Below are 57,671 nucleotides of genomic sequence, written 5' to 3'. Positions count from 1 at the left end.
GTAAATACGATGATGGGGACATCTTCAAGTCCCGGATTTTGCCGCACCATCTCCAACAGGTCATAAGCGTTTTTATCAGGAACACCCATATCCAATATCACACAGTCTGCCTCATTGTTCAATAGGCTGTCCACGCTGTCATCGATGGAATATTTCACCGTGGAAGAAATCTTAAACGACTCCAGAAAATAGGCCAGTGCTTCGGCATGCTTGGTGTTTTCCTCTACGATAAGCACTTTTTTGGGATTTTTCGCCAGCGCCACTTCCAGTTTTCTGAACATTTCCTGCATGTGTTCTATGGCAATGGGTTTGCTGAAAAATTCTACTGCACCGTGCTTGCGGCTTTCTTTTCTCGCCTCCAATGATGACATGATGTGCACTGGGATATGGCGGGTCTCGGTATTGGCTTTTAATTCGTCCATCACTTGCCAGCCGTCTTTCACCGGCAATTTGATGTCTAATAGGATAGCAAGTGGCTTATACTGAAGTACCAGATTCATGACCTCGTCTCCCCGCACGGCTACGATTCCTTTATAGTGCTGGCTGCGCGTAAAGCGAAGGAGTTCCTTGGCAAAAGCGGTATCGTCTTCCACGATTAAGATGACTTTGTCTTCGCTGCGAATGCGGCTCCGATCATCCGGTATCGGTGCCGGGATGATCGTCTCAATGTACCGCAAAGGGGCCGTGTCTATCCGGGATGCGGCATCATTGTTATCCAAGGGAGCTGAGGAAGCCGTGTCCTGCGGCAGTGGCTTGGCCACGGGTACAGTCAAGGTAAATGTGCTGCCTTTCCCCGGTTCGCTGCTTACGTCAATGTCGCCACCGAGGAGCCTTGCCAGCTGGCGGCTGATGGAGAGCCCAAGCCCTGTGCCTCCGTATTTGCGTTTGGTGGAACCATCGGCTTGGGTAAAGGCTTCGAAAACCTGCCAAAGCTTCTCTGCGGGGATGCCAACCCCGGTGTCTTCTACGGTAAACTCCAGCCAAGCATCATCGTGGGGCTTCGCGCTCACCGTTAATTTGACATAACCTGCTGACGTGAATTTCAGCGCATTGGAAAGCAGGTTTTTCAGTATCTGCTCCAATTTCATTTTGTCAATATCGATTGTAAACCCTTCCGGCAACGTATTTGTCACGTGCAGTTCGAGTTTTTTATCATTGGCTACTGGGATAAATGTGCTCTCCATATTCCCCAGCACGTCGCCAATGCTTACAGGTGCATACTCGACGTCCATCTTGCCGGCTTCGATTTTGGAGAGGTCGAGCAGTTCGTCGATTAATTGCAATAGGCCATTCCCGGAATTATAGATGACGGAAGCTGATTCCTTTTGATCTTCCGTAAGGTTCTGTTCGCTGTTTTCGGCGAGGTAACGCGAAAGGAGCAGGATGGAATTGAGCGGCGTACGTAATTCGTGTGACATGTTGGCCATGAACTCGCTTTTGTATTGTGTGCTGAGTTCGAGCTCTTTTGCTTTTTTGGTGATTTCGGAATTACGTTCGCGGATCATCCGGTTTCGCTCTTCTAAATCGAGATTGTTTTGCTGCAATTCTTCCTGTTGCACGCGTAGCTCTTCCTCAGACGCTTGCAACTTTTGTGCGTGGGCTTCCAACTCTGTATTCAGGTTTTCCAACTCGTTGTGCTGCGCTTGCAATTCTTCGGTCTGTGTTTGGGTCTCCTCCAAGAGCTCCTGAAGTTTTTTTCGACTTTGAGCCCCATAAATAGCCGTGCCTATATTTTGGGCAGCGGCGTTAAAAAATGCCAGTTCGTTTTGCGTAAATGGATCTAAGGCAGCCAGTTCAATGGCACCGATAACCTTCTTTTCATGGAATATGGGGAAAGCAATCACACCGCCCGGTTTGATTGTGCCGATAGCATGCGAAATGATTACCGTATCCGCCTTGACGTCATCCAATACAATCTCTTTTTGGCTAAGTAAGCATTGGCCCACGATTCCCTCCCCGGGGGCGATGCTTGTAGCCTTGTCCGGCTGGAGGGCATACCCACTTTGCAGGATGAGTTTATCTCCACTGAAGAGGTAAATAGCCCCAGCCTTGCTGTCTGTATATTCTGCCAAGAAATTGATGATGTCTGTACAAATGGTGTCCACTTGCTTCTCGCCAACCATCTTTTCGTTCAGCTCGGCCACGCCACTTTGCAGCCATTCATTATTTTCGAGCCGTTCGAAGGACAGGTGAAGGGATTCGGCCATTCGATTCAGCGATCCGGCCAAACTACCGAGGGCATCTTTTTCCTCGTCATTTATCCGGATGGTGTAATCTCCGGCTGAGATCTGTGCTGCAATGCCTTGTATCAAGTCTATGCGTTGTTGCATTTCCCAGTCTTTTTGCTCCAATTGTAGGGTCAGCGTTCTACGCATGGCCATATCCCTGATGATCCGTATATAAAAAACAACAGCGACCAAAATGGCCAGCAGTGCAGCCAAGACAATCACACCGGGCGTATACATGGCAAATCTGTTTTGTATCGCTGTGCGGGTTTCGAGTAGCCGATTCTCCTCACTGATCATTTGATTGGCCAGCGTATGGATATTGACCATATAGGTGCGGCCGATTTCCATATCTTCGCTGTCGATATTGCCGGTTTTTTGCATCGTCTCGATCATGGCATTCATACGGGAAATGCGCATGCTGATGGCCTCTTTTAACTGTCGTCCGGTTTCTTGCTGAGCGGGATTGTCACGGGTGAGCTGCAACACCTGATCGATGTATTCGTGGGCCTGCCTGCAAGCCTCGGAATAGGGGTCCATATACAGCAAATTGCCGGTGAGCAGAAAACCTCGCTGGGCCGATTCGGCTTCTCTAACGCTCGATACGGCTTGGCTCAGCACCTGGGTTACTTCATGGGTATGCCGGACCAAGTTAGAGCTGTTCAGCAACCTATCGATGCATACGTAGGAAACGATGGAGCTGATTATTAGCAATAAGATCGATAGACCGAAACCTGTTTTTAGATTGGCATTTGCGCTACTGTTCATATCAGGAAGTTTGGGTATTTTGGATATCAATGGCAATCTCCGCCGACGTTGGCAACGTGAAATAGAACGTAGAGCCCTTTGTCAGTTGACTTTCCACGCCATATTTCCCACCATGGAATTTGATGATTTTGGCGCATAAGTACAGCCCCATCCCCAAGCCACGGTATTCGGCACTTGATTGCTTGGTTCGGTAAAATTTGGTAAAAAGATTGACTTGTTCGTTTTCCGCTATACCGATACCATGATCTTTTACGCAGATTTTGATTTCGTTGTTTGGAGATTGATAGATGTCAAGATGGATTTTTTCTGTTTCAGGTGAATATTTTGCAGCATTGGATAGGTAATTCAGGATGACCTGTTCTAGCCGTAACGCATCCCCACGAATCCTGACGGATGCATTGCCACTCCGTATTACCTCTCGTTCGGGATTGCTTTGTCTGAAAATATCAAGTACATCATCCAGTAATTGGCCGATATTAAATTCGGATAGATTGAAATCAAGCCTTCCGGATTCCATCTTTGCAATATCCAAAAGCTCGGTCATCATTTGGTTTAGTTTATCTACCTGGTTATTGGCCTTATTGATAAACTGGAGTGCCCTTGCTATTTTGTTGTCATGCACAGCCACTCCGGCGAGCTGGATATAGGCCTTTACGGATGTCAATGGGGTTTTTACCTCATGGCTTGCCATTCCGATAAATTCATCCTTCCGTTCTTCTGCCCGGATGCGGTGTTCGATTTCTTTCCGCAATTCCAACTGGGTACGTGCCAGCTCCTTGGCTTGTTCTTGAAGCTTGACAAACATTTTTATTTTAAGCACGAGGATGTCTGGATCGACTGGCTTCACGAGGTAATCATGTCCGCCTGAGGTGTATCCTTTGGTAATGAAGGCCTTGCTTACATTGACGGCAGAAAGAAAAATGATCGGCAGTTCGCTGGTTTTACTGATGCCGGAGATGGCTTCGGCAACTTCAAATCCATCCATGCCGGGCATCTGTACGTCTAATATGACCAATTGATAGTCATGTTTCAATACCTTCTTTAAGGCATCTTCACCGGACAATGCGGTATCTACCTCGAAATTTTGTGACTCCAGAATCTTCTTCAGCGCCTTGATATTTTCAATTTTGTCGTCTACGATTAGTATCATCGTGCAAAGGTTACTTGACTATTGAAAATCGATATATGGTCTCCGATTGGAAGACTTCCCCCGGCATGAGCAATGTCGTTGGAAAGTCCGGTTGGTTGGGCGAATCAGGGAAATGCTGAGTCTCCAAGCAAAACGCACCATGCTTACCATAGGGCTGTCCCCGTTTGCCAACATCCTTGCCGCTCAGGAAGTTGCCGGTGTAAAACTGCAGCCCGGGTTCGGTTGTCAGCACGTCAAGGCTGATCCCCGTGGTTGGAGACACCGCGGTAGCCACCGGTAATTTTTTGGCTAAAACTTCGGTATCCAAAATATAGTTGTGATCATATCCGCCATTACCTTTCGCCAATTGGTCGTCGGCATACCGGATATCTTGGCCGATAAGTTTTGGCGTTCTGAAATCAAAGGGGGTATCTTCCACTGGTGCTGGTACGCCGGCCGGAATTTGGAATTCATCTACCGGGAGGTAATTGGTAGCCTGTATTTGCAAGCGATGATTAAGTACATCGCCATTGCCTTCGCCATTGAGATTGAAATAAGCATGGTTGGTTAAGTTGATGACGGTAGGCTTATCAGTCTGTGCCCGGTAGGTAATGACTAGCTCATTGTTGTCTGTGAGGCGGTATTTGACCATCACGGACAGCTTACCTGGGAATCCTTCTTCACCATCGGCAGCTACATAATAAAAATCAGCCTTTTCTTTATAGACAACGCGTCTATCCCATACACGCTTGTGGAATCCGGCTGCGCCGCCATGGAGGGCATTTGGCCCATTATTGGGCTCGATATAGAACGTTTCGCCATCAATGGTGAAACGCCCATTGGCAATGCGGTTTGCAAATCGGCCCACGGTGACGCCGTGGTATTGTTCGTCTGCGGTAAGGTAATCCTGGATGTGGCTAAAACCCAGTACCACATCGGTAGGCGTACCGTATTTGTCCGGCACAAGCAAGCTTACGATGCGGGCACCAAAATCAGAAAGTGCCACGACTACTCCACGGCTGTTTTCCAGCGTGATGAGGTGTGTGTTTTTGCCCGCGATCCGGTGCTCGAAGTCGCGTTGTTCAGGCAGTTTATAATGATTCATTGGTTGCTTTGTTTTGCCCCGTTGGCTATCCCGTTATAACATTGGTACCCGCTGATATGTTTGCAACATAAACTTGCGCCGTCTTTCCTGTTTTCGCAGCATAGGCATGGGTGACGACCGCTATCACTTCCTGCACCTGATCGGCTTTTACTAAGTTGATGGTGCATCCGCCAAATCCACCACCCATCATCCGGGCGCCCAGTACAGCGTCGTTGTCCCGCACGAGGTCTACCAAGATATCCAATTCATCACAACTTACTTCGTAGTGATGTTGGAGTCCGTCATGAGTCTCAAACATCCGTTTCCCAAATGATGTAAAATCATTTCGTTTGAGATCTTCGCAACCGTCCTGCAAGCGCTGTATCTCCGATACTACATAAAGGCATCTGTTGTACACCACTTCATCCACGGGTTTTACGTACAAGTTGAGTTGTTCGAAGGTCGCATCGCGTAGACTTTTCACTTCGGGGTGATGCTTTTGGATGAGCGATACGCCATATTCGCATTGCTCCCGGCGTTCGTTGTAGGCCGACGACGCCAGGGAATGCTTGACCTGCGTATCAAACAATACAATTCGCAAATCCGGATTATTAAACGGAATGTATTCATAGGAAAAATCCGCGCAATCCAGCTTGATGAGCCGCTGCTCTTGCCCAAATACACTGGCAAACTGATCCATCAATCCGCACTTCACACCCACAAACTCATTTTCTGCGGCTTGCCCAATAAGGGCGATATCCAACCGTTGGATACCCAGGGCAAACAATTCGTTGAGCGCAAAAGCAGTGGCACATTCCAGGGCAGCCGAAGAGGAAAGCCCAGCGCCTTGGGGTATATCGCCGCCAAATACGAGGTCGAACCCCTGCAACGTATGCCCGCGTTGCTGGAGTTGTTGCACCACGCCCAGGATATAATCCGGCCAAAGCAGCGACGACTGCTTAATGGTAGCCAGTGTTGTCGTATATGACTGATCCTGATCCAGCGAATGCAACTGTATGGTATGGTCATCGCGTTTCCCGACGGCAATGATGATATTTTTGTCTATCGCGGCTGGGAGTACCAGCCCGTTGTTGTAATCGGTATGTTCGCCAATAAGGTTTACGCGGCCCGGAGAGCGCACGACGAGTGGCGTACCATTGAAAAGGGCTTGAAATTTTTCATATACTGAATCTTGCAGGGAAGTTGTTACTGTCGTGTCCATTAGCGTTTATAAATCAAGCGTCTAAAGTAAGAAAAAAAATGGATGGCATAGCCCTTTCGGATAATGAAAAGCGAGATTAGCTCTTGAAAACAGTTAAAATTGAATGCAAAATTAAAAATTGCAGATAGGGCTTGGCGTAGGTTGAAAATTATGGTACAGAATTGGATGCGCTACGTTTTCGTAGACTAACTAATGTTCTGAATGATATGAAAAAGATGGTACGTTTTAAGTACATAACAGTGGTAGTGCTTTATTTGGTTGTCATTTTTTCTTGTGGACATCAGGGTAAAAATGAATACCAAGGAGCGTCCCTCGTCAATAGTGACACGTCAATGCTGTTGCCCGGAGCGGATCAACTCGATCGCTACATGCCCTTGCTGGAAGGTAAAAAAGTAGGGTTGATGGGCAATCAAACTTCCGTCATCGGTGATAGGCATTTGGTTGACGTTTTGCTGGATGAAGGTGTTGACCTTAAATTTGTATTTGCCCCGGAACATGGGTTTCGAGGCGATATTGAGCGGGGTGAAAATGTTTCCAATGAATTGGACGAGCGGACGGGATTGCCGTTGTACTCGCTCTATGGGAAAAATGAAAAAGCTGACTCCATTGTAGCTTCGGTGGATGTGATGATATTCGATTTGCAAGATGTGGGGGCCAGGTTCTATACTTATATCACGTCCATGCATCAAATCATGCAGTTATGTGCCAATCAGGGTAAAAAGCTTATCATCCTAGACCGGCCAAACCCCAACGGCGATCAAGTGGATGGTCCTGTGCGGAAAGATGATAAATTCAAATCCAATGTCAGCTACCATAAGATTGCCATGATTCATGGGCTTACAATAGGCGAATTGGCAGGAATGATCAATGGTGAGGGATGGCTCGATGGCGGTGCTCAATGTGACTTGGACGTTATCACCGTACAAAATTACGACCACAGCATGCCCTATGAATTGCCAATAATTCCGTCGCCAAGCCTTCCCAACCAATTGGCTGTCCGCTTATACATGTCACTCTGCCTGTTTGAAGGCACAGCTATCAGCGTGGGCCGGGGAACCGATTGGCCTTTTCAGGTCTTGGGCTATCCCAATCCGATATTTGGTGACTTCTCATTTACACCCGGTACGCGCCCCGGAATGGCGGCCCATGTGGAACAGCAAGGGAAACGATGCTACGGACTTGATTTGCGCGGTTTGGCACCGCACGAGCAAACCTTTACGTTGGAATATCTCATTGATTTTTATCAAAAGGCCCCTTTCAAGGATCGTTTTTTTGCCCGTGCTGATTTTTTTGACAAATTGGCGGGAACAGATGAATTGCGGAAACAAATTATGGCAGGAATGGGGGCAGAAGAAATACGGTCATCTTGGGCCGCGGATTTGAACGTATACAAAGCAATGCGAAAAAACTACCTATTGTATCCGGATTTTGAATGAAAGCGGTTTTTTTCTTTACTTTAACGGCATATTCTGTAAGGGTTAGTAGGTATTGACAGGTATTGACAGGAGGGAAGTATAACGAACGCGAAATGACGAACACAACCGAGAAAGCATCGAATTATCAGGATTTGGACAAAATGTCCGTAAGTGAACTATTGATAACTATCAACAAGGAGGATCAGACAGTCGCCATTGCCGTGCAAGAAGCCATCCCACAGATAACACGGCTCGTTGAGGTGGCGGTGGCGTCCATGAAAGCGGGAGGGCGGTTGTTCTATGTTGGTGCCGGTACCAGTGGCCGACTGGGGATTTTGGATGCCTCGGAGTGCCCGCCTACTTTTGGTGTGCCTGACGATTGGGTTATCGGCATTATTGCCGGTGGCGATAGTGCTATTCGCAAGGCCGTGGAGTTTGCTGAGGATGATGAAGCGCAAGCATGGATTGATTTGCAGGAATATGGCATCAATAACAAAGATGTGGTCGTGGGGATTGCAGCATCCGGAGGGACACCCTATGTAAAAGGCGCACTAAAGGCAGCCAATGAAGCGGGGCTGGCGACCGGGTGTATCGTGTGTAATGACAATACAGTTATCGCCGCGGAAGCCAACTATCCGATAGAAGTGATTGTGGGGCCGGAATTTGTCACCGGCTCCACCCGTATGAAAGCGGGTACTGCACAGAAGCTGGTGCTCAACATGATAAGTACCACAATCATGATCCAATTGGGCCGGGTAAAAGGGAATAAAATGGTAGATATGCAACTGACCAACAGCAAGCTGGTTAACCGCGGTATCCGCATGATTATGGAGGAAACAGGGATTGATGCCCAGTCTGCCGCTGACCTGCTGGAAAGGCATGGTAGCGTACGTAAGGCTATCGCGTATTCGCATGTAGTAAATCCTAATCACTAAGCCGCATGACACCTGTCGTTCTCCTGTTTTTTTTGGTAGCTTACTTTGGCCTTTTGCTCGGTGTAGCCTACTTTACTTCCCGGAAATCAGCTGACAATGCTACGTTTTTTGTCGCTAATCGAAACGCAAAGTGGTATATGGTGGCGTTCGGCATGATCGGTACGGCACTTTCCGGAGTGACGTTCATATCTGTGCCCGGAGCTGTAGGGAGTAGTAATTTTGGTTATTTCCAGTTTATACTGGGCAATGCTGTCGGCTTTATCATCATTGCCTATGTCCTGTTGCCTTTGTATTACCGGATGAATCTTACGTCCATTTATACTTACCTTGAAGAACGACTAGGACATCGAAGTTATAAAACTGGAGCCATGATCTTTCTGGTGTCACGAACGTTAGGATCAGCATTCCGCCTTTACTTGGTGGCTATCGTCCTCCAATGGTTCATCTTCGATGCTTGGAATGTACCTTTTGTAGTGACCATCGCCTTATGCTTGCTGCTCATTTGGTTGTATACCAATAAAGGCGGGCTGAAAACCATCATTGTCACGGACATGATGCAAACGTTCTTCTTGGTGCTTGCGGTTATTTTATCGATCTACTTCATGGCTAATAGCCTCGACCTTGGCTTTATGGAGACTATCGAGACGGTTAGGGAAAGCCGCTATGCGCGCATGTTTGTCTTTGAGGATTTCTTGGGCAATCGGATTCATTTTTGGAAGCATTTCTTGGGCGGAATATTCGTGACCGTGGCCATGACGGGATTAGACCAGGATCTCATGCAGAAAAACTTGAGCATGAAAACAATCGGGGAGGCGCAGAAAAACATGCTTACTTTTACCTCCATATTTGTGGTCGTTAATCTGTTCTTTTTGGCTGTAGGTGCATTGTTGTATAGCTATGCCGCCAAAAACGGCATTGATGTGGCGAGCTTGCCAACACCAGACTACCTATATCCTGAAATTGCTTTGCATCACCTGGCCATCGTGCCCGGTGTTATTTTCATGATGGGGCTTACGGCTGCAACGTTTGCTACGACGGATTCTGCATTGACGGCTTTGACTACTTCATTTTGTGTGGATTTTCTGAATTTCAACAAGAAGGCCAACCCAAATGATGCCGGCTTGGTGAAAACGCGCAACCGGGTGCATCTTGTATTTTCCGTAATCATGTTGCTGGTTATTATGGTTTTCAGAACGATTAATGATGATTCCGTGGTGAACGCCATTTTTACAGCGGCTACTTACACCTATGGCCCATTATTGGGGTTGTTTGCATTCGGGATCCTCACCAAGCGGCAGGTGACCGATAGGCTGGTGCCGTATATTTGCCTGTTGTCACCGATCCTTTGTTATTTGATCAATACGTATATCATTATACCCTATACCACATATGCCGTTGGCTTTGAATTGATCATTTATAATGGCGCGCTTACCGGGTTGATGCTTTGGAGCACGTCGTCAAGGCAAGATTCACTTTCGTCCGCGGCTGCAACCTTGCCAGCTTGATAAGCTTGGACAAATTGATTTTTTATAGCAATAACTGCCCACTAAGCATAAAATGTGCATAAAATACGCATGATTTGTACCTATTAAAGTCTACTGATTTGGTATAGATTTGCTTGTTTAGAACACAAGTATGGATAGATTTATCGTACAAAGCCTAATCATTCTTCTTTGGGTAAATATCGCTTCTGGCCAGCAAACCTTGGTAGGTACCGTGAAAAACGCTTCAGGAGCACCTGTGCCACATGCGACGTTGGTAGTCAAGGGTACCAATGCTTACACGGTGGCAGCTGATGACGGCCAATTTAATCTTGCTATACAGGAAGCCCCTCCATTTTCATTGCAAATCAATTCGGTCGGATATAAATCAAGAGAAATACGCATCAACGAATGGCCAACAGAACCCTTGCGAATCACCCTTATGGCAGACAACCTGCTGTCGGAGATTGTGGTGACCTCTCGACGCCGTAGGGAATTGCTGCAGGAGGTCCCCATACCAGTATCGGTCATTAGTGGAACCCTCGCAGACGACGCTGGGGCATTCAATGTCAATCGGTTGAAAGAATTGGTGCCCTCGGTTCAATTATATTCATCCAATCCGCGTAATACAGGCTTGAGCATCCGGGGGTTAGGCACCACGTTTGGTCTTACCAATGATGGAATTGATCCCGGCGTGGGGTTTTATGTAGATGGGGTGTATTATGCGCGTACCGCGGCCACCACGCTCGACTTTATTGATGTGGAGCAAATAGAAGTATTGCGTGGTCCGCAGGGTACGTTATTTGGCAAGAATACCGTGGCAGGAGCATTTAATGTGACTACACGCAGACCCACATTCACCCCCGAAGCGCATGTGGAGTTGAGTTATGGGAATTATGGCTTTATCCAGGCAAAAGCATCGGTAAGCGGACCATTGGGTAAAACCCTTGCTGCACGGGTTTCGTTTAGCGGTACCCAGCGGGACGGAATACTCGATAATGTGGCCACGCAGAAGCCGGTAAATGATCTGAATAACCTTGGATTCCGGGGTCAGTTGCTCTATGCCCCGTCTGAAAATTTACATATTTTGTTCGCTGGCGATATAAGCCGCCAACGACCTGACGGCTATGCACAGGTATTTGCCGGTGTTGCACCTACATTGCGGGCTCCTTATCAGCAATTTGAGCAGATTATAGCCGATTTAGGCTACGAACTGCCCAGCCGGAATCCCTTTGATCGGGTGATTGATCACGATACGCCGTGGCGATCCGGGCAGGATTTGGGCGGGGTTTCTGCCAATGTGGATGTGAAGGTTGGGCCGGGTACACTCACTTCCACTACAGCATGGCGATTTTGGAATTGGGATCCATCCAATGACCGGGATTTTACAGGCTTGCAAGGCCTCGCCTTATCGCAGGCTCCTTCGCGTCACGATCAGTGGTCGCAGGAAGTCCGGTGGGCAGGTGAATTTTCTGATCGGCTGAGTGCCGTCGTCGGCTTATATGCTTTTGGGCAAACATTGGATGCTGATCCAGCACATACCGAAGAGGCGGGAAGGGATCAGTGGCGGTTTTCACAAAATACGGAAAGTCCGCTTTGGCAGACTCCCGGTTTGTTGGATGGCTATGGTATCAAAAGCTACCCCAGTTTAAAAACCTTCAGTGGCGCTATCTTTGCCCAAGTGGACTATGCTATCACCCCACGCTTACGTATTCTTCCGGGTATTCGGGTGAATTATGACGATAAGTCTGTGAATTTTAGGCGGGAAACCTACGGTGGTTTGCAGACCGATGATCCTGATCTGCTGGCCATCAAGCGTGCTGTATATAGCGATCAGGCGTTTGAGGCTGACATTGATGATACCAACGTTTCAGGGCAGCTTACGGTGGCTTTTAAAGCTGCTGACCATATCAATGCGTTCGCGACATTTGCCAATGGTTTTAAGCCCGTTGGCCTTAATTTGGGAGGTTTGCCGAACGCGAATGGCCAGCCGATGCTGGAGCTGGCAGTAATTAAACCGGAAAGCGTCAACCACTATGAAATTGGCGTGAAAGCCCAGCCGACGGCAAATACTTCGCTGAACATCGTTGTATACAATACCGATGTCCGTGACTACCAAGCACAGGTGCAGACGGCAGACCTGGCTGTAAACCGGGGCTACCTGGCTAACGCTGAAAAGGTACGGGTAAGGGGTGTCGAATTTGATGGAAGTGTCCGGTTCAATAACTACATTTCGATATATGGGGCGCTTGCTTATACAGATGGGAAATATGTATCGTTTACTAATGCTCCGCCGCCACTGGAAGAAACGGGTGGGCCGACATTCAAGGATATTTCGGGCGGTGAACTTCCCGGCATTTCTAAATGGGCGGCATCACTGGGCGGCGAAGCCGCTACGGCAACGAGCGCTTTTCTGGGGCAAGACGGCCAATTCTTTTTAGGAGTCGACGGGTTTTACCGATCGTCATTTTCGTCAAATCCGTCGCCGTCAAGGTATTTGGTGGTAGATGCCTATACCTTGTTGAATGCACGCATTGGCTTTAGAGCGACTGAGGGGGTGACGCTGTTCCTTTGGGCACGCAACCTATTTGATACCAATTATTTTGAGCAGTTATTGCCCGGAGCCGGTAATGCCGGTCATTATGCCGGGGTATTGGGCGACCCGAGAACATATGGCGTCACCTTACGGTACGCGTTTTGAGTTTCTCATCAGCAGCGATTGCATCTGACAGATCCCATAAGTTCATAAGCGTTTTGCATAAAGGAAACTTTTATGGACTTTTGTTTGTTAATTGTCGAAAATGATCATTCTTGTCGTCCCGTATTTGCTGGTGCTGTCGGTTGCGCTTTTGATTGGTTTGGGCGTGGTATGGTGGTTTTACCGTCAATTGTCTAAATCTAAAGCTGAAATACAAGCATTGGGTGCCAAGCTTGAGGGCCAGAAAACGATGGTAGCTGAGGTGTTGGCAGATCCGTTTAAGTATAAGCTTGACCCACACCTGCTTAAAAATGCGTTAAATGCGATACAATCCCATGCCTATCAGAGTTATTATGCGCTGGATAAACTTTCTAATATATTGGATTATATCCTTTATGAATCAGATACCCGATTTGTCCCGTTGAAAGACGAAATTGCCTTTGCCCAAAATCTTATTGAGATAAATCGGTTAAAAATAAGCCCCCTGTTTGACCTCCATGTGCGGAAAAAAATAGGTGAGGAGTTCGCGGATTTGCCTATAGCTCCATTTGTCACCATCAACCCCATTGAGAATGCTTTTAAACATGCCGACGTACAAAGTGAACACTCATTTATCTCTGTGGTTTTCGAGGTCCGGGACAACCGATTCTTATTGTCTGTTTCCAATAAGATACAACCAAAGACGATGCAAAACAACAGCCATCGGGGCGGTTTGGGAAATAAGGCATTCATCAGTCGATTGGATCAAATTTATGGGCAGGACTATCGCTTGCAAACGGAAACGGATGGTGATGTGTATCAAGTAAAACTTGAAATTAAACTTCATGCAGACCGTTAGGTGTATATTGGTGGATGACGAATTTCCGGCGCTGGGCTATCTGCAAACGCTTTGCAGGCAGTTGCCGTATGTCGAAGTGATCAAGTCATACAATAATCCCTTAAAATTTCTGAACGAACGCCATTCGCTTGATTTCGATGTTTGCATTCTCGATATCACCATGCCGGGCATTAGTGGTGTGCAACTCGCCCGGCAACTTCGGGATAAGGCCATCATCTTTTCTACGGCTTATAAGGAGTATGCCGCTGAAGCGTTTGATTTGGATGTGGTGGATTATATTCGTAAGCCCTATCAGCTTGGCCGCCTTGAAAAAGCTTTTTTGAAAGCAAAAGACTGGCTTTCGGCAAAGCAACTGCAGTCAAATACCTATTTGGAGTTGAACACCAATAGGGGTAAAGCCCGAATAAATTCCAACGAAATCGCCTTCGTGACGGTAGCTGAAAATGATCGCAGGGACAAATCCATCTTATTGAAAGATGGCCGGTACGTGCTGGCGAAGAATATCACGTTTGACCACCTTGCCCATGCCCTCCCCGCTCGCGCTTTTTGCCGAATCAACAGGAAAACACTTGTTGCATTGGATACGATATCCAGCTATACCGGACAATGGGTCTATTGCATATCCCCACTATCGGAGGCGCCTGTTCAATTTTCGATATCGGAGCAATACCGCGAAGATTTTAAGTCCAAGTTGTCAAGCTGACGGGTACAAAAGTTGCACTTTTTGGTACAAAAAGTAAGACATACGGCCTATAATCCGCTTGAAATCCCGTATAATTGGAGTCCGCACAATCAATCAAATTGCTGCAAGAAAATGAAATTAAGAAATTCGCTTTTTTATTTGATCGTCATAGGAGGTGGTATAGGTATCGGCTTTTGGATCGTTTCGCAAGGAAAACTGTTGGAAAAGCGTGCCTTGATACCGGATAACATCAACTCCGCATCGTCATGGCAGCACTTTCAAGATGCTATTAATGCGAACCTCGTTTATCCTCTTTCTACCTTATTGTTGCAAATTATCACGATTATACTGGTTGCCCGTGTCTTCGGCTTGCTCTTCCGGAAGATAGGCCAACCATCGGTTATCGGTGAGATTGTAGCCGGCATCGTGCTGGGGCCTTCGTTATTAGGGCATTATTTTCCTGAGTTTGCCGCGTTCCTTTTTCCTGCTGGTTCTTTGCCAAATCTCGGGGTGATGAGCCAGATGGGACTCATCCTCTTCATGTTTGTCGTGGGGATGGAGCTTGATCTTAAGCTGTTGAAAAACCAAGCTCATGAGGCCGTGGTGATTAGCCACGCAAGTATCGTATTTCCTTTTGCTTTAGGCATGGGCTTGGCATATTTTATCTATCAGCAAACAGCGCCCCCCGAGGTGTCCTTTCTTTCTTACGCCTTGTTCATTGGCATATCGATGAGTATTACCGCTTTCCCGGTCTTGGCCCGGATTGTCCAAGAGCGGGGAATGACGAAGACAAAACTGGGGTCAATTGTCATCACCTGTGCTGCTGCTGATGACATTACTGCCTGGTGTATACTTGCTGCCGTCATTGCGGTAGTAAAAGCTGGATCCTTGGCCAGTGCTGGTTACACCATTCTTTTTGCTGTGGCCTATGTCATCCTGATGTTGCGGTTTGTAGCCCCGTTTCTCCAACGTATCGGTGAGCTTCATGCTACGAAGGAGCGATTAAGTAAGCCGGTCGTGGGGCTGTTTTTTGTGACGCTGCTATTATCGGCGTGGACTACGGAAATCATCGGCATACACGCATTGTTCGGTGCGTTTATGGCGGGTGTCATCATGCCGGTCAATGTCAATTTTAGAAACATCTTTATTGAAAAAGTAGAAGATGTTGCTCAAGTGCTTCTATTGCCGCTATTTTTTGTTTTTACGGGACTACGTACGCAGATTGGTCTCCTGAATGAGCCAGGGCTTTGGCAACTTTGTTTGATAGTCATTGTCGTTGCCGTTACGGGCAAATTTGTGGGTAGTGCTGTTGCTGCACGTTTTGTCGGCCAAAGCTGGCACAATAGCCTTACCATTGGCGCACTGATGAATACCCGTGGTCTAATGGAATTGGTGGCACTCAATATCGGCTATGACCTTGGGGTGCTTACTCCCGAGATGTTTGCGATTCTGGTATTGATGGCTTTGGTGACGACCTTTATGACAGGCCCATCGCTTGACCTAATCAACCGTTTTCTGAAACCAGCGGAAGCACAGGCATTATTGACAAAAAAAGACAAGTACAACATCTTGATCTCGTTTGGTAGCCCCTATACGGGTACGTTGTTGCTGCGGATCGCTCATATGCTTACGCGCAAATCCAAAGGCAATTCTACGGTGACAGCCCTCCATCTGTCACTCGGCAACGAGCTGAACCAATTTAATTCAGTGGAATACGAGCGGGAAAGTTTTGCTTTGCTTGAAGAAGAAGGGAGCAAACTGCGGCAGCCTTTTACACCGATTTTCAAACCTACCGACGATATAGACGATGATATCGCAGAAGTGTCGAACACGGATGATTATGATCTATTGCTTGTAGGCGTGGGCCGGTCGGTTTTTGAAGGAACAGTGCTGGGGCGTATCTTGGGATTTACCAGTAAAGTGATCAATCCTGAACGGATATATGAAACCATCACGGGGAAAGACAATTTGTTCGCTGCTGGATATTTTGACGAACGTACGAAAAACATGATACGGACGGTGCAAATACCCTTGGGGATTCTTATCGATAAAGGACTGGAGGAAACATGCCAAAGCATCGTTGTTCCGGTATATTCCATAAGCGATAGCTTCTTGCTGGTTTATATCCAGAAATTTATCCAAAACAGCGGCATACATATTACGCTGTTGGATGTAAATGATGCGATAAAAAATACATTGGAATTTAAAGAAGCCGTACGGGCAATAGACCATGCCGCCCCTAACCATGTTAATTTGGTACATGAAACAGCAATTGAGACCATCCAGTGGAAATCATTTGACTTGGTGCTGGTTAGTCTTTCGGCTTGGAAGCAGCTTGTGCATGATAAACAACGATGGCTTAAGGATACGCCGTCTACATTGGTATTGAAACCATAAGATGCAAAACTAAACTTGGTATAGGTATTAAATTAAAAAGGAGAAGCGTTATGGAAACATTAAAATTTGAAACCGCCGTGGGAGCCTCCTCCCAGTTAGCTGAACTTTCGCACATCATGGACAGTATCCCTAATATTATTGATTGGTGTATCGATCGCTTTACAAATTACGTACTGTTATCCGTTAAAGGCATCAACATCAGGGCTACCGATATCATTAATACACTTGATGGCCATGGTATCCATGCCACGCAATTGTATGAGGAATAACCCCATGTTGCATTAGATGAAGAATGAGATAAAGACAGGGGGCACCTCCTCACTTGAGGAGGTGCCCCCTGTCTTTATCTCCGTCCCCCACTTGAAATGTGATTTCCGAAGAAGATACTATTAATCAACAAACGGTCGGTACCATACCAGTACTTTCGGTAGGTAGGGTCGTCTGAAAAAAGGACGACGCTTCCCTGGCCAGCGGAAGATGCCAAAATGTAGGCTTTATCCCGGAAGGGATCCAAAATCTGCTTGGAAATGTACCCATTTACCCAAGGTTCGCTGTCAAATTGTGCCACCGTTGAAAATCTGTCGGCACTGGGCAATAGGATGGTGCTGCCGTCAATATTGACAAATAGCTTACGCTTTTGGAGACCAAACGCTACAGGGTGCGTAATGTCGATGTCGGCTGAAAAGATATTGCCGCTTAATCGGTCTGGTGCGGTGGCTTCTGATCGCGTTGCATAGTCCAATCTTCCGGTCTGTGGATCCCGTCCGCGAGTAGTATCCCGGTACACTTTCTCGCGTACAATACCATTGGCAATGGCCCATTCGGCTGCGGTTTGGAATGCGATAAGCGTGCCGCCGTTATTGACCCATGATTTGATGCGTTCGGTCGTCTCCTTGTCCCATAAGCCGTTATAGGAGCCGCCCGTAAGGATCAAGGTCGTATACTTGCTGAGGTTAGCCCTGGGAATGTTTGTCGGGTCGATTTTTACCACAGGTAATTTGAGGTGCTCATTAAGCAGGTACCACACCTGGCCAGCTTGCGCCGAATTGATGCCCTGACCAAGTACCAGCGCGACATGAGGTTTTTGAAGCGTTTGTATATTGTTGCTTCCCAAGTCAATCCCTTCTACATTGAACCCTGTAGAAACGCTGTAAAACTTCAGCCCGGCTTCGCTGGCGACTGCCGTGATGGCACGATATAAGGAATCGCCGTTAAAGGTCTGCCCGGCCACTGGAATGACCAACGAGCCGTATCCAAAGCTTATAGGGCCCTCTGCCGTGGATGACGTAAACGGTTTGAAGGCCGCTTTGACAAAGACGCCTTTTTCCAGCAGTGCATAGAGTGCCCTGGGAGCAGTATACTCTGTCCAACCCAGCAGGTAGGCGTAATTGGACTTATCACCAACGACCGCCCCTGGTATTGTTTTGACGTTGCTGACACGATTCCCGGGGCTAACAGCACTTGCCGATTTGGCATATTTCAATCCATACGCGTGGATGATGGAATAAGAGGTGCTTCCATAAAAAACGCTATCCTGTATCGGCGGTGTTTCTTCAAAGATCGAATGCACCAGACGGAATTGAGGTTGCACAGCAGGAACGACATATGCCGAACCCTGCTTGAATGACTTGCCATCGATGGTTTGGTCGCTGCCAAGCTCAAATACCGTAATACGGTGACGCAAAAGTAGGTCTACCAGCTTCTGTGTAAGGGATTCGTCATGCTCATCACCAAATATATACGATTTGGTTTTATGTGCCCGGGCTTCATCCAACGCTGTGCGGAAGAAATCCTTTTGCAAGTTGAATAATCCGGCTTTTTCGGCTATTGCGCCTTTGACGGTAGCCAGCCCGGTAAGTAGTTGATTCCGCACGGTAAACCGAAATTCTAACAATCCATTTGCGGTTTCCTGCAACAAGCCACGCGAACTGCCCTGTTCAAACGTTGCGCCTACGGCACCATGGAAATCAGGATAGGTAGAACCATAAATCGGAGAGAAATTGTCAAAGACTTCCTTGGTAAAGTAAAGGGAGCCTATGCCATCTAGCGCTTCAACATGGTATTTAGCCAGCACGGTATTAAAGTCATAGGAAGATTTCGGAATCAGTGGGCTTTCAGAGCTTTTCGGCGTGGGCTCGAAGTAGTATGTGCTTCCACCACCCATTTCATGAAAATCGATATGCACATTGGGATACCACTGATGGAAGAAGTCGATTTTCGGCTGGGTTTCAATTTGGGTGATGCTAAGCCAGTCGCGGTTCAAATCGGTAAAATAGTGATTTGTTCGGCCACCGGGGAATTGCTCCAAGTGTTCCTTATCCAGGGGGTCGGCTACCGGGGGCGTAGATTTATAAGCATTGTGCCAATTGGCCGTGCGGTCGCGCCCATCTGGATTTTGGGCAATATCAATAAGTATCACGGCTTCGTCAAGCCATTTCTGGGCTTCTTGGTCTTGGCTGGCAACCAAGTAGTAGGCGGTAAGCAAAGAAGCCTCGCCACTGGAGGTTTCAGCGCCATGTACGCTGTAATCAAGCAACACGACGACGGGTGATGTACTTGCGTCGAGCTGCGGTGCTTGGGGATCTACCTGTCTAATGTGTTCCTGTCGGATTTCTTCCAAACGTCCGTGGTTGGCGGCAGACGTAATCGTCGCAACCGCCAATGGACGTCCCTCGTAAGATTGGCCGATGATGTTGACGCTAATTTTATCCGACAGGCGATCGAGCTCCTGGAAATAGGCGATTATTCGGTCGTGGCGTGTATAATGCGAACCAATGGGATAGCCCAAGAATGTCTCGGGGGAAGGAATGGAAGGGTCAAACTGGGCCTTCGGAAAATAGTAGGTGTTTTGGGCAACCACATCCGTGGCTGCAAAACTAATGATGAGTAGCTGTAATAGTATGGTTTTTAGATGCTTCATGATGATTTTTTACAGTTTGCAATATAACAATTTCATCTTATCTATTACCGCTTCCGCCACCGAAGAATATCGCATTGGTCAATATCCTGCCCGGAGCAAGCCAATAGCCACGGAATGTGGGCGATTCGCCAAAGATCACGATAGAACCTCGTCCACGGGTTGCTGAAGCTATCACCACGTTATCCGTTAATTCCGATAATGCTTCGGGAGTAGCGTATCCATTGACTAATTCGCCTGTAGTAGTTTTTAGCACCACGTTGCTGGAGCCCGTTTGACGCAAGCCCGAGGTGCTGTTTTTTAGCGTATAAAAGTCTTTGGACGTAAATCCGTAGGCCAGTGGATGCGATAGGTTCAATTCCGCGTGGACAATGATGCCATTGAGCCGAGAGCCGCCGTTGCCACCCAATCCTCCACGCCCGCGTTGAGCGGTAGTGGAAGCCGCGGCATCCGTCGTGTCAGCAGTTGATGTACCCCGCTGATTGCCGCGCCCACCTCCGGCGGGAGCAGGGGTGGCCAACGAAGAAGCCCACTGAGCGGCTCCACTCAATGCGATCAGTGTTCCGCCATTCTCCACCCAATCGGTAAGCCGCCTGCTCAATTCAGGTGACAATTGCCCTCCGCTTAGGATAATCGATGTGTAGTTAGATAAATCTACACGTTCGGCAGATTGGGGTGTAATTTTGACCAATGGAATATGGTGGGTATTGCCAAGCAATGCCCACAGTTCGCCTATGCTCGTCCAGTTGCCGCCAGTAATGGCTGCCACAGCGGGCTTCTTCAATACGCGGATGTTATTGCTTCCGAGGTCTATGCCAGCCACGCTGAATCCATCGCTGATTGCATACACGGTGACATTCGCCAGCTTGGCAGCTTCGTTCAATAACGTGTACAACTCGTCTGACGAAAGGCTTTGGTAGGCCACAGGGATGACGATCGAGCCGGCAACGAAGCTTTTGTCGCCTACACTCGTTTTGCTGGTGAAAGGACGTTGCGCCACGCGGGCTTTCACCCCGTGATCCTGCAAATAGTAGAGTGCTTTTGGAGTGAGGTAATCGAAATAATCAAACGCATACGCCAGTTCGGAACGGGCGGTGACCGATCCGGCTACGGCGGGTACCTGTGTTAGCTGAGGGCCTTCTTTCACAGCCGTTTTCACCTTGACGAAGGGTATGCCATAACCGTGAACCGTGCTCCATGCCGAAATATCGTAGAAGGTCGTCGTATCTGAAAAGCCGTTGGTCTCGTTTTCCTCAAAGATGGATTGTAGCACGCGGAACTGCGGCTGGCGGAGCGGTACCACATAGGCGCTACCGGCCTCAAAGGTCTTGTCATCCTGCGAAAATGAAGCCGTCAGTTCGTATACATCGATGTGGTGCTGAAGCAGATGTTCCAAGAAGAGGTTGTTCAAGCTTTTATCCGTTTTGCTGCCAAACACGATGTATTTAGTAGCAAGCTTATCGGCCTGTGTCAGTGCACTTTTGAAGAACTCCTGCTGATGTTTCAGAAACGTGTCTTTTTCATCGGTAGCAGCACGTACAGCTGCGATGCTGATAAGAAAATTATCTCTTAAGTTTTTGGAAAAGGGGCGCAATCCGGCGGCGGTTTCAATCACCACACCAGAAGTAGACCCCACCTCTAACGTGGTGCCCACGCCCCCTTGATAATCGGGATAGGTAGAACCATAGATGGGCGATAGGTTGGTGAAACTTTCCTTGGTATAATACAACGACCCGATGCTGTTAAGGGATGCCGAGAAATGCTTCGCTAAAATAGCGTTCAGTACTTCATAATTGCTTTTCGGAAGGATTTTGTTCCATGTGGTGAGTGGCGAAGGTTCGAAATAATACGTACTACTGCTTCCCATTTCATGGAAGTCCAAATAGACATTGGGATACCATTTGTGGTAGAAAGCAACTCGGTTTCGGCTCTCAATCTGTGCGAGGGCAAGCCAGTCTCGATTGAGATCGTTCCAAAAGTGATTGCCCCGATGGGGGGTCACGCCGCTTCCGTGTTCTACATCGGCAGGGTCAGCGATAGGGGGCCAAGAGTGGAAACCGTTGATGTAGTTGGCTGCCCGTTCCCGTCCATCGGGATTCTGAGAAGGTTCAATCAATACGACGGCGTCGTTCAGACGGCGGACGATATCGGGGTCTTCGGAAGCCACCAAGTAATAAGCCACGAGCACGGAAGCATCGGTGCCTGCTATCTCACCACCATGCACGTTGTAGGCAAGTTCGACGATGACTTTTTGACCGCTGGTAGCTACTGACGCACTCGGATCTGCCAGTTTAATATGCTCCTGACGGATATTTTCCAGGTTGCGCTGGTTGTCCGGCGAAGTAACAAACAATTTCACCTGTTCGCGATCTTCCCATGATTTGCCAAATACTTGCAAGGAAGCCCTGTCTGACTTGTCAGCAAGCAACTTGAAATACTCCACCACTTTGTCGTAGCGTACCAATGCGGTACCGATGCGGAAACCAAAAAATGATTCGGGCGTTGGAATGTCGGGATTCAGCGATCCGCGACCGCCAAAGTAATACTCGTCCTGCGCATGGACGTGTGCCACTGCGAGCAGTGACACAAAAAAAAGAACGATACTTCTTTTCATCTTGATGATTGATTTAAATTTTTAGTGAGTCTGCTTGTTCTTAAATGCCGTTTTTAATAGCCAGGGTTATTTTCTCCGCCAAGGTCCGGGTCAGCAAGCACGTCTGCCTGTGGGATCGGGAACAGCCAGAAATTTCTACTAACACCCAGTTCGGTCTCGGCCTGTTCGGTACGCACGAGGTCGTACCAACGGTCAGCTTCGAAGGCAAATTCCAGTCGCCGTTCATCCCATATGGCTTGTAGGATGGCGGCCCTATCGATATTGCCTGTGGGGAACAACTCGGCATCTGCACGGCTGCGCACTGCGTTGAGGTCGGCAATGGCACCGGCATAATCTGGCGTTGCTTTCCTCACCCGCGCTTCAGCACGTATTAAGTACAGATCGGCAATGCGAATTACGTAGGCCGGATTGATATTAGGTGAGGTCGTATGATACAGATTCCCGTAGGTGTCGCTGCCACGGGTAGCTATAAGCGCATTTCTGCCGCCGCCTTTCGCTGGATCATTCAGCAAGGTGATGATTTCGTTGGTGGGACGGTACTCATAGGAGCCACGGGGCGTTCCCGATGCCAGGAACCATGGACTTCCGGAAGTACCCGAATTGTTGGTGGTTGCTGAAATCTCGAAGACGGATTCTTTGGTCAGGAATGGTGCCTGGAAAAAAGCATTGTAAGGCTTCACCAATTCATACTTCGGGTTATTGATGACCGCTGTGGCTTCGGTTTCCGCTTGATCAAACTGTTGGGTATAGAGGTATACCTTGGCACGGAAGGCGCGCACGATAGCGCGTTGCACAAGATTGCGCGTGGTGTTGTCGTCGTCAGGCAGCAACTGTTCGGCAGTATTCAGGTCGGCCAGCACCTGGGCATAAGTCTCCGCCTGTGTACTGCGGGGGATATTGCCGAGCGAACTCAGATCAGTAGTGGGGTTCAGCTGCAACTGGACGCCCCCCCAGCTCCGCCCGAGGCTGAAATAGGCAAAGGCGCGGATAAAATGCGCTTCTCCCACCAGCTTATTCTGTTCGCCGGCAGCAAAGGACTCGTCCGTCACTTTTGGTATTTCTGAAATTGCCCAGTTGGTCGTATTAATTAGTGAATAGTTGGATCGGTATGCATCCACGATGGCCGAATTGGTGACCGTAAAGGCGTTGTTATCCAGTTCTAAATATTGGCTCAGGCTGCCTCCAAAAAACACATTATCGGCTGGGATGACTGCCAGGATAATGGCAGGACTTATCGTATAGCTTTTTAACCTGGAATAAGCAGCATTCACCAACGCGCGGGATGTTTTAGCATCATAAACGGCGTTGTCTGCTAATAACGAATTCGTGGGTTTCAAATCCAAAAATGACTCACAGGCACCAAATCCGATGACGGATAGGACAAACAGGGCGCGTATGATGTATTGATTCAAAGTGGTTTTCATCGATCTATCCTATTTATAAGGTGAGATTTAATATAAATTCATAAGTACGGGGCTGGGGTACCGTAGCCCAATCATATCCCGCTGTGTTCTGGTTTGTGCTTTGCGCACTTACTTCGGGATCGAGCCCTTTGTAATTTGTCCACGTCCACAGGTTGGTTGCCGAAAACGTAGCCTTTATGCGGTTGAGACCCAGCCGCGAGGTGAACGCTTGGGGCAATGTGTAATTCAGGGCCACATTTCGCAGCCGCAGGAACGAGCCATCGTCCAGGTAACGGCTACTGATGCTGGCCACTTGGCCCGTATAATTGTTTGCAGGCGAATTGTTCTGCTCCGGATTCAACGTGTACTTGGTCATCTTGGGGATGTCAGTGACGTCGCCCGGTTGGCGCCAGCGGTCAAGTTGGCGGGAGGTGAAACCGATGCCGTTTTGCGTGCCGCCATGTACCAAGAAGAAGTCGTGCATGTTCATGATTTGATTTCCCTGGGTGAAGTAGAAGAACACATACAGCTCAAAGCCTTTATAGGTTGCCGTGTTTGTGAGTCCACCCGTAAAATTGGGTTGGGCATTACCTACGATTTGTCGGTCGGCGTAGGTGATTATACCGTTTCCGTCTACATCCTCATACACCGCATTCCCCGTTTGCGGATCCACATACAGTTGCTTGTAGAGGAAAAAGGAATTAACGGGATAACCTTCCCGCAGGATGGAAGTGCCTCGGTTGCTTGCACCCATCGTCTGCTCCTGCGGGATTCGCTCTATCTTATTGCGGTTGGCGGATATGTTGAAATCGGTGGTCCAGCGGAAATCCTGCGTTTGTAGATTGATGGACTGAATGGTCAATTCTACTCCTCTGTTGCTGATTTCGCTGTAGTTGCGTACGGCGGTACTGTATCCGCTGCGAGAAGGCACCGTCACGTCCTGAAGGCCCTTGGTGGTATATTTCTCGTACACGTCAACGGTCACATTCAACCTGTTTCTCAGCAAACCAACATCCAAGCCAACATTCGTTTGCCGGGTAGTCTCCCACGTCAGGTCCGGATTGGCGAGTCTGCCCGGGGAAAGGCTGGGCTGATCCAAATAAGACTGTGCGCTGGTAGACCAGATAGCCAGGGCGTCGTAGTTGCCAATGCCATTCTGGTTGCCCGAGTAACCATACGTGGCACGTAGTTTCAACGCATCAAATACCTGCAGGTCCTGTATGAACGTTTCTTGCCCGGCGTTCCAGATGAAACCGCCAGCGGGGAAGTAACCCCAACGTACGTTTTTGCCAAAGCGGGACGATCCGTCGGCCCGGAAATTGAACTCAACGGAATACCTGTCGTCATACGTATACCCGCCGCTGCCAAAGAAGGAAACCAGGCGGTTTTCGTTCCTTTCAGATCCCCCGGATGTGGTACCGCCAGACGACACTTCCCGTAACGAATCAAATATATAGTTGCTCCCATTGGCATTCACACCCTGCAATTGCCGTACGTTTACCGTGTTCCCCAAGAGGATATTGACGTTGTGCTTCTCGGAAAAGTTTTTCACGTAGGTGAGCAACTGTTCGGCGGTATAAATCTGGATCAGATCGTTCTCCGCACTTGCCGACCCGTTGTTGGTCAGAGCGAAGTCAGCGAAACTCCGGGAACCGTTGCTGGTGTAATCAAAGCTTCCACTGGTACGGAATTTCAATTCGGGCAGGAAAGCATATTCACCATAGAGATTGACCGTGTTGCGCCAAGTCACATAATTATTGTCCAGGTGCTCAATTAATCTGAGGTGATTGTTGAAGGTAGCATGACTGAGGTAATTGCCATTAGCGTCGAAAACGGGCAGAAATGAGCGTGGAAAAATAGCCGCGTTGATGATGCCGCCGGGATCGTTGTCGCTATTACGTACGTTACTGCGTCCGGTGCGCGTCACGTTGTAGCTCGTGCCCACCTTCAGGCGCGAGGTCACATTGTTGTCATAATTGACGCGGCCCGAAAACCGCTGAAAGGTGTTGGGCTTCACAATGGATTCCTGATTTGCATAACCGAGACCAATGTAGTGGTTGCTGGTCGCGGTTCCGCCAGACAAGGACAGCTGATAGTCGGTAGTGCTGGCCGTTTGGAACAGATCACTGATGCGGTCGTAGGTGGCCAGGTTGGCGATGTTGTCGCGACTGAAGTCGGGCGTACCGCCAGCCGTTGTGAACGGATATACGATGTCCCAATTGGTAGGTCTTTCCCTGAGAATGTAATCTTCCAGACTTTCCCCATTTTCGGCCGCGGTATTGATCCATGCCTCGTTAAGCAGTTCGCCCGTTTCCGGTCCGGTAGTGGCCTTGAATTTATTGACAGCATTCGATACTCCGTGTTTGGCGGATACGTTAATGCGCGAAGCAGCATTCCGCTGTCCGCGCTTGGTAGTAATCACCACCACACCATTGGCACCTTGTGAGCCATAAATGGCTGTAGCATTAGCGTCTTTCAATAGTGTAATGGTTTCAATATCAGCTGGGTTTATGTCGGCCAGCGGGTTGGATAACAGGTTTCCGCCACCGCCCGTTACCGGTAAGCTGGTGTTGAGGAATACCCCGTCCACGACGTACAGCGGATTTACGCTTCCACCGATGGAGTTATTACCACGTACCACAAAACTAACGCCCCCGCCTGGGTTACCCGATGTGGACGTAATTTGCACCCCGGCAGCTTTTCCCTGCAAAAGTTTGAGGGGGTCTTGGTCGGCTTGTTGGGTATTCGCTTCACTGAATGATACCGTGGCAATGGCACCACTGACGTTCTTGCGTTGCTGGGTGGTATATCCTGTGATGACCACTTCTTCCAGGTAGCTTAAGTCTTCACTCAGATTGACCACTACAGGTTTCGAGGCGTCTTGAACGTATACTTCCTGTTGTTTATAGCCCACAAAAGAGATCCTCAGCCTCGCGGGAAGCTGCTGTATCCTAATGGAAAATTGGCCTTCAGCATTGGTCACAACGCCGTTATTTGTGCCGGCCTGTGCTACGGAAACTCCGAGGATTGGTGTTCCTTTACTGGCATCCAACACCGTACCAGTGATGGCGCTTTGCGCATAAATAAGCGTCAATGAACCGAACAGCAACCCTGCTGTTAGCAAAAACGTCTTTTTAAACGTGCGATGTATCTCGCTAAAATTAATTGACATTTTATTAAAGTTTGTGAATATGGATGATTTCTACCTCTCCGTCATTATTTTTAGGCAGAAGCAAATACGATGAAAATAAAAAGTAGGGTGAACCGTGTTGTCAGTGACAACAACACATGCACATTCGTGCGGGGATGGAGAGTAGGTAGGTAAGGGATTGGTGTCGTATGGCAGTAAATGTCTTTGGCAACTCGCTCGGTAGGATATCACAATCCTTGGCGAGTGAAAATTTAATGTAATTGAATTGGTTCATGAAAAGATACTATTAAAGAGTAAAAGATTACCGAAAGTCTGTAACGATTCTTGTACGTTTAGCTCGGTTCAAAAGTAAACGATTGCTTATTCCCGTTAAACCCATAAATGCTGCCTATTGTAGGTAGTTTTTTTGCGTATTGAATGCACGTAGCTGTTTAAATTCTTACTATTGCACGTGTTATAAAAATGACGTAAAATCCTTAATACACATAGTATAGTGTTTAAGTAGTTAAAAGGATGTCGTACCTTTGCTTATATCCCATACTGCATAATAAGAATTTAGAAAATATGAACCCTTTAGTTATTTCACATGAGCATCCCGATTGGTTTAAACCACTCTTTGCCGAATTACAACGACGTAACATTCCTTATCAAACCATTAACCCCACGCAACATCATTTTGCGTTGGAAGAACCTTCGCCCGGATTTGAAGTCTTTTTCAATCGTATGAGCCCATCTGCTTACCTCCGTGATGGTGTGCAGGGGATGTTTTACACATTAAATTACTTGAAGCACCTCGAAAATCACGGTGTGAGGGTCATCAATGGTTATCAGGCTTTTACTTACGAGACATCAAAGGCCCTCCAACTGGTGCTTTTGCAACAATTGGGTATCAAGTATCCCAAATCGCGACTGGTCAACCATAGTTCCCAAGTTGAAGCAGCAGCGGAAGGGCTACGTTTTCCCATCGTTGTGAAGGCCAACATTGGGGGGAGTGGTGCTGGAATTGAAAAATTCGATACCATCGAAGAGGTAAGGCATGCCGTTGAAAACAACCTGCTGGACTTTGGCGTAGACCATACCGCATTGGTTCAAGAGTTTATTCCTGCGCGAGGCGGGTACATCACACGGGTGGAAACGCTTGGTGGAAAATATTTGTATGCCATACGGGTTTATATCACCGGGGAGAGCTTCAACCTCTGCCCCGCTGATATCTGCCAGACCACTGCCGGACAAGAACTGGTACGTAACGCATGCGCATTGGATGCCCCAAAAAATGGTTTGAAGGTAGAGGCATTTACGCCTAGTGATGACGTTATCAAAACGATTGAAACCATCGCACAGCGTAGCGGTATCGATGTGGGCGGCATTGAGTACATCATTGATGATCGGGATGGGGAAATTCTTTACTATGACGTGAATGCGTTATCCAACTTTGTTGCTGATGCCGTGAACGTCATTGGTTTTGACCCGCATCAGAAATTGGTCGATTTTATTGAGCGCTGCATGGAAGGAGCGTTAGTGCAATGAGATACGGGTATTGGTTGCCGGTTTTTGGTGGTTGGCTGCGGAATGTGGAAGATGAAGGCATGCAAGCTACTTGGGCGTATGCTAAACGGTTGGCATTACGCGCGGAAGCGATTGGCTTTGATTTGACATTGGTAGCCGAATTGAACCTAAATGACATCAAAGGAGAGGAGGCCCCATCGTTGGATGCCTGGTCAACAGCCGCTGCCCTTGCTGCCGTAACCGACAAACAGGAAATCATGGTGGCGGTACGGCCGACATTCCACAACCCTGCTTTGTTGGCCAAACAGGCGGCTAACATCGATCACATCAGTAGCGGGCGAATATCGTTAAACTTGGTATCATCCTGGTGGAAGGATGAGGCTGAAAAATACGGGGTGCATTTCGAAGAGCATGACAACCGTTATGCACGGTCTACGGAATGGCTGGAGGTATTGGACAATGTGTGGAAAAGCGACCATTATAGCTTTACGGGCAATTACTATCAGGTAAATGACAATGTGCTGCAGCCCAAGCCACTTTCTGCGCCGCGCCCCCCTATCTACGCTGGAGGTGAATCCGAAGCGGCTAAAGATATGATTTCATCGCTGTGCGATGGCTACGTCATGCATGGCGACTCGCCTGAGATCATCGGCAAACGTATTGCCGACATGCGTGAAAGACGTGATAAAAAGGGGTTACCCCCATTACAATTTGGCGTTGCGGCATACAGCATTGTACGGCCCACTGAACAGGAAGTCAAGCGGGAATTGGAACGTATTACGATCATCAAAGAAGGAAATCCCGGCTATAAAAATTACCAGCAATGGCTGGCCGGTACACAATTGGAGCAACAATTGTCTTTACAGGATTATGCAGTGTCCAATCGGGGACTACGGAGCGGACTCGTTGGCACTCCTGCTCAAGTGCAGGACAGGATTGCCGAATTTGAGCGGGTGGGCGTGGATTTCTTTCTTTTGCAGTGCAGTCCGCAGCTGGAGGAGATGGAGCGGTTTGCTGAGGCTGTTATCGGCAAGGTAGCTGTTTCTGCAAATTAAGGCATTGAAAAAAATCAGGTAAAAAAGGGAAAGACACGCTGACTTTCCCTTTTTGTTTTATTTACAGGTTGGGGTTGTTGTTAATTTCATTTAACGGAACTGGGAAAAGATAATATTTGCTATTCGGTGATAAATCTGTTCCATCAGGGAACTTCGTGATCCAATGGCCTAATATGGTTGTCGTATTACCGGCATCATCTACAAACGTTTCGTTTGCTTCCCGTCTCACCGGCGCCGTTTGCAATCGCAAAATGTCGTACAAGCGGAATCCTTCTCCCCAAAGTTCTTTGCGGCGTTCGAGTAGAATTTCATCGATTATCGTGTCTTTGTTAAAATCAGTCGCTGATAAATCAGGGAGGTTTCTATTGCGGCGCAATTCATTCAGTGTCTCAACGGCGCCTGCTACGTCATCCAGCCTTGCTTTGCTTTCAGCCTCGATAAGCAATTGTTCCGAAGCACGCATCAACACGATATGCCCGTCATGATTGGGATATTTGTTTCTGAATTTTTTGTATCGGTAAGACCTATAAAGCGCTTCGGCAGGTTGCGTTGCAATTTCGAACAATGACTTTCGTATGTCTTCGTCATCGAACAACGCAATAAAATGGGGATCGGGTATAATGCTGTTGTACCCATAATAAAGATTCGTCCCGTTAGCATCCGTGGCATAAGGAGTTGTTTCGATATACGCCAAATACGAAGAACCTCCTTTATTCTGGGTTTGTGTCTGTGGATGCCCCCAAATCCATTCGGGATTGCTCACATCATTGAACCCTTCAGCATATTGTTCGGGTGTCATGATAGCATATCCAGCGCGTGCTTTGGCCGCATATTCTTTGGCCAGTTCCCAATTTTCAAGTGTTAGATAGGCCCGGGCAAATAATCCATACACTACATTAATGTCAGGACGATTTTTAACCGTACGTTCGAATCCCGGCAATAATTTTTCGGCCTCTGACAAGTCGCTGATGACCTGATTGTATACTTCCTGTACGGTAGCCAGTGGCTTGGGCTCGGTACTCGGGGTCGTAGGCTCCGTATAAATCGGAACGGCTTTGGCATTCGCATCTTTCGCATAGGTAAACTGGTATTGCCGCACCAAGTTCAGATAATTGTGCGCACGCAAGGCATAAGCTTGTCCCTTAAGATGTTTCAAACTGGGCTTGCTATCTTCGTTAATGGGAATATTAGCGATGATGTTGTTGGCATGGTCAATCGACGTATACTGCAACGTCCAAAAAAACAGCGCGCGCCGCGTGGTATTGTCAAAAGGATCGCGATAAGGATACGAATCACGAAAGCCGTATCGGCCATCGCGGGCAAAAGCATCTTCGCCCATTACTTCGTGGGTAAGAAATATCGCTGGGAGACCTGGATTGTCCTGTGAAGTGCTGTTTTCCAATAAAAAACGAATTGCTCCATTGACGAAAGCATTGATGTTATCTTCCGAAGAAAACACTTCCGGTGTAGTAATCTGGGTCGCAGGCGCAGTGTCAAAAAAATCTTCGCTGCACGATGTAAACAGCGTCAAAACAGTCAGTATATAACTAAATTTCCGTTTCATAATCTGATAATTATTTCAATTAAAATGACACATTAAGGACCAGTGAATATGCTTTCTGAGCAGGATATCGATAATATGTCGAGCCCGATACCGTCTGTTCGGGGTCTAACCCTTTATGGCCATAAAATGTCAATAGATTTTCACCTACTAAACGTAGTCTTACATCCGTGAGTGACCATTTGGACACGAGGTTTCGCGGTAGTGCGTATGACAGGTTAATGTTTCGTAAGCGTGCATAGGTCGCATTGAACAAAAAGCGGGTTGAGGGAATCGTGTTCCATGGATCGGAGACATAGGAGAGGCGTGGAAAATCGGTGTCTGTATTTTCCGGTGTCCACCGCGAGAGGGCTTCTTTTGACCAATTGCGTCCAGGAGCAGAGCCGAGGTGCATAATCATCGGTTGGTCACCATCGAAAATCTTACCGCCGATGTTGTACGATAACAAGAATGAGAGTTCAAAACCCTTATAGGAAAAACTGTTGCTTAAGCCACCGTATAGATCGGGAAGTGAGCTTCCTTGGAAATAGGGTGTCGCCTCGGTTTGATTTTCAGTGGTCGTCCTTCCGGTAACATTTCCAGCTTCATCAACAATATCTTTATACCACGTTGCTTTGCCGTTTTCAGGGTTGACACCAGCCCACTCCTTAATATAAAAGTCGTAAATCGAACCTCCTTCTATCATTTTTTTAGTGTTGCCGTATTGCCCAATCGAGCCGGTCAGGATTTCGTCTTGAGGCAACTTGGTTATTTTGTTGGTATAGTGTCCGAAATTGAGGGTGGCATTCCATCGGAAATCGTTGTTCCGGATAAGGGCACCCGTGATCTGTCCATCGATGCCTCTGTTGCTTAATGAACCAATATTGGCATCGATGCCGTCGTAACCTGTTGAAGGAGCAAGGGGTTTTGTGAATAAGAGGTCTTTCGATTGCCGGTCGAACACATCAATTTGGGCGATCAATCGATTGTTGAACAGTGATATATCAGCGCCGAAATTGAGATTCAGGTTGGTTTCCCACTTCAGATTAGGCGTTGGAAGATCGGACGGCAATAATCCCAACATATCCAAACTGTTGTAAATGGAATAAAAACCGCCATAGGCATAATTGCCAACATTATCGTTGCCTTGGGCACCATAGCTGAAACGTAGGTTGAGGTTATCTATACTGGATACGTCCTTCAAGAAATTTTCTTGTTTCACATTCCAGGCAGCTCCCACCGACCAGAAATTGCCCCAGCGCGCTTGTTTGCTAAAACGCGAAGATCCATCGCGGCGAAAACTTGCCGAAAAATGATATCGCCCGAGGTAATCATAGTTCAGTTGGCTCAACCAGCTTCCCAAGCGGTAATCAGCCGAAGTGCCGTTAAACACTCCGCTCACGGTTCCTGCTGAAGGTTCGGTTTTTCCAAGTACTTGAAAACCAGACCGGCTTCCGGATAATTCTGAAGTTTGGTTGACGTAAATTTCCGGTCCTGCTAATAAACTAATGCTATGCTTGCCGCCGTTCAAATTAAACGCGTAATTGAGGAAGCTGTTTACCGTATAATTGAGCGTACGATCTGCACGTCGACTTGCTGAGCCAGCGCCTTCTGTCATGACTCCTGTACTGTAATAAGGGTGAGAATAAGAGTGAGAGCTACCCGCCCGATAATCAATGCTTGCCGTTGTTCTCAAAAACAGTCCTTTCATGAACGTGATGTTCAGGTTTGTTCCAAGTAATACGGCATCGGTCCGGGTGCCTGATATCGCATGTTCTGCGCTTCCCAGGATGTTGACCCCACTGGCAGCAGTTGTAGGACGCCATATGCCATAATCCCATTTTCTGTTGCCGTTTTCGTCCAATACAAACGAACCGTCCGGATTACGTTCATAAACTGGGTAAATATTTGAAATCAGCCGTTGGAAATTGGCGAAATTCCCTTGGTTGCTGTCGCTTTGCGAAGGGGATCGTTGAAAACCTGACGAAAGCGATACATTTGCGCCGATATCAAACCAACTATTAACTTTCGATTGTACGTTAGTACGTAAATTGTAGCGTTCGAAATTGGAGGTTTTAATCCAACCCTCCTCGTTCAAATAACCGCCTGAAAAGTAATATTTCGTGTTAACACTTCCTCCGCTAATGCTGAGGTCGTACTGTTGACGCCGGCCGGGCCGTGAGATGGCTTTGCCCCAGTCATCATTCCATAATGGTGTTGCGCCAGCAGCCAATCTACCATCTGTACCAACAGGATCTGGGTATTGTGGCCCAAAAATATTGACCTTTAGCGAGCCGTCAACCAAATAATCCGTTGCATATTGAGCTGCTTCCGCAGTCGATTTGCCTTGGTCCAGCTGGGTGTTACGGATGGCTTCCCATTGCAATTCATAATACTCTTGTGCTGATAAATAGTCATAATCCGCAACGGCACGCCCTGTATAGCCATAGTTGGCTGAAAAGTTGACTGAGGGCTTTGAATTCAGGTCTCCTGATTTGGTGGTGACGACAATTACACCGTTAGCACCGCGTGAGCCATAGAGCGCACTTGCCGTAGCATCTTTCAAGACGGAAATGGATTGGATGTCTTTCGGGTTTAATTGATTGGGATTTGCGCCCGGAATACCGTCTACAACATAGAGTGGTGATGTGGACGCATTGACTGAACCTACCCCCCGTACAAACAGCTCTGCATCACTTCCAGGTTGTCCTGCCTGCGCAATGGATTGCAATCCCGGCACCGTTCCCTGCAAAGCCTTGCCAATAGAAGTAATTTGCAATTTATCCAACTCTGTTGCGTTGACAACCGCTACCGATCCCGTATAACTCGATCTTTTGGCCGTAGTATAACCCACCACTACCGTCTCATCCAATTGGTTCACGTCTTCAGCCAATGTAATGATAACAGGTTCACTGGTATCATTAATGGCTATTTCTTGTGGTTTATAACCCAAAAAATTTATGGTAATCGTAAGCGGTAGGGGCTGGTCTGTTGTAATACTAAATTGGCCATTTGCATCAGTGACGGTGCTCGTACTGGTTGATTTTATTGCAATTGTAGCTCCTGCCACTGCTTGATTTGCCTCATCGACGACTGTTCCACGTATGGAATGTTGTCCATAACTGGTAAAGGAGCATAAAAACATCGCAAAAAAAGCATAATTGTATTTTTTTAACGACGAGAATAGCGGTTTGCTCCTGAAAAAAAGCAATATATTTGCCATAATTCTAAAATGTTTTTAGAAACAAGCGCTTCCATGCCCGACTGCAATTGGTTTATGGGGGCGCTTATCTTTTTGATTATTGACGATTTTGTCTGTATTTGAATATAGATTGTTTGGTGTTTTCAGTTGGCGCATGTATAGCGTAACATTTCAGCCCGGTGGTGTTTAAGGGATAGGGGTGATAGCCCTATCCATGGCATGGTATCTTAGCAAGTTTCCATGTTTATTCGCCCAGTAATTCCTGTAATTTTTTCCGCAAGCCTTCCCCACGGAGATTGCGGGCTACGATGGTTCCATCAGGTCCTATCAGGAAATTGGCAGGGATAGCCCGTACGCCATAGATGGCAGCGGCCTCGCTTTCCCAAAACGTAAGGTCGGACACATGGGGCCATGTAAGCCCATCTGCCTCAATGGCTTTCAGCCAGGCTTCTTTGGTCTTGTCAAGCGAGACTCCAAAGACCGTGAAACCCTTGTCTTTGTAGTGTTGATAGGCTGCTACCACATTGGGATTTTCCCGGCGGCAGGGGCCGCACCACGCTGCCCAAAAATCCAGCAATACATAGCCTTTGCAGAGGTGGTCGGAAAGCCGAATGGTGCTTCCGTCTGGCCCCGTAGAGGTAAAGTCGGGCGCTTTATTGCCGGGCAACACAGTCTCCAGCGTGTTTGCTAATCCGTGTAGTACGGTTGCATATTGGGTGTTTTGAAGGGATGGATCAAGCTGGCTTACATATTCCCTGATTTCTGAAGGGCTCAACCGGTAAGCAAAATTGCGGTATAGCACATACGCCGTGGTGATGGAAGCAGGATCTTCCTTGATGAAATCAGCGACTTGAACATTTTGCTGGCGGTTGCTGTAGTCTACAAAGCGATCATGCGATTTTGAGCCGGATACGACGGTGTTGTGGTAAGACGCGCCTGAATCAAATGTTACCGTGATGGGAGCGTCTTCGAGGAAAATATAAAACGGTGTTTTATCCTTTTCAAGGGTAAGGCCATATAATTCGGGTAATTCCACACGCGTGGTAAAGTTGAATTCGCCGTTGTGAAGGGTAGCTGAATCGACCGTGTGGAAGATCTTGTTGTCAAACCGTTGGAGGTAGATGGTTCCTGTCTGCACATCCTTTACGGTGCCCTTAAGTTGTAAAGGTTTAATTTGCCCGGCATATACAATACCGAATAAAAGCGTTGACAGTACAGCTGATGTTATTGTTGTTTTCATATTTTGAGAATGCTGATGAATAAGTATTACATTGTTTATTTTGTCATTTATTTTTTCACGCGATAGTCCAGCGCAGGAGCGCGGTCGCCAAGCAATGATTCGTAATGGAAGTTGGAACCCCTGCGGGATTCAAATTCTTTTTTTACTTCATCGATCAATGTTGGATTGGTGTAGAGATCGATGGCTGTAAGCGCAAAAACTTTAGCCGTGTTGATAAGGGACTTGGTGCCAATGGTTGTGCCACCGGAGGCGACATTCTGCCAGCTGTGGCCAGCACTTCCAGGCACGAAGGTGGCTGTACCGAATGAGACGGTAGGCACGTTCCAGCTTACATCACCTACATCGGAAGAGCCGCCGCCTTGTGATGGTTTTTCTTCATCCAGAGGCTGTACTTTTGCTACATCTTCCAATGCGGAATTGTCGAGCCCCAGATCGTTGGCAATGGCTTCGGCAAATACCCGCTCACGGTCGTCATAATGAATACCCCCCACCGTTTCAAGGTTTTTCTGTACCACTTCCGCTAATTTACGGTTGGGCAATTTTTCATAGAAACCCGCGATGATTTCGCTGCTCAGCGTGGTTTGGGTGCCTTTGGCGGCCCCATCTGCTGCCTCGTTTATCCAATTGACGAGGTCTTGCAAAATTTCCCGTTTGGGATGGCGGATGTAATAAGATACTGTGGCGACTTCCGGTACCACATTGGGTGCTTCCCCTCCGTTGGTGATGACATAATGAATGCGTGATTCCGACGGTACATGTTCGCGGAGTAGGTTTACCATGTAGTTAAGGGCTTCGACACCGTCCAATGCCGAACGTCCTTTGTCCGGGCTCGCTGCGGCATGCGCCGCCTTGCCGTGGAAGGTATAATCGACCATTTGTATGGCGGTGCCGGTGGTTACATTCACAGCATTTCTCGTAGCCGGATGCCAATCCAATACCACATCCACGTCATTGAAGAAACCATCTCGTACGAGGTATACTTTGCCGCCGCCGCCTTCTTCGGCAGGTGTGCCAAAGATCTTGATGGTGCCTTGTTGGCCGGTACTTGCCAGCCATTCTTTGATGGCTACAGCCCCGGCCACCGAGCCAGTGCCAAATACGTTGTGCCCACAAGCATGGCCGTTTCCACCTGCTTCTACCGGCTTACGGTAAGGTACGGTATCCTGTGATATACCTGGTAATGCGTCAAACTCGGCCAAGATGCCAATGATAGGATTACCGCTGCCATAAGTAGCAATAAATGATGTGGGCATGCCCGCCAACCCGACTTCCACGTTGAATCCTTGTTCTTCAAGGTGTTTTTGGAGGATTCCTGAGCTTTCGGTTTCCAGAAAGCCCAATTCAGGAGTGGCCCAGATAGCCTTTTGGATTTGGTCATAAGTCTGGAATGAACGGTCAAGGTAATCCAGCGGGATGTTCGTTGCTTTTTGTCCAAATAGCATGAAGGGAAGTAAGACGATAGGTATTAGTAGTAGCTGTTTTTTGCTCATATTCAATTATTTTATATACGTATTGACGCCATGTTAATTGTCAATTAGTTCATCAATGTGGCTTATCCTTAGTCTTGGATATGAATAAACGGTGTTTTCAAGTTAATCGTGATAGTTGGATGCTTGGAGCAGCGTTGCGTGGCAAGCATTTCACTTATCTTTACCTTTGGCAACGCCCAAGGCAGGATGTAGCACCTTAATGTAGCTTCAGGTTGCTAAGACGTCATCGGGCCTTTCCCTCGGTCTTTCTTGATAAGCACAAATAAAAGAACTAAGTGGGGCAAAAGTAAGAATAAAATCTATTATGTTTATAGGGATTATGTGAAATTAATTTCGGACTAAATACCTCGCAATGTAAGAGCGGCGGATGCCGCCACCCGCCGCCTTAACTAAACAACAAACAAACTTCTTATTGCGGTACCGCTCAATGCAGAAAAAATATCTACTTATTAGGTAGTCTTTTTTGATAAAAAATAATACCTTTGCCTTGCAACAAAGATAATAGGTTCATGCAAGGTAAAAAACGCATAAATCATGCGGCAATTAAGTATGATTTATGCCTAACTATTCAGCTATGGCACAACCCGACATTTTGGATAATATTAAGCGATTAAGGAAGGCCAGGGGCCTTTCGCAGGCAGCGATGGCAGAAGCATTACATATTGCATTGAAAACCTACCAGAATATCGAGGGAGGCATTACCCGTATAGACATTGATCGTCTTGGACAGATTGCGGATGTATTGGATGTCGGGCTGCCCAGGCTAATGGGTAACGAGGAAACTGCAAGCGAAGATGTTGTTAGATTTATCAGTGAGGAAAAGGCATTATATCATAAAATTATCCATGATAAGGAGGCTTATATTGCACAGTTGGAAGATAGCATTCGTTTTTATCGGGAAATACTCCGCGAAAGCAGGGTGTTTTAAATGAAGAGGTTTCCAATAAAATGCTTAATCTTGCATGATATGCTGCTTATCATTGACAAATGAGTGCCTTTAGATCAAAACTGCCCAATACTGCTATTTCTATTTTTACCCAGATGTCGCAATTGGCTATTCAGCACCATGCGATAAATCTTTCCCAGGGTTTCCCAGACTTTGATTGTTCACCCCGGCTCATTTCAATGGTGGAGCGCGCGATGCAAGCCGGCCACAACCAGTATGCGCCAATGGCAGGCGTTATTGCACTTCGCGAGCAAATAAGCGCCAAGGTGGAAGCGGTAGCTGGCATATATTACCATCCCGAAACTGAGATTACCATAACAGCGGGAGCGACTCAGGCACTTTTCACCGCCATCGCCACGGTAATCCACCCCGGCGACGAAGTGATTTTATTCGAACCCGCTTACGATGCTTATGCGCCCAGTGTCAGGGTATTTGGGGGCATTCCCAAACCTGTTACCTTGCGAGCGCCGGATTTTGCGATCGATTGGAGAGCCGTGGAAGGGTTGATGACGCCTAAGACGCGGTTGATCATTATCAATTCGCCCAATAACCCTACAGCCCGTGTGCTGACCGACGCAGATTATGAACAGCTCGCGCGCATCATTCGCGATCAGCATTGTTATGTCTTGAGTGATGAGGTGTATGAACACATTGTATACGATGGTGCAACGCATCGTAGCGCTGCACACCATGCCGAACTCCGCGAACATACGTTTATCGTGGCCTCTTTTGGTAAGCTATACCATACTACCGGATGGAAGGTTGGGTATTGCCTTGCGCCTGCTGCCCTTATGGCGGAGTTTCGTAAGGTGCATCAATTTAATGTATTTAGTGTAAATACACCCGTCCAATATGCTTTGGCGGATTTTTTAGGCTACCGGGACGAATACCTCGGACTTGGCGCATTCTTCCAGCAGAAACGGAACCTCATGCTTGCCGCACTTGCCGCCACCCGCTTCCGGGTGTTGTCCTGTCAGGGTACCTATTTCCTGCTGGCTGATTATTCAGCTATTAGCGACCTGCCTGAACACGTTTTCTGCCAAGAGCTGACCACTCAGCATCGGGTGGCTACGATACCCATTTCCTCGTTTTATCACAAGGAAATCAATCAACAGCTCGTTCGGATCTGTTTTGCGAAACAATCCGAAACGCTAGAACAAGCTGCTGAACGCCTCGCCCGCGTTTCAGAGTTATGAGGCCTATTTGACTTGCCTTACTCCTGTAGTGGCACCGCCTTCCAATGTCAGATTTACAGGTTTGTTGGTCTTCCATGCACCTCGGGTGAAGTCGGGGATATCTAATGAACGCGATCGATTGGCTACTGATTGTTCACTTAGGGGGAAGATGCTGCTCCACAAGGCACCGTCATACACATCCTGATCCAGTGGCAAGCCATTGCGCAAACAGTCGATAAGCCGCCAATCCATGACGAAGTCCATCCCTCCATGGCCACCGACTTGCTTGGCTACCTCGCCCACATGTTTGATGAGGGGGGGCGTATATTGGTTATACAGACTTTGTAATTCTTCTTCTTTAAGCCAGTCATGGCCAAAGGCAATACGCTCCGGTGAGGGCCATTTGGATGCGACACCTTTCGTACCGCTGACGAGGTGTATCCGCGAATAGGGGCGCGGAGAAGTGACGTCGTGCTGCACCATGATAGACTTTCCCTTGGCGGTTCTAATCACCGTGGTGTTCATGTTTCCCCGGTATTTCTTGTCTGCAAAAGGCTGGAAAAAAGCGTCTTCCTTGGCTTTTTCTTCGGCAGTATGCGCCATTATGAAGTCATTGGTCGATAGTGAGACCAGGTAATCCATCTTATCGCCTCTGTTGATATCGAGGCATTGGGCAATGGGGCCAAGGCCATGTGTAGGATAAAGATTGCCATTGTGTGTAGCATTCATGCGCAACCGCCACATATCGGCATACCCGTTTTTATCAAAATTCAGATCCAGCAAATTGTGGATGTATGCGCCTTCTGCATGGATAATTTCGCCGAATAGCCCATTGCGGGCCATGTTGAGCGTGAGCATCTCGAAGAAATCATAGCAGCAGTTCTCCAGCATCATGCAATGTTTTTTGGTTTTCTCGGATGTTTCCACGAGCTCCCAACATTCATCAATTGTGACGGCTATGGGAACCTCGCTTGCTGCATGTTTGCCATGCTGCATCGCATAAACGGCCATTGGAGTATGCAGGTGCCAAGGCGTACAGATGTACACGAGATCAAGTTCTTCGTTGGCTACCATGTCTTTCCAGCCCTCTTCCCCGCTGTATTCCTTAGCTTTAGGGAGTCCAGCCTTTTCCAAAATACCTTGGGCTTTTGTTGCCCTATCCGGATCCTTGTCACAGAGCGCTTTGATTTCTACGCCATCAATATGCGACATCCGTTCCACCGCTCCGGGGCCGCGCATCCCCAAACCGATGAAGCCAATACGTACCTTGTCGATCGTTGGCGCTGCGTATCCGCTCATGTTGAAGCGCTGGGGCTGCATCGGTTGATAAGCTGATGCCTGCAAATCATTGGCGTTTACTCCGCCCGTCACGGCCGGCAAAGTTGCTACGGCTCCAGAAAGCAGGGTCGCGTTTTTGAGGAAACTTCTACGGTTGTATTTCATAACGAAAATTGGGATAGTAACAATTTTAAGAGCAAGTATAGGACGGTTAGCCGAGTTATCAAAGCGTTCGGTCAACGCAACCGTTTGTTTAAAATATTATCCATCAAATAGGTCGTCGTTACGCCTTACCTGTCGGCTACCGTTTGCTTACCTTTTCTTTACCGATTCCTTGCCCCTGGACGCAAACGATTGCATTGTGCTGTTCGTTTAAAAAAACAACTATTTGCAAAAATTCCACGCAACGTATAGACATTTATCGTTAGTTTTGCGTCTCACCTTATACGTAATTCCTCAAATGGCAAGATTAAATTTACTGGAAGAAACACGCTTCGAGAAAGTACCCGTAAGTGTTTACTCCAACCCTACCACGGCCTCATTAGCCGTGGCTAAGCGTATTGCCGATCTTATCCGCGGCAAACAAGAAAAAGGTGAGCAGGCCATTCTTGGTCTCGCTACAGGTGCAACCCCTGTAAAAGTGTATGCAGAGTTGGTACGTCTGCACCGGGAAGAAGGGCTCAGTTTCAAAAACGTGATTACCTTCAACCTGGATGAGTACTATCCAATGCTGCCCGATTCAGAGCAGAGTTATGTCACCTTCATGAACAGGAATCTCTTTGATCATGTCGACATTGACCGGGCGAATGTACATATCCCCGATGGTACATTGGCTATGGAGGATATCCATGATTACTGCCTGGCTTACGAGCAAAAAATTACCGCATTGGGAGGGCTTGATCTGCAAGTGCTGGGTATTGGTCGTACGGGTCACATCGGGTTCAATGAACCTGGTTCTGCGCCCAATTCCGGTACACGATTGGTCACGCTGGATGATCTGACGCGCCGTGACGCTTCACGTGATTTCGGTGGTAAGGAAAATGTGCCTACAAAAGCCATCACCATGGGCATTGGCACCATTTTCAAGGCACGGGAAATCATTTTAATGGCCTGGAATGAGAAAAAAGCTGAAATTGTAAAAAAAGCAATTGAAGGCGAAATTTCCTCGGACGTACCCGCTACTTATCTCCAGCTATCGGACAGCGTAGAATTTGTACTTGACCGTGATGCAGCATCGCAGCTGACCCGCTTTGATACTCCTTGGTTGGTCAAAGATTGCGAATGGGATAACAGGACCATCAAAAAAGCGGTAGTGTGGCTTTCGCAGACACTTAAAAAGCCTGTACTTAAGCTTACCGAAGATGATTATAACACGAACGGTATGGCCCAGCTGGCAACGGAAAAGGGGCCCGTGTATAACATCAACATTGATATTTTCAATCAACTGCAACATACCATTACCGGATGGCCCGGAGGAAAGCCAAATGCGGATGACAGCCAGCGCCCTGAACGCCGTGAGCCTGCTAAGAAGCGTTCCATTATCTTTTCACCACATCCAGATGACGATGTGATCTCCATGGGCGGTACATTTATCCGGTTGGCTGATCAAGGCCACGATGTGCATGTGGCTTATCAAACATCCGGCAATACGGCGGTTTGGGATGACGATGCATTGCGGTTTATTGAGTTCGCGACCGACTTTGCCAAATCACAAGGTATTGATACCCAAAAACTGGAGGCACTCTACAAAGATGCACGGCAATTCATCGGAAGCAAAAAACCCAACCAAATAGACACGCCGGAATTGCTTACCGTGAAAGGGCTTGTCCGCAAAGGGGAGGCCATTGCTGGAGCCCGATTTGCAGGTCTTCCGGATGAAAACATCCACTTCCAAAACCTGCCTTTCTATGACCGTGGCAAGTACAGCAAGAAATTGGATTATGAGGATGATATCCTACAAACCATGGAGCTGTTGCAACGTGTTAAACCTCACCAGATTTTTGCTGCCGGAGATTTCGCAGATCCACATGGCACCCATAAAGTATGTTTTGATATCATCCATGCGGCGATGGTACGTTTGCGCAAGACAGAAGCGTGGACAAAAGATTGCTGGGTATGGCTTTACCGTGGCGCTTGGCATGAATTCGAGATCCATGAGATTGAAATGGCTGTGCCGCTTTCGCCGCAGGAGGTATTGCGCAAACGCCATGCGATTTTCAAACACCAGTCTCAAAAAGATGTACCGGTATTCCCTGGGGATGATGCCCGTGAGTTTTGGGTACGCGCTGAGGAACGTACACGTGAAACAGCTAAGTTATACGACGGTTTGGGCATGGCAGAGTATGAAGCCATTGAAGCATTTGTGCGGTGGAAGTTTGAAGATGAATAAAAGGCTATCGCGAAGGCCTAATAAAAAGGCCGTCCGGGAATGTCCTGAAGTAAACCCCAAAAGTTAGACAAAACTTTTGGGGTTTATTATGCAAAAGAGAAAAAGAACAAACGACATTCCCTGTTTGAGAAACTGCAATACCGAGCTTAACCTCTTCAGAGATAGATATAAACAACTATGAAAGAAATTCAACATCCAGTGCTAAAGGCAAAAAAAGTCCTTAATGATATGGCATCTCGAACAAACAGATTGTGCACGGTATTTTTGTTTTTAGCATTGATGGCTTTCAGTTTTGGTCATGCTCAAAAAAGAAAATATATCCTGTTGGATATGCTGGATAGCGCGTACACAATCAAGCAATATACGTTAAGTACTGCGGAATTATACGGAACGGACGATCGCATTGAACTATTCAATGTATATATCGATGAACAAAGTTTAATCTTATTTTCGGTTTTACCGGGTTTTGATAACACACAAAATTGGGAAGAAGTGGATAAAAGCGAGATAGAAGGGGCAATGATCCAATATGCCGATTTTAACGAGAACTATGTAAGAAAAATCCGAAGAGGGGTTCGATTGGAGAAATCATTTTCCTTACGGATTGTGCGGGTAGATAATGGCAGGTACCTGGCAAGCAAGCTTTGTTTGTTTGAGCAGTTCAATATTCGGGAATATCACCACGCCATCAATACGCCTCCGGGGACCATCAACATCAATAGACCCCCTATTGACGTAGTAAAGATGCAGGAGGAGTACTTGAGATTATTTCCTGATGCTACCTTCCCTTCACAGCAAAACAGTATGGCAATTGTCCAAGACAGGATGTTAATCGGCATGTATTTATCCAAAGAATTGTGTGTAAATAATCGAAAAGCGTATTTTTTCTGGGTGTTTGACGATTGGAACGTGGTTGACGGCCCAAATATACATCGGGGTATAGATCGATTCATTTATATACCTGAACTCGGCATTGTAGGCGGGTCATACGATTTTCATTTTGCGTTTGGCAATCCTTGGGAACCGGTTCCCAATAGTAAACGGTATCGTATTTCTCCTGAACAATGGCAACAAAACGTTATGGAGGAAAAAGTCATGTTGGCTGAGGAACTGAAATAACCTTTTAGTAGCAACCAAGACAAACAAAAATCCCCGGACTTTTTGACCGGGGATTTGTTATAAAAAACCTTTGACACGTCTTTTGATAAACTGTTTTTGCCCTATAAATTCTGTCTCGCTATTTCAGGACTATTCAGTTTGCTATATTGCGTCTGACAAGGACGTAAACGTGAAATCCCTGATTTTCATGGGCGGTACCAAGATATTGCCCGACCGTTCGGTCTTGCCCAAATCTTCTACGTTGTTGAGCATGATGATAGGGCTTTCGTTGAACCGGAAGTTTTTTATCGGGAATTGAATGGCTCCATTTTCAATGTAGAACGTGCCGTCGCGGGTGAGCCCGGTAAGCAAGAGGCTTTGGGGATCCACCGATCGGATGTACCAGAATCGGGTCACCAAAACGCCCCGTTCGGTACTTTTAATCATATCTTCCAATGAAGAATTACCTCCGGGAATGATCATGCCCCAGCTTGAGGGAAGTGGATCCACGCCTTTTTGAGCTGCCCAGTAACGTGAGTATGACAGGTTCTTGACCACCCCATTTTCTACCCACGTGGTCTTCTTCAATGGCAGGCCATCGCCTTCCCAGGTTGGAGAGGGTAGTTCCGGATTCAAGGGATCAGAGTAGATACTGATGCGCTCGTCAAAAAGCTGTTCGCCCAAACGTGTTCCACCGCCTTTCTTGCTCATGAAGCTTCTTCCCTCGTCGGCACTTCGCGCGTCGAATCCCCGTAGTATCCATCCCACCAAATCGCTGGCGGCCAAGGGCTCTAATATGACGGTGTACTTGCCAGGTTCGATAGCCTTAGCCCCGGCCGATGTCTTGGCCTTTTGAGCGGCTACTTTGCTCATGGAGAGTGTACTTAGCTTGCTTGCGTCGTTGAAACTGTTGCTGGTATAGCCCGACCCGGTACCTTCTTGATTGCGGATCGTTACCGAAAAAGATACGTTAGTATTCCGATTGTACGCATAGAGCCCTTTTGAATTCATCATAGCCCTGAAGCCGGTACTGTTGTTCAGGAATCCAGCTGCTTCCAACTTTTCATCCTTAGCGGCTTGGATGCTTTGGGCCACCATATCTGCCCGGACAGCGGGATCAATAGCGGCTGTGCTTTCCGCATAAGTCAGCGACTCATCATAGGTTTGGGGGCCTAGCATCGGCATGTATTCCGGATTTTCCGGCGATAACCTGGCCAATTCCTCTGAGCGTTCCACGGCCTTTTTTAGCGAGGCATCGTCAAACTCGTTGATGCTCGCTGATCCCACTTTTTTGCCATATACTGAACTTACCGACAGGCTCATTGTGCTCGCCGCGCCTGCCGTGGATACGGCATTGTTGGCATAGCGAATATTTCCTTCGTCCGTACCGCTCAAGGAGGCTACGCATTCGTCGGCCGTGGAAAAACTCAGCACCTTCGTTAATATTGCTTGTGCTTCTTCTTTGCTTAAAATCGCCATAGTATTAAATATTTCTTGCTGTGTTGATTACATTAACTCCATTGAACCGGGTCGTGGCGCTGCCATGGGACACGGCGTTGCTTTGTGAAGGTTGTCCTTTGCCATCATTAAATGCGCCACCGAGACGGTAATCAGATTCATCACATACGCCTGCACACGAGTTCCAAAACTCTTGCGTATTGGATTGGTAAGCGACATCGTTGAGCATACCCACAATTTTCCCGTTACTGATTTCGTAGAACACCTGTCCACCGAACTGGAAATTGTACCGTTGCTGATCAATGGAAAAACTGCCATCGCCGATGATGTATATCCCTTTCTCCACATCCTTGATGAGATCATCGACAGACAGCTTTGTCTTGCCGGGCTGCAGCGAGACGTTGGGCATACGTTGAAACTGCACGTCTTCCCAACCTTGGCTGTAGCTACAGCCATGTGATGCATTTTCACCGAGCATATGTACTTGGTCGCGTGTAGCCTGGAAGTTGACGAGGATACCATCCTTAATCAAGTCCCATTGTTTACATTTGACCCCTTCATCATCGTAACCTACGGCGCCGAGGGAGCCGACCTCGGTCTTGTCGGCTACGACGTTGACCAATTTGTTGCCAAAATTGAAATTCTTGGAATTCAGTTTATCCAGCGTCAGGAAGCTTGTACCTGCATAATTGGCTTCATAGCCCAGTACACGGTCGAGTTCCGTAGAGTGACCTACTGACTCGTGTATGGTGAGCCAGAGGTGCGAAGGGTCCAGTACTACATCGTACTTCCCGGGCTCTACAGATTTAGCCTTAATTTTCTCCGTCGCATTCTGCGCGGCAGCCTTTACATCTTCTAAAATGTCATACCGCTTCTTATAGCGTGTGACTACACCGGCGACTTTATCTTCAGGACGTGCATCTAAGTATTCATAACCCATACCCATGGGTGAACTCAATGCATTGCGCGTCTGGAACTTGCCCGAGGCACGGTCGATGACCGTCACGTTGAAGCTGGGATAGATGCGGTGGATGTCTTGATCAATATACGAACCATCCGTGGAAGCAAAATATTTCTGCTCATTGATGGCTGCGATACGGGAATTGACAAAATTGGCGCCATTTTCCATGGCTATGCTGTTGACTTGCAGCAGCAGATCCACTTTGTCTTTAATGGGTACTTCAAAGGCATTGGTCTCAATAGGGGTCTTCCAACTGACTTCTCCATAGCCTTGCTGTGGGGCCAGCGTGACTGATCCGCCTTGGATTTTTGCATTGGCCTTGGCAATAGCTACGGCCTGGCCAGCAGCTTTGGCAATGTCTTCCTTTGTCATGTTATTGGTGGCGGCAAAGCCCCAGCAACCGTTTACAATGACGCGGATGCCGACACCGTAGGACTCTGTATTGGATACACCCTGCACCTGTTTTTCACGGGTAAAGACATACTGGTTGAGGTAACGGCCGATACGTACGTCGGCGTAAGTGGCTCCCTGTGCAGTGGCTTCGTTCAATGCCACATCAGCCAACGCTTTTTTGGCTTGGGCATCAGCCCGTTCCACCAAAGCTTCCAAGGGATCAATAGGACGGGCGAATAATCCCATTTTGGGCATTAGCAATGCACCCATTCCCATTGAGGTGTAATAGAGGAAATCTTTTCTTTTCAATGTGTTATCTCCTGTGATGGTTTAATAAAAATGAAACATATGATGTTATTGGTTGATACTTATCAAATCGTTCGACCTGTATTAATGACGTTAATGCCTTTAAAATGGGCTGTTGATGAACCATGCGACACCGCACTTACTTGGGAGGGCTGTCCTTTGCCGTCAAAGAACGTCCCAAACAGGCGGTAGTCATCTTCATCAGCAATGTCGGCCATGGCATTCCAGAATTCCTGCGTATTCGCTTGGTAGGCGACATCTTTGAGCATGCCCACGATTTTTCCGTTGTTGATTTCATAGAACAGCTGGCCGCCGAACTGGAAATTGTACCGTTGCTGGTCGATGGAATAGGAGCCCCGTCCCACGATGTAGATGCCTTTTTCCACATTTTTAATCATATCGGCCACCTTGCGGCTATTTTTATTGGGAAGCAAGGAAATGTTGGGCATGCGTTGGAATTGGATGCTATTCCAGCTATCGGCATAGCAGCAGCCTTGCGAAGCATCAAGCCCTAAGATATGGGCTTGGTCGCGAATGGTTTGGTAATTGACCAGTATGCCATCTTTGATGACATCCCATTTTCCGGCAGGTACACCTTCATCATCATATCCAACGGCACCGAGGGAGCCGGGTTGTGTACGGTCGGCTACTACATTCACCAGTTCATTGCCAAAGTTGAAATTTTTCGACTCCCATTTGTCCAGCGTCAAGAAGCTTGTACCGGCATAGTTCGCTTCATAACCAAGCACCCGGTCGAGTTCGGTGGAATGGCCTACCGACTCATGGATAGTGAGGCCCAAATGCAGCGGATCCAATACCAGGTCATACTTGCCTGGGTCTACGGACTTGGCGCCGATTTTTTCCTTGGCATGTTGGGCAGCTGTTGCTGCGTCCGCAAGTATATCGTATCGATCTTTATAAAGCGTCACCGGTACCCCATCGATTTTATAAGGCGAACCTGGAGTAAGGTACTCATAGCCCATCCCCATGGGTGCGCTTAAGCTATCGCGGGTTTCAAACTTCCCAGAGGCACGGTCGATGGCTGTGACGGTGAACGTCGGCCATATCCGGTGGACATCTTGATCAACATAAGAACCGTCTGTGCTGGCAAAATATTTTTGTTCATTGATCATGAATAGGTTGGATGTCACGAAATTGGCCCCTTGATCCAGTGCCGATTGATTGGCGGCCAATAATAGCTCCACTTTCTCACCGACGGGTACTTCAAAAGGGTTTTTTTCGATAGGCGTAGCCCAGGTTTGCTCACCGATCCCTTTTTGGGGAGCCAACCGGACGGGCTCAGTCATGAAGCGTGCATTACCTTTGGCGATGGCAATCGCAAGGGCTGTCGCCTGCGCAATGTTGTCCTTGTCTACTTTATCGGTAGCGGCAAATCCCCAGCATCCATCCGCAATGACGCGTATGCCTACTCCATAGGACTCCGTGCTTTGCAGTCCCCGTACTCGCTTTTCCTGCGTAGCAATGGTTTGGTTGAGATAACGTCCGATGCGTACATCCGCATAAGTCGCCCCCTTGCTTTTGGCCACATTGAGTGCTACATCGGCCAATTCTTTTTTGAGCGATGTATCGATGCGATCCAACGCTGCCTGCGGATCAATCACCTTCGCGAAAGCAGGTAAATCAGCCAAAACGTAGGCTCCAAAGCTTAACCCTGTCAATTTGAGGAAATCTTTTCTTTTCAATTCAGTGCTGTTTATTAAGGTATTGCCAAAAAAAAGTATCGTCGCTTAACCGTTTAAATAATGAAACCAAAATAAGATTTGTAACGACATAATTTACAATATTTACATAACATTTTGGTTATATTGCCTCGAAGCATACCATAATACCGTGGCTGCTATTAGAAATAATAGAAAAAATATCCATTTGGGTATTTCATTTTCTGGATTTACTTCGATTTCGGGTTTGTTGGTAAGCTTTTCGTGTTCCCTTGTTGCGAACGCTTTTGTTGCGCCCAGTGTTGCAAAATCTCTTGCAGGTTGCCAATCGGTTTGATCATACACATAAAACCAAGCGCTGTCTGCCTGCTGGGCTGTTATGGAATGCCATCCACCGTGCTGGGGCCAAAACGATAATTTGGATAATTCTGGTAAATATTCATGTTGAAGTACGGGATGAGGTTGCCCGTCAATGGAAAGCAAAGGCTCCGGATGCTGTAACAACAGTTCCATCCAGTTATGAGTTGTAGGGAAATGAGGTGTTTGTACGTAGTGCAAGGCCTGCTGGCGGCCGGCAGTGGTGTTGTCCAGGAGAAATGACCAAAGGCGGGTATAGGCTTCTTGCTGATCCCTAAGCCACCAGCTATAACTGTTGTTGATGGTCATTGCCGTAACGAAACCTTTACCGTAAAGTTGTGACGCTGCTACGATTTGGGTATCATGGTACAACAAGGGTTGTTGTGAAGGCTTTACTTGGATACCATTGAGCAAAACGATGGGCAGCTGGGGATAATCTTGCTTGGTTATCGATTTAATTGCAATCGTTTGCTCGTGTTCATTGGAGGTTGTGGCAACGCGGAATTCCTGGCCCAACAGCGAATGTTTCTTTTCATCACCGACAAACAGTAAGAGTCCCATTCCTGAGCGGACGGCGGCGGCTATTGCCTGCTGTTCTGTTTGCGTACACATTGCCAGCTCTGCTTCGTCGGCAATCAGCAGGTCTGCTTGTTTGAAAGTAGATGCATCCAGCGGGGGTGCTAATGACAGGGGTGATCCCTCGCTATAGGTAAATGAAAATTTATCAACGGAAATACGAGCTCTGGAGGCTATGCCATACCGCAATTGTTGAAACCAGTTGCCTAGAAATTTATATTCAAACGAGGGCGAAGCAGCCAGCATCACTACGTTGAGTGTTTGCGGAGGATTGATGAATACAGGCAATTTCTCGTGTTGCAGTGTATCCTGCCCGGCTATCGCCAATACATTGAATAGTGTATTGCCGAGTTGCTTGGGTAGGCAAGACAAGGTAAATGCGTGAGCGGCCCTTGCGGGTATGATGGTGGAATCCACAGGCTGGTTGGCACTTAATAAGACGACTTTCACCTCCTGATCTGAAGGGTTATTGTACTGTCCTTGTGCCACAAGCGGTGATAAAGCTTGTAGCTGTAGGGGCCACGCACAAAAGACGAAACCCTGCGGAGGCTGAGGCGCGTGGTAATGCAACGGACGGTCAGTAAGTGCGTCCAATTGCGGACGGGTAAGGCCAAATCCGTAGAGAGCTATCGGTACCCGTGGGTGTTGACGAAGAAAAGCTTCCCAATTCTGAATTAAAGGAATCAGGTGTTGACGAGCGATAGCACTATCAGTGGTCGCAGTATTGCCATTTTTTGTCGCTATACGGATGGTTGAATCGGGTGTCCCTTTAGTGAAGACTACCAGTTCATCGGATTTATCGGAGGTGTGCCAACTTTGTGGGTATTTCAATGGAAAGAACAAGCCTGAAAGCGCCCCTATTGCTAATAGCCCAGCTAGGCACCTGATCAGAAAAGGTACCTGGCTTTTTGATCGTTTCTCATTCAACAACACATAAATAAGTAAGATGAATGCAAGAACAATAAAAAAAGCTTGAGGCAATGTCATGATTTTAATTAACGGTTAATTGCTTGAAATAAAGCTGATAAATAGGCTGCTTGCTTACATGGTTTTTCTTTTGTGGCTGTTGTGTCAGCGTTGGGAGCAATTCATGGATGGCTTTTTCGATCAACTGGATTTCAGCTTGGGTGTTTTCCCCCCCGTCTTCCTCAAGCAGCCGTATCGCTTTGAGTGCGCTTAAGTATTGGGCAGGCTCACGGCTTGCGGCTTCCATCACGCTGCGCTCCGCTTCGATGAGCAGTTGCCTACCCATTTCATCCAGCTTTCGGGTAGTTTTCAGGTTGGAGAGGTAAGCGAGCGTACGTTTCAAGCGTTGTTGCACATTGAGTTCGTCGGGGTTTTCCAGTGTCGTATAGTGCTGTTCTGCACCTGTAATCTCTTCGAGGTCTCCGGCAAGGCGTTTTTCAGGGTTCAAGGGAGTAGTTTTAGTAGGGGCTTTGCCCACATATACCCTTGATTTTTGTTGCAGTTCTTTCAACATACGAAGCGCCTTATAAGCATAGGGCAATGCTTCACGGGGTTTGTAGGTTCGCAGACGTAGTTCAGTGTTCCACATTTCCGTCAGCGTGGCTTTGAGGTGGGCTTTTTGCTCGGCATCGAAAAAAGTGGCGTCTTCAGCACGATCGTGCTGATGGGACATTTCAGCAATAAGACTTTCCATGTTTATGGGTACTTCGGTGGGGCCTTCTCCCTTAAACTCATTGGCGTGGTTTTCATGGCCTTCATGGCCTGGATCATGGTTTTTCCAATCCCGGACTTTGTTGTGGCTCACCACTTCTTCTTTGGGCAGGTGGGCAAGGCTTTGAGGGCCTTGCTCGCCATGGTCATGTCCCACATGGCCACCGATGGCGTCTTCGGCTTCTTCTCCTAAAAATTGCCCATAGCGTAAGCGCAGAAGCTGCTGATCAATCCCCAGGTTATTACTCCTGTTGTGCACTTCTGGGGTGGAGAGTGAGTCCATTTCAGCAAGGAGTTTTTCGGTGTCGATGATGATTTGGCGTTGGCTTCTGAAGTATTCGGGCGCAAGATCCACACCACTTACCATACCGGACATACTGAATAGTTCGGCGGTATCTTGCAAGACGACGACAAACACATCAGAGCGGCTTTCCTGCCCGGCATTGTCGTTGGCTTTCATGTAAAAATAGAGTTCATCGCCCGGCCCCATACCTAATTTTTTCAAATCAATTGTCTGCGCAATCGTTGCATCCTTTTTGTTCTTTACCGCGGTGCGGAGGGGTATTTCATGCGATTTAAAGCTAACGCCTTCTCCCTTGCCCGAAGAAATCGTGGCCATAATTTGTGCCTCGCGGATAGCATAATCATCTTGCATGGAGGCGTTTAGTGCTACCGTTTCCGGGAAACCGAAGTCAATCACGGTATGCTGATCGGGGTTACTCACGCGAATGGTTACCGGTAAGTCGGGAATCAGCTCCAGCGGATAAAGAGCCGATAGCTCGCCATCCAGCGAAAGTTGGTAAAAACCATTTTTCTGTGGTTTAAATTCGATATCCCATCGAAGGCTGTCCTTGTCGTGTGGATGCAAACGGATGGTTGTTTTGCCATCAAGCAACAAAGCCATTTCGCGGATGCGTGCGGTAGTGGTGAGGTTTAAACCAATGGTTGAGCCAAGAGGTGCAGCAATGGACAGATCTGTTTGTTTGCTTTTCGGCAGACCGGTATAGACCGGAGGTGTGATGCGCACCTGTGCAGCTGCTATTGCCGCAGGCAGATCCATCGAAGGCTTGGGAGTGTTGGCGGTTTGCTGCAGGCTGCTTACTTGGCCGTTGCCCAGGTGAGGTGTGACATTATATAAAACGATGAAATAAGCTGTTGCGGTTAACAACAAGATGCCAACGGGTTTATACAATATCCGATAATTGATAAAATGACCTACGGGAAGATCAAATGCCGATTGGTATAGCCGATGGATCTGTAGCTTTTGGAGCATACCTAACGATTCGGAGGATTTCAAGAAAAGCGAAGCGCTATGCTCCAACTGCGGAAAACGGATGTCGAGCATGTCGGCTATCTGGTGATGCTGCACCTTGGCAATGCCTGAAAAATGTACCATAGCCGAGAATAACACACTGCATATGACAGGGTATATCCAAAGCGGGGTCTGCATAAAACAGAACAGCACTGCTGCCACTGCAAATGTAGCCGCAATGGCATAACATAACTTTGCCGTTAGTTGGTAAGCCAACCATTGCTGCTTACGTTTTGATATCCATTTTAGACCTTTGGCACTATCCATCACTCCGTTTTAATTTTATAATGATAGGTCACGATCCGTTCTGCAGCGAAGATCAGTAAAGCTATCCATGCCAGATAAGGTATCGTATTTGCCTGGTTTGGCACTTGACCAATATCCTGTGCTGTCTTTGCGCGGTGCGGCAATGAAACGGTACCGACAAATGCGCGTTTGTCCTGGGAATATGTATGAAAACTGCTGACCAGGAGGGGCTCCTTCGTATTGACAAACAAGGGGATCATGCTGTTTATAAATGCTTCGGACCAGATGAGATCCGTCCATTGCGGATTAAACCGGGTATAACAGCGAAAAAGTGTATACCCTTGTTGCCTGCTTACGGTTAATAGCGGTCTGCCAAATGCATCTTGCCAGACCGGTGTATCCTTATCTTCGGCAACAATCAGCTTGTAGACACTTGCCATTGCCCTATCCGCCTGGGTATTCGCTGGTATCACGTAATTATTCTGCTGGTCTTCGGGTACTCCGGATGCATAGCGGAAAATAGTGGCAGCAGCTAGTGCGGTATCTGGGAGGCCAGCTTCCGTAAGATCAAACAAGATATCACACGATTCTCCCGGTTGATAAGTAGCCATTTCCATCGGAAAATCAGTAGCCTGCTGGAAAGCGGCCAGCAATGCACGCAGGTATCCAAGATCAGGCAATGGGGTGTCTGAAGCAAACCGGATTTGAAATTTGTGATCATTCACCGCCACCCATTCTGATTGGCCATCCAATTTTACCAGTGTCTGTCCTTGTTCTACCCGTACCTGGACGCCTTGTTCACTGCCATCGGCTTGGACAACAAGCTGTTCAAAATGGGTGTCGTCTGTACTGGATGAGCCGACGATCACGGCAATGCTGTCAGAAGCGGTGTTCCACGCCTGTGCTGCCCACTGAACGCGGGATGTATCCCGTTGTGCGAAAGCATGCCAGGTAAGTGCAAGCGTGGTTGCAGGCACATCTCCTGTTAATTGGCTGATTTGCGGGCTGCTGAAGACTACTACAGGAAATCCGGCCGGTAAGATATCATTGAGCTGATGGATGAGTGCAAAAGGATTTGCCGATTGGGAGACCGTATCAGCGTCTTGCATACTGATTTTGCGGAAGCCGGGTTCGAAGGCTCGTAGCCCATATCCGTTGTTCAGTAAACTATCCATCAGGATACGTTGGCTTTCCGCAAGATTTTCATGATAAGCAGTACCCAGCAATATCCATCCGGTTTCATTCGATCCCGGCCTATCTGAGGCGATGTGGGGTGCAGCCAGCAAGCAGGATAGAGCCAAAATAAGTAAGCAACGCAACAATAATAGCGGCCAGTTCTTTATCCGTAGCCGATTGATACGATGTTTCTTTATATTGCCGAAAAGTTTGGTACTCCCTACTTGTAGCACCTTGCGTTTTTCTTTGCGCCACAGGTGTAGCAACACCGGGATAATCACGGCTGTAGCAGCCAAAAAGCCAAGGGGATATAAAAATTCGACAGACACCTTATCGTGATTGGTTATTTCTGCGGATTAAAAAATCTCTCAACGCCTGTGCAGGCGGTTCGTTTGCATTGACCAAGGTATAATAAACTTGGTTTCGGAGCAATTTATTTTTGGATGTCTCCAGGTAATGCTTTAGTAATTCGGGTGCTAAGGCCGCTGATCTGCCGAGCATGATCACTTCACCGGTTTCCAGATCTTCCAATGCGTCATACCCATTGAACCGGCCTTCCAACTCGTTTGCAGCCATCAAGTGAAGCAGAATGACCTCCTGCCCCTGCGCATGAAGCAGTGCCATCAACTTGGTCAGTTCGTCTTGGTGTTCGTAAAAATCGGTAATGACTACTACCAAATCCTTTCCCGTGGCCTGATACAATTGTTTATATTGATCGAGATTTTCAAAACGGCCTTTGGCTTCCATGCTATCCAGTGCATGATAGATACGTTGCAATTGCTGGCTGTGTTGTTTCGGGGAAATGCGTTGTATGCCATTGCCATTGAAGACCGTGAGGCCCACTTTATCTCCTTGGCGATATGCCAGCAACGCGAGAGCAGCGGCAAGCTGGGCGGCATATCGGATTTTGGGGTATCCGCCACAGTCGTGATTCATGGAAGCACTGGCATCTATAATCACGTGCACGGCAATAGTTTTTTCCGTTTCGGCCTCCCGGATATAATACCGTCCGGTACGACCGAATACTTTCCAATCCAGGTTGCGGAGATCATCTCCCGGAAAGTAGTTCCGGTATTGACTGAAGGTGACCCCCTCTCCCCTGAGCCTACTGCTGTTGATACCGCTCATGAAACCATCCACAATGGTTTTTGCCGCCAAGGATAAATCCTTGATGGCCGTCATCGTTTTGGCGTCGGGTAGCTGTTTCATGATATTGTACGTAGTGGGATCAAGCGAGTTTCTTGCCCAATATGCCAATCAATTCTTTAGTCAGATCGTCACTTGTTATCTTTTCGCTTTCCGCAGCAAAGTTCATCAATACGCGATGTCTCAAGACCGGAAAAGCCATCTGGTTGATGTCTTCAGGGATGGCCGCAAAACGTCCGTGCAGCAGCGCCCTGGCTTTGGCGGTGAGGATGAGCGCTTGCCCGGCCCGTGGCCCAGCACCCCATTGTACCCAGTCTTTCACATAAGGTAATGCATCATCACCTGGTCGGGTAGCACGGATGAGCGCACTGACGTACTTAATAAGTTGGTCGCTAATCTCAACCTCACGTACCAATTGTTGCAAATGCTGTATTTCCTTGCCACCGATGATACTTTCCACCTGTTCTTTTTTCGTCCCAGTGGTATTGCGCAATATTTGTACTTCTTCATCCGCAGCGGGATAACCGATTTTGATGTAGAGCAGGAATCGATCCAATTGGGCTTCTGGAAGCGGGTAGGTGCCCGCTTGTTCAATCGGGTTTTGCGTAGCGAGGATGAAGAATGGCTTGTCAAGTGTGTAGGTTTTGCCTGCATAGGTCACTTCAAATTCCTGCATGGCCTCCAGCAATGCCGATTGCGTTTTTGGCGGTGTGCGATTGATTTCATCAGCGAGGATGATGTTGGCAAATAAAGGGCCACGAATAAATTTAAAGTGGCGTTTGCCGCTTTCTCTATCCTCTTCAAGGATTTCAGTGCCAATGATGTCTGCTGGCATTAAGTCCGGCGTAAATTGGATACGTCTGAAAGGTAGATCGAGGGCTTGTGCCATTGTACGCACGAGCAACGTCTTGGCCAATCCGGGCACCCCTTCCAACAGGCAATGCCCTCCTGCCATCAGCGTTACAAGAATTTCTTCAATGATATCATCTTGCCCCACGATGACCTTCTGGATTTCTTTTTTCAACAGGGAGAGTCTGGAGACCAGCTCCGCTACGGTAGTTTCTGACACGTTCAAAGCAACAACATTAAGTAAAAAATACCCATATTGGGAAAACATGCTCAATATAGGGCCAATTTCGGTCAAAATAAAACAGCATCCATGTGCTTATCAAGAAAATTACAATAAAAGGGTTGAAAACGAATTGTTTTTTGGCCATATGATGCTATTTTAGATGGATGTTAAGATCAACGTTTACGTTTGTTCGATTGAAGTACCAATCGGGTGATTGGGATACCGATCAGCGGATGCCTTCCAATGTGCTGAATTCACTGCTGGAATATACGACAATACCGCTGTCCATGGAAGAGAAGGTGGTCGACTTGGCGAGTGATGAATTGTTTAATTATCCATTCTGTTATTTAAGTGGTCATAAACTGGTGCAATTCAACCAGCAGGAAGCCAGTCATTTTAAACAATACGTTGAGAATGGCGGCTTTGTGTTTGCCGATGATTGCAACCATGATATTGATGGATTGTTTGCCCGATCGTTTGAGGAGCAGATGAATACGCTTTTTGGCCCGGATGCACTGAAAAAAATTCCCAACGATCACACCCTTTACTCATCATTCTTCACTTTTGAGAAGGGGCCTCCCACAAGTTCTTTTGAGCTCAATGGCTGGGGGGATGACTTGGTACATGACTACCTTAAAGCCGTTGAGATCAATGGAAAAATCGGCGTGTTATACAGCAATAAAGACTATGGTTGTGAGTGGGATTATGATTTCCGCAATAAACGTTTTTTGGCCAAAGATAATACGCAGTTTGCGGTGAATATCGTCGTATATGCATTGGGTGCTTGATTTTTAATACGCGATGGTATCCGTTGCTAAGGCTTGCAACGCGTAGTTGCCGGTGTCGATAGTCAGTTCGGGGCGCTCCCGTACTAGCTGCTCAATGCCATGGATAGTTACTTCTGACTGATAGAGGTATACCGTTTGCAAGGCGGGAAGTTTTGCCAGGATGAGAAGGCCTTCATCCGTGACTTTCGTATTGACCAGGTTGAGGTATTGCAACGTTTTGCAAGCATGAAGGTAAGCTAACCCGGCATTCCCTATAGCGGTATTATCTAGATAGAGGTGCCGTAGCCCGGCCAGTTGCCCGATAGGCTGCAAGGCATTATCCGTGATTTGGGTATTGCTAAGCCTAAGCTGTATCACATTTTCGCCCAATCCGGCCAATAATTGAGCCTCTTCAGCGCTAAAATGAGGGTAGTTGATGGCATTCACTGCCAATTGATTTTTGCCCGCCGCCAAGGGCACTACCTTTATATTTTTCGCCCGTAGCTGCTCGACGATTTTGGGATCAGCGGGAGGGATGTCAGCAATGTCGACCTTTCCTTCCAAGGCAAGTAATATGGGTTGCATGGTTTCTGGTTGGTCTATGTCTTTTACCTGCATATCTTCGGGTGCACCAGCATTAATCCACCAAGCGATTAATTGGATTTGG

37 protein-coding genes and 1 riboswitch (2 of these 38 running past the window's edge) are annotated in these 57,671 nt (G+C 47.6%); of the genes, 15 read left to right on the top strand and 22 right to left on the bottom strand.

All coding sequences use genetic code 11. The features are described from left to right. The 4 genes in view from BMW65_RS03820 to galK are tightly spaced (at most 25 nt apart) and all read right to left on the bottom strand, a layout consistent with a single transcriptional unit that may run on beyond the window. Positions 1-2,993: the 5' portion of a response regulator gene (locus tag BMW65_RS03820; protein ID WP_090602857.1), read on the bottom strand. It extends 568 nt beyond the left edge of the window; the window shows 2,993 of its 3,561 coding nt (coding positions 1-2,993); the start codon lies at positions 2,991-2,993; its stop codon lies beyond the left edge, outside the window. A 1-nt stretch (position 2,994) separates the two neighbouring features. Next, positions 2,995-4,143 (bottom strand): hybrid sensor histidine kinase/response regulator, encoded by a 1,149-nt coding sequence (locus tag BMW65_RS03815; RefSeq protein WP_090602855.1) that lies wholly within the window; start codon positions 4,141-4,143, stop codon positions 2,995-2,997. Positions 4,144-4,153: 10 nt separating this feature from the next. Beyond that, the gene (locus tag BMW65_RS03810) at positions 4,154-5,227 is read right to left on the bottom strand and encodes an aldose epimerase family protein (RefSeq protein ID WP_090602854.1); all 1,074 of its coding nucleotides are present in this window, start codon (positions 5,225-5,227) and stop codon (positions 4,154-4,156) included. A 25-nt stretch (positions 5,228-5,252) separates the two neighbouring features. Continuing rightward, complete coding sequence (gene galK / locus BMW65_RS03805) at positions 5,253-6,428, bottom strand: galactokinase (protein ID WP_090602852.1); 1,176 nt, start codon at positions 6,426-6,428, stop codon at positions 5,253-5,255. 206 nt (positions 6,429-6,634) lie between these two features. On the opposite strand from galK, the gene BMW65_RS03800 reads away from it, so the two are divergent. From BMW65_RS03800 to BMW65_RS03765, 8 genes are all read left to right on the top strand, one after another. Further along, positions 6,635-7,864 carry an exo-beta-N-acetylmuramidase NamZ family protein gene (locus BMW65_RS03800; RefSeq protein ID WP_090602851.1) on the top strand — a complete coding sequence of 410 codons (1,230 nt, stop codon included), beginning with the start codon at positions 6,635-6,637 and terminating at the stop codon, positions 7,862-7,864. A gap of 92 nt (positions 7,865-7,956) precedes the next feature. Continuing rightward, positions 7,957-8,778 carry an N-acetylmuramic acid 6-phosphate etherase gene (gene murQ / locus BMW65_RS03795; protein WP_090602849.1) on the top strand — a complete coding sequence of 274 codons (822 nt, stop codon included), beginning with the start codon at positions 7,957-7,959 and terminating at the stop codon, positions 8,776-8,778. Positions 8,779-8,783: 5 nt separating this feature from the next. Further along, positions 8,784-10,283 carry a sodium:solute symporter gene (locus tag BMW65_RS03790; protein ID WP_090602847.1) on the top strand — a complete coding sequence of 500 codons (1,500 nt, stop codon included), beginning with the start codon at positions 8,784-8,786 and terminating at the stop codon, positions 10,281-10,283. Between the two features lie 130 nt (positions 10,284-10,413). Next, entirely contained in the window at positions 10,414-12,960 is a 2,547-nt protein-coding gene (locus BMW65_RS03785) for a TonB-dependent receptor (protein WP_090602845.1), read from the top strand. Positions 12,961-13,060: 100 nt separating this feature from the next. Next, the gene (locus BMW65_RS03780) at positions 13,061-13,795 is read left to right on the top strand and encodes a sensor histidine kinase (protein ID WP_218145334.1); all 735 of its coding nucleotides are present in this window, start codon (positions 13,061-13,063) and stop codon (positions 13,793-13,795) included. Continuing rightward, the gene (locus tag BMW65_RS03775; protein ID WP_090602844.1) at positions 13,782-14,498 is read left to right on the top strand and encodes a LytR/AlgR family response regulator transcription factor; all 717 of its coding nucleotides are present in this window, start codon (positions 13,782-13,784) and stop codon (positions 14,496-14,498) included. The genes BMW65_RS03780 and BMW65_RS03775 overlap by 14 nt, the downstream gene beginning before the upstream one ends. Positions 14,499-14,609: 111 nt before the next feature. Then, entirely contained in the window at positions 14,610-16,874 is a 2,265-nt protein-coding gene (locus tag BMW65_RS03770; protein ID WP_090602842.1) for a cation:proton antiporter, read from the top strand. 50 nt (positions 16,875-16,924) lie between these two features. Next, positions 16,925-17,143 carry a hypothetical protein gene (locus BMW65_RS03765; protein ID WP_090602841.1) on the top strand — a complete coding sequence of 73 codons (219 nt, stop codon included), beginning with the start codon at positions 16,925-16,927 and terminating at the stop codon, positions 17,141-17,143. Between the two features lie 74 nt (positions 17,144-17,217). Here the strand turns inward: BMW65_RS03765 and BMW65_RS03760 are convergent, their stop codons facing one another. From BMW65_RS03760 to BMW65_RS03745, 4 genes are read right to left on the bottom strand one after another with little or no spacing between them, the layout of a single operon-like run. Then, positions 17,218-19,794, bottom strand: coding sequence for a M14 family zinc carboxypeptidase (locus BMW65_RS03760; RefSeq protein ID WP_090602839.1), 2,577 nt, complete (start codon positions 19,792-19,794; stop codon positions 17,218-17,220). A 37-nt stretch (positions 19,795-19,831) separates the two neighbouring features. Further along, the gene (locus BMW65_RS03755) at positions 19,832-22,405 is read right to left on the bottom strand and encodes a M14 family metallopeptidase (protein WP_090602838.1); all 2,574 of its coding nucleotides are present in this window, start codon (positions 22,403-22,405) and stop codon (positions 19,832-19,834) included. Positions 22,406-22,458: 53 nt separating this feature from the next. Then, on the bottom strand, positions 22,459-23,829 hold the full coding sequence (locus tag BMW65_RS03750) for a RagB/SusD family nutrient uptake outer membrane protein (protein WP_090602837.1): 1,371 nt from the start codon (positions 23,827-23,829) through the stop codon (positions 22,459-22,461). Between the two features lie 13 nt (positions 23,830-23,842). Continuing rightward, positions 23,843-26,980 carry a SusC/RagA family TonB-linked outer membrane protein gene (locus BMW65_RS03745; protein ID WP_090602835.1) on the bottom strand — a complete coding sequence of 1,046 codons (3,138 nt, stop codon included), beginning with the start codon at positions 26,978-26,980 and terminating at the stop codon, positions 23,843-23,845. 543 nt (positions 26,981-27,523) lie between these two features. Between BMW65_RS03745 and BMW65_RS03740 the strand changes: the two genes are divergently transcribed. Together BMW65_RS03740 and BMW65_RS03735 are read left to right on the top strand one after the other, a co-directional pair. After that, positions 27,524-28,486 (top strand): ATP-grasp domain-containing protein, encoded by a 963-nt coding sequence (locus BMW65_RS03740; RefSeq protein WP_218145333.1) that lies wholly within the window; start codon positions 27,524-27,526, stop codon positions 28,484-28,486. After that, positions 28,483-29,520, top strand: a complete 1,038-nt coding sequence (locus tag BMW65_RS03735; RefSeq protein ID WP_090602831.1) for an LLM class flavin-dependent oxidoreductase — start codon at positions 28,483-28,485, stop codon at positions 29,518-29,520. The genes BMW65_RS03740 and BMW65_RS03735 overlap by 4 nt, the downstream gene beginning before the upstream one ends. Positions 29,521-29,581: 61 nt before the next feature. Here the strand turns inward: BMW65_RS03735 and BMW65_RS03730 are convergent, their stop codons facing one another. From BMW65_RS03730 to BMW65_RS03715, 4 genes are all read right to left on the bottom strand, one after another. Further along, complete coding sequence (locus BMW65_RS03730; protein ID WP_090602830.1) at positions 29,582-31,084, bottom strand: RagB/SusD family nutrient uptake outer membrane protein; 1,503 nt, start codon at positions 31,082-31,084, stop codon at positions 29,582-29,584. Positions 31,085-31,103: 19 nt separating this feature from the next. Beyond that, positions 31,104-34,283 carry a SusC/RagA family TonB-linked outer membrane protein gene (locus tag BMW65_RS03725; protein WP_090602828.1) on the bottom strand — a complete coding sequence of 1,060 codons (3,180 nt, stop codon included), beginning with the start codon at positions 34,281-34,283 and terminating at the stop codon, positions 31,104-31,106. Positions 34,284-34,506: 223 nt separating this feature from the next. Further along, positions 34,507-35,502 carry a TlpA disulfide reductase family protein gene (locus tag BMW65_RS03720; protein ID WP_090602827.1) on the bottom strand — a complete coding sequence of 332 codons (996 nt, stop codon included), beginning with the start codon at positions 35,500-35,502 and terminating at the stop codon, positions 34,507-34,509. A gap of 47 nt (positions 35,503-35,549) precedes the next feature. After that, positions 35,550-36,992: an amidohydrolase gene (locus tag BMW65_RS03715; RefSeq protein ID WP_090602825.1), complete on the bottom strand. Its 1,443-nt coding sequence runs from the start codon at positions 36,990-36,992 to the stop codon at positions 35,550-35,552. Between the two features lie 151 nt (positions 36,993-37,143). Continuing rightward, positions 37,144-37,251, bottom strand: a riboswitch (SAM riboswitch). Positions 37,252-37,566: 315 nt separating this feature from the next. On the opposite strand from BMW65_RS03715, the gene BMW65_RS03710 reads away from it, so the two are divergent. Together BMW65_RS03710 and BMW65_RS03705 are read left to right on the top strand one after the other, a co-directional pair. After that, entirely contained in the window at positions 37,567-37,920 is a 354-nt protein-coding gene (locus tag BMW65_RS03710; protein ID WP_177180982.1) for a helix-turn-helix domain-containing protein, read from the top strand. Between the two features lie 59 nt (positions 37,921-37,979). Then, positions 37,980-39,134: a methionine aminotransferase gene (locus BMW65_RS03705; RefSeq protein ID WP_090602822.1), complete on the top strand. Its 1,155-nt coding sequence runs from the start codon at positions 37,980-37,982 to the stop codon at positions 39,132-39,134. Between the two features lie 3 nt (positions 39,135-39,137). Here the strand turns inward: BMW65_RS03705 and BMW65_RS03700 are convergent, their stop codons facing one another. Next, positions 39,138-40,556 carry a Gfo/Idh/MocA family protein gene (locus BMW65_RS03700; protein ID WP_090602820.1) on the bottom strand — a complete coding sequence of 473 codons (1,419 nt, stop codon included), beginning with the start codon at positions 40,554-40,556 and terminating at the stop codon, positions 39,138-39,140. Between the two features lie 295 nt (positions 40,557-40,851). Between BMW65_RS03700 and nagB the strand changes: the two genes are divergently transcribed. Next, positions 40,852-42,780, top strand: coding sequence for a glucosamine-6-phosphate deaminase (gene nagB, locus BMW65_RS03695; protein ID WP_090602819.1), 1,929 nt, complete (start codon positions 40,852-40,854; stop codon positions 42,778-42,780). A gap of 177 nt (positions 42,781-42,957) precedes the next feature. Next, entirely contained in the window at positions 42,958-43,899 is a 942-nt protein-coding gene (locus tag BMW65_RS03690; protein ID WP_177180981.1) for a hypothetical protein, read from the top strand. 141 nt (positions 43,900-44,040) lie between these two features. On the opposite strand, the gene BMW65_RS03685 is transcribed toward BMW65_RS03690, so the two are convergent. The 8 genes from BMW65_RS03685 to BMW65_RS03650 all read right to left on the bottom strand — a co-directional run bounded on the left by BMW65_RS03685 (position 44,041) and on the right by BMW65_RS03650 (position 56,234). Next, on the bottom strand, positions 44,041-45,357 hold the full coding sequence (locus tag BMW65_RS03685) for a TldD/PmbA family protein (RefSeq protein ID WP_090602815.1): 1,317 nt from the start codon (positions 45,355-45,357) through the stop codon (positions 44,041-44,043). A 4-nt stretch (positions 45,358-45,361) separates the two neighbouring features. After that, on the bottom strand, positions 45,362-46,999 hold the full coding sequence (locus tag BMW65_RS03680; RefSeq protein ID WP_218145332.1) for a TldD/PmbA family protein: 1,638 nt from the start codon (positions 46,997-46,999) through the stop codon (positions 45,362-45,364). 62 nt (positions 47,000-47,061) lie between these two features. Continuing rightward, on the bottom strand, positions 47,062-48,699 hold the full coding sequence (locus BMW65_RS03675; protein ID WP_090602812.1) for a TldD/PmbA family protein: 1,638 nt from the start codon (positions 48,697-48,699) through the stop codon (positions 47,062-47,064). Between the two features lie 102 nt (positions 48,700-48,801). Beyond that, positions 48,802-50,595: a hypothetical protein gene (locus BMW65_RS03670; RefSeq protein WP_090602810.1), complete on the bottom strand. Its 1,794-nt coding sequence runs from the start codon at positions 50,593-50,595 to the stop codon at positions 48,802-48,804. Positions 50,596-50,599: 4 nt separating this feature from the next. After that, positions 50,600-52,864, bottom strand: coding sequence for a hypothetical protein (locus tag BMW65_RS03665; RefSeq protein ID WP_090602809.1), 2,265 nt, complete (start codon positions 52,862-52,864; stop codon positions 50,600-50,602). Further along, positions 52,864-54,348 (bottom strand): BatA domain-containing protein, encoded by a 1,485-nt coding sequence (locus BMW65_RS03660; RefSeq protein WP_177180980.1) that lies wholly within the window; start codon positions 54,346-54,348, stop codon positions 52,864-52,866. The genes BMW65_RS03665 and BMW65_RS03660 overlap by 1 nt, the downstream gene beginning before the upstream one ends. A 1-nt stretch (position 54,349) precedes the next feature. Then, on the bottom strand, positions 54,350-55,228 hold the full coding sequence (locus BMW65_RS03655; RefSeq protein ID WP_245747483.1) for a DUF58 domain-containing protein: 879 nt from the start codon (positions 55,226-55,228) through the stop codon (positions 54,350-54,352). A 19-nt stretch (positions 55,229-55,247) separates the two neighbouring features. Continuing rightward, the gene (locus tag BMW65_RS03650) at positions 55,248-56,234 is read right to left on the bottom strand and encodes an AAA family ATPase (RefSeq protein ID WP_317040398.1); all 987 of its coding nucleotides are present in this window, start codon (positions 56,232-56,234) and stop codon (positions 55,248-55,250) included. Positions 56,235-56,401: 167 nt separating this feature from the next. Between BMW65_RS03650 and BMW65_RS03645 the strand changes: the two genes are divergently transcribed. Next, positions 56,402-57,025, top strand: a complete 624-nt coding sequence (locus BMW65_RS03645; RefSeq protein WP_090602804.1) for a DUF4159 domain-containing protein — start codon at positions 56,402-56,404, stop codon at positions 57,023-57,025. Positions 57,026-57,028: 3 nt separating this feature from the next. Here BMW65_RS03645 and BMW65_RS03640 read toward each other — a convergent pair whose 3' ends face one another. Continuing rightward, positions 57,029-57,671, bottom strand: the 3' portion of a protein-coding gene (locus BMW65_RS03640; RefSeq protein WP_245747480.1) for a c-type cytochrome domain-containing protein. It continues 743 nt past the right edge of the window; only the last 643 of its 1,386 coding nucleotides appear in the window; its start codon lies beyond the right edge, outside the window — the gene reads right to left on this strand; the stop codon is at positions 57,029-57,031.

This window comes from Parapedobacter koreensis (assembly GCF_900109365.1).
Classification (GTDB): Bacteria; Bacteroidota; Bacteroidia; order Sphingobacteriales; family Sphingobacteriaceae; genus Parapedobacter; species Parapedobacter koreensis.
This window is presented reverse-complemented; position numbering and strand designations above follow the sequence as displayed.

Coding starts and splice junctions, on each gene's coding strand:
- BMW65_RS03815 (WP_090602855.1), bottom strand. CDS start 4,143: ATGATACTAATCGTAGACGACAAAATTGAAAATATCAAGGCGCTGAAG.
- BMW65_RS03810 (WP_090602854.1), bottom strand. CDS start 5,227: ATGAATCATTATAAACTGCCTGAACAACGCGACTTCGAGCACCGGATC.
- galK (WP_090602852.1), bottom strand. CDS start 6,428: ATGGACACGACAGTAACAACTTCCCTGCAAGATTCAGTATATGAAAAA.
- BMW65_RS03800 (WP_090602851.1), top strand. CDS start 6,635: ATGAAAAAGATGGTACGTTTTAAGTACATAACAGTGGTAGTGCTTTAT.
- murQ (WP_090602849.1), top strand. CDS start 7,957: ATGACGAACACAACCGAGAAAGCATCGAATTATCAGGATTTGGACAAA.
- BMW65_RS03790 (WP_090602847.1), top strand. CDS start 8,784: ATGACACCTGTCGTTCTCCTGTTTTTTTTGGTAGCTTACTTTGGCCTT.
- BMW65_RS03785 (WP_090602845.1), top strand. CDS start 10,414: ATGGATAGATTTATCGTACAAAGCCTAATCATTCTTCTTTGGGTAAAT.
- BMW65_RS03780 (WP_218145334.1), top strand. CDS start 13,061: ATGATCATTCTTGTCGTCCCGTATTTGCTGGTGCTGTCGGTTGCGCTT.
- BMW65_RS03775 (WP_090602844.1), top strand. CDS start 13,782: ATGCAGACCGTTAGGTGTATATTGGTGGATGACGAATTTCCGGCGCTG.
- BMW65_RS03770 (WP_090602842.1), top strand. CDS start 14,610: ATGAAATTAAGAAATTCGCTTTTTTATTTGATCGTCATAGGAGGTGGT.
- BMW65_RS03765 (WP_090602841.1), top strand. CDS start 16,925: ATGGAAACATTAAAATTTGAAACCGCCGTGGGAGCCTCCTCCCAGTTA.
- BMW65_RS03760 (WP_090602839.1), bottom strand. CDS start 19,794: ATGAAGCATCTAAAAACCATACTATTACAGCTACTCATCATTAGTTTT.
- BMW65_RS03755 (WP_090602838.1), bottom strand. CDS start 22,405: ATGAAAAGAAGTATCGTTCTTTTTTTTGTGTCACTGCTCGCAGTGGCA.
- BMW65_RS03750 (WP_090602837.1), bottom strand. CDS start 23,829: ATGAAAACCACTTTGAATCAATACATCATACGCGCCCTGTTTGTCCTA.
- BMW65_RS03745 (WP_090602835.1), bottom strand. CDS start 26,980: ATGTCAATTAATTTTAGCGAGATACATCGCACGTTTAAAAAGACGTTT.
- BMW65_RS03740 (WP_218145333.1), top strand. CDS start 27,524: ATGAACCCTTTAGTTATTTCACATGAGCATCCCGATTGGTTTAAACCA.
- BMW65_RS03735 (WP_090602831.1), top strand. CDS start 28,483: ATGAGATACGGGTATTGGTTGCCGGTTTTTGGTGGTTGGCTGCGGAAT.
- BMW65_RS03730 (WP_090602830.1), bottom strand. CDS start 31,084: ATGAAACGGAAATTTAGTTATATACTGACTGTTTTGACGCTGTTTACA.
- BMW65_RS03725 (WP_090602828.1), bottom strand. CDS start 34,283: ATGGCAAATATATTGCTTTTTTTCAGGAGCAAACCGCTATTCTCGTCG.
- BMW65_RS03720 (WP_090602827.1), bottom strand. CDS start 35,502: ATGAAAACAACAATAACATCAGCTGTACTGTCAACGCTTTTATTCGGT.
- BMW65_RS03715 (WP_090602825.1), bottom strand. CDS start 36,992: ATGAGCAAAAAACAGCTACTACTAATACCTATCGTCTTACTTCCCTTC.
- BMW65_RS03710 (WP_177180982.1), top strand. CDS start 37,567: ATGGCACAACCCGACATTTTGGATAATATTAAGCGATTAAGGAAGGCC.
- BMW65_RS03705 (WP_090602822.1), top strand. CDS start 37,980: ATGAGTGCCTTTAGATCAAAACTGCCCAATACTGCTATTTCTATTTTT.
- BMW65_RS03700 (WP_090602820.1), bottom strand. CDS start 40,556: ATGAAATACAACCGTAGAAGTTTCCTCAAAAACGCGACCCTGCTTTCT.
- nagB (WP_090602819.1), top strand. CDS start 40,852: ATGGCAAGATTAAATTTACTGGAAGAAACACGCTTCGAGAAAGTACCC.
- BMW65_RS03690 (WP_177180981.1), top strand. CDS start 42,958: ATGAAAGAAATTCAACATCCAGTGCTAAAGGCAAAAAAAGTCCTTAAT.
- BMW65_RS03685 (WP_090602815.1), bottom strand. CDS start 45,357: ATGGCGATTTTAAGCAAAGAAGAAGCACAAGCAATATTAACGAAGGTG.
- BMW65_RS03670 (WP_090602810.1), bottom strand. CDS start 50,595: ATGACATTGCCTCAAGCTTTTTTTATTGTTCTTGCATTCATCTTACTT.
- BMW65_RS03665 (WP_090602809.1), bottom strand. CDS start 52,864: ATGGATAGTGCCAAAGGTCTAAAATGGATATCAAAACGTAAGCAGCAA.
- BMW65_RS03655 (WP_245747483.1), bottom strand. CDS start 55,228: ATGAAACAGCTACCCGACGCCAAAACGATGACGGCCATCAAGGATTTA.
- BMW65_RS03645 (WP_090602804.1), top strand. CDS start 56,402: ATGTTAAGATCAACGTTTACGTTTGTTCGATTGAAGTACCAATCGGGT.